The organism is Ruegeria sp. AO1 (assembly GCF_056535985.1).
The window spans coordinates 2,704,309-2,757,500 of record NZ_JBQFJC010000001.1 but is presented as its reverse complement, the minus strand read 5'-3'; the positions used below and the strand labels follow the sequence as shown (position 1 = coordinate 2,757,500).

Annotated in this window: 57 protein-coding genes, 1 tRNA gene and 2 rRNA genes (1 of these 60 running past the window's edge); 33 read left to right on the top strand and 27 right to left on the bottom strand. The window is 58.2% G+C overall.

Annotated elements, in window-relative coordinates; translation table 11 throughout:
• Nucleotides 1-187: 187 nt before the first annotated feature.
• The 3 genes from ACR3FB_RS13710 to ACR3FB_RS13700 all read left to right on the top strand — a co-directional run bounded on the left by ACR3FB_RS13710 (nt 188) and on the right by ACR3FB_RS13700 (nt 3,523).
• Nucleotides 188-3,015: ribosomal RNA gene (locus ACR3FB_RS13710) — 23S ribosomal RNA — on the top strand.
• Between the two features lie 192 nt (nt 3,016-3,207).
• Nucleotides 3,208-3,322 (top strand): 5S ribosomal RNA (rrf, locus tag ACR3FB_RS13705).
• Nucleotides 3,323-3,446: 124 nt separating this feature from the next.
• A tRNA-Met gene (locus ACR3FB_RS13700) sits at nt 3,447-3,523 on the top strand.
• A gap of 230 nt (nt 3,524-3,753) precedes the next feature.
• Here ACR3FB_RS13700 and ACR3FB_RS13695 read toward each other — a convergent pair.
• The 3 genes from ACR3FB_RS13695 to ACR3FB_RS13685 form a co-directional block, all read right to left on the bottom strand.
• Entirely contained in the window at nt 3,754-4,068 is a 315-nt protein-coding gene (locus ACR3FB_RS13695; RefSeq protein WP_425085841.1) for a DUF1244 domain-containing protein, read from the bottom strand.
• Between the two features lie 76 nt (nt 4,069-4,144).
• Nucleotides 4,145-4,384, bottom strand: coding sequence for a DUF6868 family protein (locus tag ACR3FB_RS13690; protein ID WP_480565790.1), 240 nt, complete (start codon nt 4,382-4,384; stop codon nt 4,145-4,147).
• Between the two features lie 61 nt (nt 4,385-4,445).
• Nucleotides 4,446-5,183 carry an N-formylglutamate amidohydrolase gene (locus ACR3FB_RS13685; protein ID WP_480565789.1) on the bottom strand — a complete coding sequence of 246 codons (738 nt, stop codon included), beginning with the start codon at nt 5,181-5,183 and terminating at the stop codon, nt 4,446-4,448.
• Nucleotides 5,184-5,310: 127 nt separating this feature from the next.
• Here ACR3FB_RS13685 and pyk point away from each other — a divergent pair, with 127 nt between their 5' ends.
• From pyk to rplT, 5 genes are all read left to right on the top strand, one after another.
• Nucleotides 5,311-6,756: a pyruvate kinase gene (gene pyk, locus ACR3FB_RS13680; protein ID WP_170475104.1), complete on the top strand. Its 1,446-nt coding sequence runs from the start codon at nt 5,311-5,313 to the stop codon at nt 6,754-6,756.
• Nucleotides 6,757-7,002: 246 nt separating this feature from the next.
• Nucleotides 7,003-7,440, top strand: coding sequence for a universal stress protein (locus ACR3FB_RS13675; protein WP_170380993.1), 438 nt, complete (start codon nt 7,003-7,005; stop codon nt 7,438-7,440).
• A gap of 14 nt (nt 7,441-7,454) precedes the next feature.
• Entirely contained in the window at nt 7,455-9,005 is a 1,551-nt protein-coding gene (locus tag ACR3FB_RS13670) for an alanine/glycine:cation symporter family protein (RefSeq protein WP_480565788.1), read from the top strand.
• Nucleotides 9,006-9,186: 181 nt separating this feature from the next.
• The gene (rpmI, locus tag ACR3FB_RS13665; protein WP_010443552.1) at nt 9,187-9,387 is read left to right on the top strand and encodes a 50S ribosomal protein L35; all 201 of its coding nucleotides are present in this window, start codon (nt 9,187-9,189) and stop codon (nt 9,385-9,387) included.
• A 14-nt stretch (nt 9,388-9,401) separates the two neighbouring features.
• Complete coding sequence (gene rplT / locus ACR3FB_RS13660) at nt 9,402-9,767, top strand: 50S ribosomal protein L20 (protein WP_008756009.1); 366 nt, start codon at nt 9,402-9,404, stop codon at nt 9,765-9,767.
• A gap of 91 nt (nt 9,768-9,858) precedes the next feature.
• Here rplT and ACR3FB_RS13655 read toward each other — a convergent pair whose 3' ends face one another.
• A complete protein-coding gene (locus ACR3FB_RS13655) occupies nt 9,859-10,677 on the bottom strand; it encodes a DUF2189 domain-containing protein (RefSeq protein ID WP_480565787.1) in 819 nt (272 codons plus the stop codon).
• A gap of 142 nt (nt 10,678-10,819) precedes the next feature.
• Nucleotides 10,820-12,211 (bottom strand): aminotransferase family protein, encoded by a 1,392-nt coding sequence (locus ACR3FB_RS13650; RefSeq protein ID WP_480565785.1) that lies wholly within the window; start codon nt 12,209-12,211, stop codon nt 10,820-10,822.
• Nucleotides 12,212-12,435: 224 nt separating this feature from the next.
• Here ACR3FB_RS13650 and ACR3FB_RS13645 point away from each other — a divergent pair, with 224 nt between their 5' ends.
• On the top strand, nt 12,436-14,064 hold the full coding sequence (locus tag ACR3FB_RS13645; protein ID WP_480565784.1) for an acyl-CoA synthetase: 1,629 nt from the start codon (nt 12,436-12,438) through the stop codon (nt 14,062-14,064).
• On the opposite strand, the gene ACR3FB_RS13640 is transcribed toward ACR3FB_RS13645, so the two are convergent.
• The 4 genes from ACR3FB_RS13640 to hmgA all read right to left on the bottom strand — a co-directional run bounded on the left by ACR3FB_RS13640 (nt 14,061) and on the right by hmgA (nt 17,749).
• Complete coding sequence (locus ACR3FB_RS13640; RefSeq protein WP_480565783.1) at nt 14,061-14,396, bottom strand: DOPA 4,5-dioxygenase family protein; 336 nt, start codon at nt 14,394-14,396, stop codon at nt 14,061-14,063. The genes ACR3FB_RS13645 and ACR3FB_RS13640 overlap by 4 nt on opposite strands.
• Nucleotides 14,397-14,486: 90 nt before the next feature.
• Complete coding sequence (gene fahA / locus ACR3FB_RS13635; protein WP_480565782.1) at nt 14,487-15,743, bottom strand: fumarylacetoacetase; 1,257 nt, start codon at nt 15,741-15,743, stop codon at nt 14,487-14,489.
• 20 nt (nt 15,744-15,763) lie between these two features.
• The gene (locus ACR3FB_RS13630) at nt 15,764-16,387 is read right to left on the bottom strand and encodes a LysE family translocator (protein ID WP_170380986.1); all 624 of its coding nucleotides are present in this window, start codon (nt 16,385-16,387) and stop codon (nt 15,764-15,766) included.
• 6 nt (nt 16,388-16,393) lie between these two features.
• Entirely contained in the window at nt 16,394-17,749 is a 1,356-nt protein-coding gene (hmgA, locus tag ACR3FB_RS13625; protein ID WP_480565781.1) for a homogentisate 1,2-dioxygenase, read from the bottom strand.
• Between the two features lie 57 nt (nt 17,750-17,806).
• On the opposite strand from hmgA, the gene ACR3FB_RS13620 reads away from it, so the two are divergent.
• From ACR3FB_RS13620 to ACR3FB_RS13610, 3 genes are all read left to right on the top strand, one after another.
• Nucleotides 17,807-18,247: a MarR family winged helix-turn-helix transcriptional regulator gene (locus ACR3FB_RS13620; RefSeq protein ID WP_419740267.1), complete on the top strand. Its 441-nt coding sequence runs from the start codon at nt 17,807-17,809 to the stop codon at nt 18,245-18,247.
• Nucleotides 18,248-18,306: 59 nt separating this feature from the next.
• Nucleotides 18,307-19,563 (top strand): adenylate/guanylate cyclase domain-containing protein, encoded by a 1,257-nt coding sequence (locus ACR3FB_RS13615; protein WP_480565780.1) that lies wholly within the window; start codon nt 18,307-18,309, stop codon nt 19,561-19,563.
• A gap of 81 nt (nt 19,564-19,644) precedes the next feature.
• Nucleotides 19,645-20,985, top strand: coding sequence for a serine hydrolase domain-containing protein (locus tag ACR3FB_RS13610; RefSeq protein WP_480565778.1), 1,341 nt, complete (start codon nt 19,645-19,647; stop codon nt 20,983-20,985).
• A gap of 160 nt (nt 20,986-21,145) precedes the next feature.
• Here ACR3FB_RS13610 and ACR3FB_RS13605 read toward each other — a convergent pair whose 3' ends face one another.
• Nucleotides 21,146-22,141, bottom strand: a complete 996-nt coding sequence (locus ACR3FB_RS13605; RefSeq protein WP_480565777.1) for a hydrogen peroxide-inducible genes activator — start codon at nt 22,139-22,141, stop codon at nt 21,146-21,148.
• 63 nt (nt 22,142-22,204) lie between these two features.
• Between ACR3FB_RS13605 and ACR3FB_RS13600 the strand changes: the two genes are divergently transcribed.
• Nucleotides 22,205-22,891: a GNAT family N-acetyltransferase gene (locus ACR3FB_RS13600; protein WP_425085876.1), complete on the top strand. Its 687-nt coding sequence runs from the start codon at nt 22,205-22,207 to the stop codon at nt 22,889-22,891.
• 56 nt (nt 22,892-22,947) lie between these two features.
• Here ACR3FB_RS13600 and ACR3FB_RS13595 read toward each other — a convergent pair whose 3' ends face one another.
• Complete coding sequence (locus ACR3FB_RS13595) at nt 22,948-23,757, bottom strand: division plane positioning ATPase MipZ (protein ID WP_170380504.1); 810 nt, start codon at nt 23,755-23,757, stop codon at nt 22,948-22,950.
• Between the two features lie 217 nt (nt 23,758-23,974).
• On the opposite strand from ACR3FB_RS13595, the gene ACR3FB_RS13590 reads away from it, so the two are divergent.
• Both ACR3FB_RS13590 and ACR3FB_RS13585 read left to right on the top strand, forming a co-directional pair.
• Entirely contained in the window at nt 23,975-24,862 is an 888-nt protein-coding gene (locus tag ACR3FB_RS13590) for an AEC family transporter (protein ID WP_480565775.1), read from the top strand.
• An 80-nt stretch (nt 24,863-24,942) separates the two neighbouring features.
• The gene (locus tag ACR3FB_RS13585; RefSeq protein ID WP_170643798.1) at nt 24,943-26,529 is read left to right on the top strand and encodes an MFS transporter; all 1,587 of its coding nucleotides are present in this window, start codon (nt 24,943-24,945) and stop codon (nt 26,527-26,529) included.
• A 121-nt stretch (nt 26,530-26,650) separates the two neighbouring features.
• On the opposite strand, the gene rpmE is transcribed toward ACR3FB_RS13585, so the two are convergent.
• Nucleotides 26,651-26,872: a 50S ribosomal protein L31 gene (rpmE, locus tag ACR3FB_RS13580; RefSeq protein WP_170380502.1), complete on the bottom strand. Its 222-nt coding sequence runs from the start codon at nt 26,870-26,872 to the stop codon at nt 26,651-26,653.
• An 11-nt stretch (nt 26,873-26,883) separates the two neighbouring features.
• Nucleotides 26,884-27,267 carry a 50S ribosomal protein L19 gene (rplS, locus tag ACR3FB_RS13575; protein ID WP_170380501.1) on the bottom strand — a complete coding sequence of 128 codons (384 nt, stop codon included), beginning with the start codon at nt 27,265-27,267 and terminating at the stop codon, nt 26,884-26,886.
• Nucleotides 27,268-27,633: 366 nt separating this feature from the next.
• On the opposite strand from rplS, the gene ACR3FB_RS13570 reads away from it, so the two are divergent.
• Nucleotides 27,634-28,440: a glycoside hydrolase family 25 protein gene (locus ACR3FB_RS13570; protein ID WP_480565774.1), complete on the top strand. Its 807-nt coding sequence runs from the start codon at nt 27,634-27,636 to the stop codon at nt 28,438-28,440.
• Between the two features lie 6 nt (nt 28,441-28,446).
• Here ACR3FB_RS13570 and trmD read toward each other — a convergent pair whose 3' ends face one another.
• The 10 genes from trmD to ACR3FB_RS13520 form a co-directional block, all read right to left on the bottom strand.
• A complete protein-coding gene (gene trmD, locus ACR3FB_RS13565) occupies nt 28,447-29,247 on the bottom strand; it encodes a tRNA (guanosine(37)-N1)-methyltransferase TrmD (protein ID WP_480565773.1) in 801 nt (266 codons plus the stop codon).
• The gene (locus ACR3FB_RS13560; RefSeq protein ID WP_480565772.1) at nt 29,244-30,053 is read right to left on the bottom strand and encodes a hypothetical protein; all 810 of its coding nucleotides are present in this window, start codon (nt 30,051-30,053) and stop codon (nt 29,244-29,246) included. Before ACR3FB_RS13560 ends, trmD begins: the two co-directional genes overlap by 4 nt.
• Nucleotides 30,053-30,556: a ribosome maturation factor RimM gene (gene rimM, locus ACR3FB_RS13555; protein WP_480565770.1), complete on the bottom strand. Its 504-nt coding sequence runs from the start codon at nt 30,554-30,556 to the stop codon at nt 30,053-30,055. Before rimM ends, ACR3FB_RS13560 begins: the two co-directional genes overlap by 1 nt.
• A gap of 143 nt (nt 30,557-30,699) precedes the next feature.
• Nucleotides 30,700-31,335 (bottom strand): 5,6-dimethylbenzimidazole synthase, encoded by a 636-nt coding sequence (gene bluB, locus ACR3FB_RS13550; protein WP_480565769.1) that lies wholly within the window; start codon nt 31,333-31,335, stop codon nt 30,700-30,702.
• Nucleotides 31,336-31,347: 12 nt separating this feature from the next.
• Entirely contained in the window at nt 31,348-31,737 is a 390-nt protein-coding gene (gene rpsP, locus ACR3FB_RS13545; protein WP_170350323.1) for a 30S ribosomal protein S16, read from the bottom strand.
• A gap of 71 nt (nt 31,738-31,808) precedes the next feature.
• Complete coding sequence (locus tag ACR3FB_RS13540; RefSeq protein ID WP_170380494.1) at nt 31,809-32,105, bottom strand: chorismate mutase; 297 nt, start codon at nt 32,103-32,105, stop codon at nt 31,809-31,811.
• Complete coding sequence (locus ACR3FB_RS13535; protein ID WP_480565768.1) at nt 32,102-32,653, bottom strand: GNAT family N-acetyltransferase; 552 nt, start codon at nt 32,651-32,653, stop codon at nt 32,102-32,104. The genes ACR3FB_RS13540 and ACR3FB_RS13535 overlap by 4 nt, the downstream gene beginning before the upstream one ends.
• A complete protein-coding gene (locus ACR3FB_RS13530; RefSeq protein ID WP_480565767.1) occupies nt 32,650-33,204 on the bottom strand; it encodes a GNAT family N-acetyltransferase in 555 nt (184 codons plus the stop codon). Before ACR3FB_RS13530 ends, ACR3FB_RS13535 begins: the two co-directional genes overlap by 4 nt.
• On the bottom strand, nt 33,205-34,713 hold the full coding sequence (ffh, locus tag ACR3FB_RS13525) for a signal recognition particle protein (protein ID WP_170641482.1): 1,509 nt from the start codon (nt 34,711-34,713) through the stop codon (nt 33,205-33,207).
• Between the two features lie 161 nt (nt 34,714-34,874).
• Nucleotides 34,875-35,393: a hypothetical protein gene (locus ACR3FB_RS13520; protein ID WP_480565765.1), complete on the bottom strand. Its 519-nt coding sequence runs from the start codon at nt 35,391-35,393 to the stop codon at nt 34,875-34,877.
• Nucleotides 35,394-35,481: 88 nt separating this feature from the next.
• Between ACR3FB_RS13520 and ACR3FB_RS13515 the strand changes: the two genes are divergently transcribed.
• Entirely contained in the window at nt 35,482-36,012 is a 531-nt protein-coding gene (locus tag ACR3FB_RS13515; protein ID WP_480565764.1) for a prolyl-tRNA synthetase associated domain-containing protein, read from the top strand.
• Here the strand turns inward: ACR3FB_RS13515 and ACR3FB_RS13510 are convergent, their stop codons facing one another.
• Both ACR3FB_RS13510 and ACR3FB_RS13505 read right to left on the bottom strand, forming a co-directional pair.
• Nucleotides 36,013-36,753 (bottom strand): aspartate/glutamate racemase family protein, encoded by a 741-nt coding sequence (locus ACR3FB_RS13510; RefSeq protein ID WP_480565762.1) that lies wholly within the window; start codon nt 36,751-36,753, stop codon nt 36,013-36,015.
• A 73-nt stretch (nt 36,754-36,826) separates the two neighbouring features.
• Nucleotides 36,827-37,408, bottom strand: coding sequence for an FMN-dependent NADH-azoreductase (locus ACR3FB_RS13505; protein WP_480565761.1), 582 nt, complete (start codon nt 37,406-37,408; stop codon nt 36,827-36,829).
• 112 nt (nt 37,409-37,520) lie between these two features.
• Between ACR3FB_RS13505 and ACR3FB_RS13500 the strand changes: the two genes are divergently transcribed.
• The 4 genes from ACR3FB_RS13500 (at nt 37,521) to ACR3FB_RS13485 (ending at nt 40,135) form a co-directional block, all read left to right on the top strand.
• Complete coding sequence (locus ACR3FB_RS13500) at nt 37,521-38,399, top strand: LysR family transcriptional regulator (protein ID WP_480566487.1); 879 nt, start codon at nt 37,521-37,523, stop codon at nt 38,397-38,399.
• Complete coding sequence (locus ACR3FB_RS13495) at nt 38,396-39,301, top strand: DMT family transporter (protein ID WP_480565760.1); 906 nt, start codon at nt 38,396-38,398, stop codon at nt 39,299-39,301. Before ACR3FB_RS13500 ends, ACR3FB_RS13495 begins: the two co-directional genes overlap by 4 nt.
• Before the next feature lie 59 nt (nt 39,302-39,360).
• Entirely contained in the window at nt 39,361-39,636 is a 276-nt protein-coding gene (locus ACR3FB_RS13490; protein ID WP_480565758.1) for a hypothetical protein, read from the top strand.
• An 85-nt stretch (nt 39,637-39,721) separates the two neighbouring features.
• Nucleotides 39,722-40,135: a universal stress protein gene (locus ACR3FB_RS13485; RefSeq protein ID WP_480565757.1), complete on the top strand. Its 414-nt coding sequence runs from the start codon at nt 39,722-39,724 to the stop codon at nt 40,133-40,135.
• A gap of 1 nt (nt 40,136) precedes the next feature.
• Here ACR3FB_RS13485 and ACR3FB_RS13480 read toward each other — a convergent pair whose 3' ends face one another.
• Nucleotides 40,137-40,472 carry an ArsR/SmtB family transcription factor gene (locus ACR3FB_RS13480; RefSeq protein ID WP_480565756.1) on the bottom strand — a complete coding sequence of 112 codons (336 nt, stop codon included), beginning with the start codon at nt 40,470-40,472 and terminating at the stop codon, nt 40,137-40,139.
• 84 nt (nt 40,473-40,556) lie between these two features.
• Between ACR3FB_RS13480 and ACR3FB_RS13475 the strand changes: the two genes are divergently transcribed.
• The 8 genes from ACR3FB_RS13475 to ACR3FB_RS13440 all read left to right on the top strand — a co-directional run bounded on the left by ACR3FB_RS13475 (nt 40,557) and on the right by ACR3FB_RS13440 (nt 46,723).
• Nucleotides 40,557-41,468 carry a DMT family transporter gene (locus ACR3FB_RS13475; protein WP_480566485.1) on the top strand — a complete coding sequence of 304 codons (912 nt, stop codon included), beginning with the start codon at nt 40,557-40,559 and terminating at the stop codon, nt 41,466-41,468.
• A gap of 184 nt (nt 41,469-41,652) precedes the next feature.
• Nucleotides 41,653-41,985, top strand: coding sequence for an AtpZ/AtpI family protein (locus tag ACR3FB_RS13470; RefSeq protein WP_425085608.1), 333 nt, complete (start codon nt 41,653-41,655; stop codon nt 41,983-41,985).
• A 2-nt stretch (nt 41,986-41,987) separates the two neighbouring features.
• Entirely contained in the window at nt 41,988-42,746 is a 759-nt protein-coding gene (locus ACR3FB_RS13465) for a F0F1 ATP synthase subunit A (RefSeq protein ID WP_425085609.1), read from the top strand.
• A 48-nt stretch (nt 42,747-42,794) separates the two neighbouring features.
• Nucleotides 42,795-43,019, top strand: a complete 225-nt coding sequence (locus tag ACR3FB_RS13460) for a F0F1 ATP synthase subunit C (protein WP_005981269.1) — start codon at nt 42,795-42,797, stop codon at nt 43,017-43,019.
• 86 nt (nt 43,020-43,105) lie between these two features.
• Nucleotides 43,106-43,657 (top strand): F0F1 ATP synthase subunit B', encoded by a 552-nt coding sequence (locus ACR3FB_RS13455; protein ID WP_170681299.1) that lies wholly within the window; start codon nt 43,106-43,108, stop codon nt 43,655-43,657.
• Nucleotides 43,658-43,662: 5 nt separating this feature from the next.
• On the top strand, nt 43,663-44,223 hold the full coding sequence (locus tag ACR3FB_RS13450) for a F0F1 ATP synthase subunit B (RefSeq protein WP_425085611.1): 561 nt from the start codon (nt 43,663-43,665) through the stop codon (nt 44,221-44,223).
• Nucleotides 44,224-44,497: 274 nt separating this feature from the next.
• Nucleotides 44,498-45,754, top strand: coding sequence for a glycosyltransferase (locus ACR3FB_RS13445; protein WP_480565754.1), 1,257 nt, complete (start codon nt 44,498-44,500; stop codon nt 45,752-45,754).
• Nucleotides 45,755-45,859: 105 nt separating this feature from the next.
• A complete protein-coding gene (locus tag ACR3FB_RS13440; RefSeq protein ID WP_425085613.1) occupies nt 45,860-46,723 on the top strand; it encodes a glycosyltransferase family 2 protein in 864 nt (287 codons plus the stop codon).
• 117 nt (nt 46,724-46,840) lie between these two features.
• Here the strand turns inward: ACR3FB_RS13440 and ACR3FB_RS13435 are convergent, their stop codons facing one another.
• On the bottom strand, nt 46,841-47,611 hold the full coding sequence (locus tag ACR3FB_RS13435) for a FadR/GntR family transcriptional regulator (RefSeq protein WP_425085614.1): 771 nt from the start codon (nt 47,609-47,611) through the stop codon (nt 46,841-46,843).
• Nucleotides 47,612-47,761: 150 nt separating this feature from the next.
• Here ACR3FB_RS13435 and ACR3FB_RS13430 point away from each other — a divergent pair, with 150 nt between their 5' ends.
• The 4 genes from ACR3FB_RS13430 to ACR3FB_RS13415 form a co-directional block, all read left to right on the top strand.
• Nucleotides 47,762-48,970 (top strand): aminotransferase-like domain-containing protein, encoded by a 1,209-nt coding sequence (locus ACR3FB_RS13430; protein WP_170681292.1) that lies wholly within the window; start codon nt 47,762-47,764, stop codon nt 48,968-48,970.
• Between the two features lie 35 nt (nt 48,971-49,005).
• The gene (locus ACR3FB_RS13425) at nt 49,006-49,401 is read left to right on the top strand and encodes a hypothetical protein (protein ID WP_480565753.1); all 396 of its coding nucleotides are present in this window, start codon (nt 49,006-49,008) and stop codon (nt 49,399-49,401) included.
• 141 nt (nt 49,402-49,542) lie between these two features.
• Entirely contained in the window at nt 49,543-52,998 is a 3,456-nt protein-coding gene (locus ACR3FB_RS13420; protein WP_480565751.1) for a chromosome segregation SMC family protein, read from the top strand.
• A gap of 55 nt (nt 52,999-53,053) precedes the next feature.
• Nucleotides 53,054-53,192 carry the start of a hypothetical protein gene (locus ACR3FB_RS13415; protein WP_480565749.1) on the top strand. 218 nt of this gene lie beyond the right edge of the window, so the window shows 139 of its 357 coding nt (coding positions 1-139); its start codon is at nt 53,054-53,056; its stop codon lies beyond the right edge, outside the window.

The following is a 53,192-nucleotide window of genomic DNA, read 5'->3' as shown; positions in this document are numbered from 1 at the left end:
ATCCTCTGCGTGGGGCCGACCGACATCGGCAGCGCGGGTTCCAGGATGGAAGGCGGGAAAGTATGCTTTTGGTTCAGAAGAAAGATCGCCTTTAGTTACCAGCTGGGCGGTCGCGATTGACATACTTGTGCTCAAGTAGCCGAATAGGCGGTAGCACAACTATCGTGTGTCTTTCTCTTCTGGATCAAATCAAGCGCGAGAAGGGCGTTTGGTGAATGCCTTGGCAGCAAGAGGCGATGAAAGACGTGATACTCTGCGATAAGCCATGGGGAGCTGAGAATAAGCTTTGATCCATGGATCTCTGAATGGGGCAACCCACCTGAAAGCTTCATATTGTTATCTTTGATACTCAATATGGGGTTTAAACAGGTACTTAAGACCTGAATACATAGGGTTTTAAGAGCAAACCCGGGGAACTGAAACATCTAAGTACCCGGAGGAAAGGAAATCAATTGATACTCCCCTAGTAGCGGCGAGCGAACGGGGACCAGCCGAGCCAGATAAGTGACTAGAACACGTTGGGAAGCGTGGCCATAGCGGGTGACAGCCCCGTATAGGAAGCTTTGATGGACGTATTAAGTAGGGCGGAACACGTGAAATTCTGTCTGAAGATCGGAGGACCACCTTCGAAGGCTAAGTACTCCTTGCTGACCGATAGCGAACCAGTACCGTGAGGGAAAGGTGAAAAGCACCCCGACGAGGGGAGTGAAACAGTACCTGAAACCGAACGCCTACAATCAGTCGGAGGATCCTCGAGATCTGACGGCGTACCTTTTGTATAATGGGTCATCGACTTGGTCTTACGAGCAAGCTTAAGCCGTTAGGTGTAGGCGTAGCGAAAGCGAGTCTTAATAGGGCGCATGAGTTCGTGGGATCAGACCCGAAACCGAGTGATCTAGGCATGGCCAGGTTGAAGGTAAGGTAACACTTACTGGAGGACCGAACCCACATCCGTTGAAAAGGATCGGGATGAGCTGTGCCTAGGGGTGAAAGGCCAATCAAACTCGGAGATAGCTGGTTCTCTGCGAAATCTATTTAGGTAGAGCGTCATCCGAATACCCCGGGGGGTAGAGCACTGGATGGGTAATGGGGCCCCACAGGCTTACTGATCCTAACCAAACTCCGAATACCCGGGAGTACTAGATGGCAGACACACTGCGGATGCTAACGTCCGTAGTGGAGAGGGAAACAACCCTGACCTACGACTAAGGCCCCCAATTCATGGCTAAGTGGGAAAGCAGGTGGGACGACCAAAACAACCAGGAGGTTGGCTTAGAAGCAGCCATCCTTTAAAGATAGCGTAACAGCTCACTGGTCTAAATAAGTTGTCCTGCGGCGAAGATGTAACGGGGCTCAAGCCATGAGCCGAAGTCTAGGGATGCGTAAGCATCGGTAGCAGAGCGTAGTGTGACATAGAACTCATCCGTATTTGCATCCACTTGGATGTAATGACGGATCGAGTTCTTTCGATGAAGCGGGCGCGTGAGCGATCCCGTGGAGAGATCACTAGTGAGAATGATGACATGAGTAGCGACAAAGAGTGTGAGAGACACTCGCCGAAAGTCCAAGGGTTCCTGCTTAAAGCTAATCTGAGCAGGGTAAGCCGGCCCCTAAGCCGAGGCCGAAAGGCGTAGGCGATGGGAACTAGGTTAATATTCCTAGGCCAGGAGGATGTGACGGATCACAAGTGTAGTTCAATCTTATCGGATTGATTGGGCTGCTGAGTGGTTCCTGGAAATAGCCCTCCATCAGACCGTACCCTAAACCGACACAGGTGGACTGGTAGAGCATACCAAGGCGCTTGAGAGAACGATGTTGAAGGAACTCGGCAAAATACCTCCGTAAGTTCGCGAGAAGGAGGCCCGGTTCCTAGGCAACTAGGGGCTGGGGGCACAAACCAGGGGGTGGCGACTGTTTATTAAAAACACAGGGCTCTGCGAAGTCGCAAGACGACGTATAGGGTCTGACGCCTGCCCGGTGCCTGAAGGTTAAAAGGAGAGGTGAGAGCCTTGAATTGAAGCCCAGGTAAACGGCGGCCGTAACTATAACGGTCCTAAGGTAGCGAAATTCCTTGTCGGGTAAGTTCCGACCTGCACGAATGGCGTAACGACTTCCCCGCTGTCTCCAACATCGACTCAGCGAAATTGAATTGCCTGTCAAGATGCAGGCTTCCCGCGGTTAGACGGAAAGACCCCGTGCACCTTTACTACAGCTTCGCACTGGCATCAGGATTGTGATGTGCAGGATAGGTGGTAGGCTTTGAAGCGGAAACGCAAGTATCCGTGGAGCCTCCCTTGAGATACCACCCTTCGCACTCTTGATGTCTAACCGCGGTCCGTTATCCGGATCCGGGACCCTGCGTGGCGGGTAGTTTGACTGGGGCGGTCGCCTCCTAAAGCGTAACGGAGGCGCGCGAAGGTTGGCTCAGAGCGGTCGGAAATCGCTCGTTGAGTGCAATGGCAGAAGCCAGCCTGACTGCGAGACTGACAAGTCGAGCAGAGTCGAAAGACGGCCATAGTGATCCGGTGGTCCCGAGTGGAAGGGCCATCGCTCAACGGATAAAAGGTACGCCGGGGATAACAGGCTGATACTGCCCAAGAGTCCATATCGACGGCAGTGTTTGGCACCTCGATGTCGGCTCATCTCATCCTGGGGCTGGAGCAGGTCCCAAGGGTACGGCTGTTCGCCGTTTAAAGAGGTACGTGAGCTGGGTTTAGAACGTCGTGAGACAGTTCGGTCCCTATCTGCCGTGGGTGTAGGAGACTTGAGAGGAGTTGCCCCTAGTACGAGAGGACCGGGGTGAACGATCCACTGGTGGACCAGTTGTCGTGCCAACGGCAGTGCTGGGTAGCTATGATCGGACAGGATAACCGCTGAAGGCATCTAAGCGGGAAGCCCCCCTCAAAACAAGGTCTCCCTGAGGGCCGTGGAAGACCACCACGTCAATAGGCCGGAGATGTAAGCGCAGTAATGCGTTCAGTTGACCGGTACTAATCGCCCGATAGGCTTGATTTGATCCAGTAACAGAAAGACAAATCAAACCAAAAGCATACACCGACCTTGACAATGGATGACGTCGTAGCGCCAAGCCGCGATGTTGGTTGATTATATAACCGTGCAGGAACGCGCCTTTTGTAAACAAAAGACGCTTCCCCCTGCGCGTCGCGCTTTGCCAAAGGCAAAGACGTGACGTGGGCTTTTCCTCGGTTTGGTGGTCATAGCGCAAGTGAAACACCCGGTCCCATCCCGAACCCGGAAGTTAAGCACTGCCGCGCCAATGGTACTTGGGCTTAAGCCCCGGGAGAGTAGGTCACCGCCAAACCTAGTAAAAGCCCACAGTCTCTCTAATACGATCAGAAGAACACTACACGGCCTCAAGTAGCGTAAGCGGTAGGCCAACAAATGGTCTCAAGTAGCCGAATAGGCGGTAGACCAACGCAAAGTGTCGCGGGATGGAGCAGCCCGGTAGCTCGTCAGGCTCATAACCTGAAGGTCGCAGGTTCAAATCCTGCTCCCGCAACCAAATTTAGGGTCAGATAACAACAGCTTACACGCCGCCTCAGTGCGGTGTTTCTATTTGTACCAATCCCTCTGGAAGCACTGTGGAAGCACGCGGAGTGGAGACGGCTTTTTTAGCTATTAAGCATCAACCTAAAATCGAGAAATGTGAGCATGAATCACAGTGTGCTTTTGGGTGCTGCCGTAAGGGAACTAGTCATCAGTCGGAGTAATTGGCCTGTTGGCGTCAAGGTTTCAGCCCTTTTTTGTGACATTTTCCTCAAACGCGACCTCAAAGGCGGCCTGTTTGTCGGGGCTGGCTTCGGTCTGGTAGTTGGCTTTCCATTCGTCCATGGTCATGCCGTAGAAGATCTGACGGGCTTCGTCTTTGCCCATCTCGAAGCCTTTGTCGTTGGCCGCTTCCTGATACCAGCGTGACAGGCAGTTGCGGCAGAACCCTGCCAGATTCATCATGTCGATATTCTGAACGTCCGTGCGATCTTCCATCAAGTGCTTTTGCAGCCGACGGAATGCTGCGGCTTGAAGTTCGATTTCGGTTTGCTTGTCCATGGTCTGGCTCCGAAGAAGTGGATGCGGTTTGTATCCGAATTAACGCTCTGAAGAGGGCGTTTCAACTGACTCTGCGTTAGGCCAGTTTCAAGGCTAGCCACGGAATGACGCAGAAAATCAGCGTGAGGATTTTGTAGTTGGCCAAATACCGAAAATAGGCATGCTTCACATCAGGCCGTTCCATTTGGAACATTCTGGCATGAACCCCTGCAATCCAGTCCTGTAGCAGCACAACCATAGCGGTTGTGAACAGCAAAACAGCGATGTTCAGTATCGCCATCCAGCCAAAAAAACTTGTCAGCAACTCTTGTGTCATGGTCGCCTCCTTCCCAGTCTCCAAAGTGGGGGTTGAAGGTGCAGGTCACAATAACGTGCGATCAAAGGCCGCTGTCAGATAGTGCATCCTGTAGGATTACGGCGAGCCTTTCGGCCCAGGCCCGTTGCCCTGCGTGATCCGCGATCAGATCATTGCGCAGTTCGATCAATGCATTTGGTCGACCATGTGAGGTGCAATGCGTGTCGATGGCATCGCCGGGCAGAACGCCGGTATAGGGCTCATTCACGCCGACGCACAGATCGTCTTCGGCCTTCAGGCGGTCGATCAGAGGGAGTGAGAAGCGCTCATCCGGGGTGTGCAGAACGCCCACGTGCCAAGGGCGTGGTTCGCGACCGCGGAGTTGGCGGGTGAAAGAGTGCATAGACACGATCACCGCATGCGGAAGGGCGGCCAGTCGCCCAAGCGCGTCGTGATAAGGACGGTAGCACATGTCCAGACGCCGCTCACGCTCGGTCGCATCAGCGTGTCGATTGCCGGGTATGATCGAACCGTCATAGAGCTTCATTAGTAGCGTTGGGTCGTCCTCACCTCGGTTCGGATCAATCACTAGGCGCGAGAAATTGGCTGCGATGACCGGCGAGTTCAGGATCTCGCCCAGATGTTTCGAGACCTCGTAGGCGCCGACATCATAGGCGATGTGGCGTTCCATATCTTCGCGCGGCAATCCCAGATCCCCGCCGTTGATTTCGGGGGGGACGGTGTTGGTCGCATGATCGCAGGTGATCAGCCATCGGGACGGGCGATCCTCGCCATGGATAAAAAACGGAGTGTATGTCATGTGCCTGTCATCAAGTTTGCGGCAGGTGTATGGCAGTTGCTTCCAAAAGGGAATTGCGCAATAACCACCCACATACTGTTTGCGGTAACATTGCTGCATCACCTTGGGATTGAGGAGAGCGAAACCAGTGCGACGCCTTAGAAATGTAAAAATCGTGGCGACGCTGGGGCCAGCGTCCAATGACTATGACACCATCCGGGCCTTGCATGAGGCCGGGGCCGATGTCTTTCGCCTGAACATGAGCCATGGCAGCCATGACGAGATCCGTGAACGGCATCGCATTATTCGTCAGGTGGAAAAGGATCTGGACAGCCCGATCGCGATTCTGGCCGATCTTCAAGGCCCGAAGCTGCGTGTTGGGGTTTTTGCCAATGATGCGGAAGAACTGGTCGAGGGCGCGGCGTTTCGGCTGGACCTCGACCCTGAGGCTGGAGACATCAACCGTGTCTGCCTTCCACACCCCGAGATTTTTGCGGCGCTGGAACCCGGTGCGCGGCTGCTGGTAAATGACGGTAAGATCCGTCTGACCGTGCAGGATTGCGGCCAGGATTTCGCCAATTGCACTGTCGAAGTCGGAGGGACGATCTCGAACCGCAAGGGTGTGAACGTGCCCGATGTGCTGCTGCCACTGGCAGCCTTGTCGGCCAAGGATCGCGACGATTTGGAGTTTGTGTGCCAACTGGGTGTGGATTGGCTGGCACTCAGCTTTGTGCAGCGGGCCAAAGACGTGTTCGAGGCGCGCGCGCTGGCGGATGGACGAGCGTCGATCCTGTCGAAGATCGAAAAGCCCGCAGCGGTAGAGGCGTTTGACGATATCCTCGACGCATCAGACGGGATCATGGTGGCCCGTGGGGATCTGGGCGTTGAGCTGCCGGTTTCGGCTGTGCCCCCGATCCAGAAACGTCTGGTTCGCAAGTGCCGTGGTGCGGCCAAGCCGGTAATCGTCGCGACCCAGATGCTGGAGAGCATGATCGAAAGCCCGATGCCCACCCGCGCCGAGGTCTCGGATGTTGCAACTGCGATTTATGAAGGCACGGATGCCATCATGCTGAGTGCGGAATCTGCGGCAGGTTCTTACCCAATCGAGGCCGTGCAGACCATGAACAAGGTCGCTATTGAGGTTGAAGCCGACCCGACCTACACGCAGATCATCGCGGCCTCGCGTACTGCCAAAGGGTCGACCATCGCAGATGGTATCGTAGCAGCCGCGCGTGAGATCGCGGAAAAGACCGACATCAAAGCGATCTGTTGTTTCACCCAAAGCGGCACCACTGCGCTGTTGACTGCGCGCGAACGTCCCGGTGTGCCGATTATCGCCATGACACCGGCGACCGGAACCGCCCGCCGTCTGTGCCTGAGCTGGGGTTGCCACTGTGTGATGACGCCCGAACTTGAGAGGTTCAAAGGGGCCGTGGTCAATGCGGCCCGCGCCGCGCGCGCAGGGGGCTTTGCTGCCGAGAGCGACCAGATCGTCGTCACCGCAGGTGTTCCGTTCAATGTCCCCGGAACCACCAATATTCTGCGTATTGCCCCTTGTGACGAGCGTCTGATCTACAACACCGATCCGGGATGAGCCCGCTCGGATTTCAGGAAGGATCATATTGAGAATTCTCAAGCCGCCTATTTTTTAGGCTGCTTTTCTTGTTTGTTTTCAAAGGGAAGATGCCCGTAGGGTTGTATTCAGCAAAAATACCTCTGTTTTTTGGTGATTTTGCCGGATACTTAGCCTTAGGGCGATCATCTCAGATAGTTCCAGGTTCCGGTCGCCCTACCGGGGGCACGGGTCCCGGTCAAACCAGAAAAAAAATGGAGGAACGTCATGACAACAAAGATTGTCATTGGACTGGACGGGACAGAAACCGGAGAGCGCGCCATCGCCTTTGCCAAGGATTTGGCCGGGCGGATTGGCTCATGCGAAATGCTGGTTGTTTATGTCATCGAATGGTCCCCTTTCACTTTCCAAACACCGGAAGAAAACGCTCAACGGCACAAGCGGCGCGAGGAAGAGGTCGAACTGGCCACTTCGCGGATCATTGCCCCTACGGTTGAGGCGCTGAAGGCCGATGGGTTCGAAGCGCACGGCATCGTGCGCCATGGCGACGTGGCCGAGACGCTGAACGCGATCACGGTCGAAAACGGCGGCACTCAGATCATCGTCGGCCGCGCCTCGGCAGATGGGTTCAAGAAACGGCTGTTTGGAAGCTCGACCCAGAATCTGGTCATGCATGCTGACGTGCCTGTCACAGTTGTGAACTGAGCGGAGGGATTAGGATGAATATGCTTCAAAAACTGTGCCTTGGTGCGACCATGGCTCTGATGTCCGGCCCCGCTTTCGCGCAAGAGGCGCCAGGTCTGGACGAGAAGATCAATCAGGCTTTCGCGGATTTTACCGGCCCCTTCGTTAGCTTTATTTTCGCGCCGTTTCCGGGCACTGGATTCCCATGGATCGTGGGGTGGCTGGTCGTCGCGGCCACTGTGTTCTCGCTCTATTTTGCCTTTGTGCAATTCCGATTCTTCGGACACTCGATCAGCTTGGTCAAAGGTGATTACTCCGACCCCAATGACGCGGGTGAGGTCAGCCATTTTCAGGCCCTTGCTACTGCGCTGTCGGGGACGGTCGGTCTTGGGAATATCGCCGGTGTGGCGGTTGCCATCGGGATCGGTGGTCCGGGTGCCACATTCTGGATGATTGTCGCGGGCCTGCTGGGCATGGCGTCGAAATTCACCGAATGTACATTGGGTGTGAAATACCGCAACGAATATGAAGACGGCACCGTCTCAGGCGGCCCGATGTATTACATGTCCAAAGGCTTTGCCGAGCTTGGCCTGCCGGGCGGCAAAATCCTGGCCGTGCTCTTCTCGATCTTCTGTATCCTTGGCGCGTTGGGCGGAGGCAACATGTTCCAGGCCAATCAGGCGCACCAGCAGATTGCCGGGATTGTCGGAGACTATCCGGGCTGGATCACAGGTCTGGTCTTTGCGGGCATCGTCTTTGCGGTGATCGTGGGTGGCCTGAAATCCATCGCGCGTGTGACCGAGAAAGTCGTGCCGTTCATGGGTGTCATGTATGTGCTGGCGGCGCTGGTCATCATCCTGATGCATGCCGACCAGATCGGCTGGGCCTTCGGTCAGATCTTTGCGGGTGCCTTCACCGGCCTAGGCGTTGCTGGCGGTATGGTCGGAGCGCTGATCCAGGGCTTCCGTCGTGCGGCGTTCTCGAACGAAGCGGGCGTGGGTTCCGCGGCGATTGCGCACTCAGCCGTACGGACCAAAGAACCGATCACCGAGGGCTTCGTCTCGCTGCTTGAGCCGTTCATCGACACGGTTGTGATCTGTACCATGACTGCGCTGGTGATCATCATCACCCAGCAGCTGATCGTTGATCCGGCAACCGGCAACTACATGCTGAACGAAGCGGGTAATGCGATTGCAACGGTCGATGGCAATACCGGCGTCAGCCTGACCTCGGCGGCCTTCGGCAGCGCGTTCAGCTGGTTCCCGTTCATTCTGGCGATTGCTGTGGTTCTGTTTGCCTTCTCGACCATGATCAGCTGGTCCTACTATGGCCTCAAGGCCTGGACCTATCTGTTCGGCGAAGGCCACACCAAAGAGTTGGTGTTCAAGATCATCTTCTGCGTCTTCGTTGTCATCGGTGCGGCGGCCAACCTTGGCCCGGTCATCGACTTCTCGGATGCGGCGATCTTTGCGATGGCGGTTGTGAACGTCTTTGCGCTCTACTTCCTGATGAAAGTGGTGCGTCAGGAGCTAGCCTCCTACTCCGAACGTCTGAAGAGCGGCGAAATCCGCAAATTCAGCCACTAAACACTTTACCGGGGCAGCCCTGTGCTGCCCCGGTGCATTGGCCACTGCGAAAAGCGCAGATTCTGGGCCAAACCCCCTTGCCAGTATGACCGAACTTGCGTAAACGGCGCATCTGATCGCGTGACCGGCCGAGATGGCATGCCGAGTCGCGTTTAGTACCGAACCCTGAAAGGAGACGGAAATGCCTAAGATGAAGACTAAGTCGAGCGCCAAGAAGCGCTTCAAGGTGACTGCGACCGGTAAGGTCCTTGCTGGCCAGGCCGGCAAACGGCACGGCATGATCAAGCGGACCAAGAAGTTCATCCGCGATGCCCGTGGCAACACCACCCTGTCCGCCCCCGACGCCAAGATCGTCAAGGGCTACATGCCCTACGACCGCTAAGAGGAGATTAAGAGATGTCCCGCGTTAAAGGTGGAACCGTAACTCACGCCCGTCACAAGAAGGTCATCAAGGCCGCCAAAGGTTACTATGGCCGCCGCAAGAGCACCTTCAAAGTTGCACGTCAGGCCGTCGACAAGGCCAACCAGTATGCAACCCGCGACCGCAAGAACCGCAAGCGCAACTTCCGCGCGCTGTGGATCCAGCGTATCAACGCTGCTGTCCGTTCGCATGACGAGGCTCTGACATATTCCCGCTTCATCAACGGCCTGAACCTGGCCGGTATCGAAGTGGACCGCAAAGTTCTGGCTGACCTGGCCGTACACGAACCGGAAGCGTTCGGTGCGATCGTCGCCAAAGCTCAGGCCGCTCTGGCTGCCTGATCTCTGAAAAGAGAGACAGTGAACAAAGGGCCGTCCCATTTGGGGCGGTCTTTTTTGTTTCGGATGTGCCTGTCCCTTAAAGGGGTCCCGTTCAGTCCTCGGCCGGAGGAACGGCGCGCTGATACAAGTGCCACGTGGTGTGGCCAAGGATCGGCAGGGTGAAGATCAGGCCCAGAAAGGCTGGGATCAGCGAGAGCAGCATTGTTGCCGAGATGATTGCTGCCCAACCCAGCATCACCACCGGGTTCTCGGTGACAACCCGGATCGAGGTCAGCATGGCCGAAACGAAGTTGGTCTCACGATCCAGAAGCAGCGGCATAGCGACGACGGTGACCGAAAACAACACGGCCGATAGGCCCGCGCCGATGCAGGTGCCGATGGCCAGAAACGTCCAGCCCTCGGGCGTGAAGAAGACGGTGTTCAGAAATCCGTCAAAGTCCGAGAAGGACGCATTCTGCAGGATGATCGCCAACCAAAGGCGCACCTGATAGACCCATACCCAGAAAATGAACAGGGTTACAAATGCCATCCAGCCCATCTCGCGTTTGCGTTGATTGGCCATCACCGTCAGGATATCGGACCATCCGAACGGTTCTCCGTTCTGCAATCGTCGGGACATCTCATAGAGCCCGGCAGCGGCAAAGGGCGCAACCAGTGGAAAACCCACAATGGCCGGAATGATCATCCAAACCTTGCCGAGCCAAATCAGGCACCACACAAAGACAAGGCCAAAAACGGCGTAGAACAGGCCGAAAAACCCGCTCATGACAGGGCGGGCCAGAAAGTCCGCCACGCCCGCCTTCAACGAGTCCTTGATATCCTGCGCGCTTACAGTGTTGACCTTGAGCGCTGCACCTTGCGGCGATGCCATATCGCCCGACGGGTCCGTGTCTGAGGTTTTGGGTGTCATGATACACTCCTCTGCATGCAAGTCTGCGCCGGTTGATACGCAAGAGCAAGAGGTGTGTCTGATCGTCTGGTTAGTAAAAAGGCTTGCGACCCAGAGGTCGGGAAACCGGGGCGCGAATGCCCGGTTTCCCGTTTTTCATTCTCTAGCCGAACACACGTCCCAGCGCGCCGTCGACCGCATCGGTGATCTGGTCGATATCATCCGCCGTCGCGATCAGTGCAGGCGAGAAGCACAGCGTGTTGTTGCGACCCGGCAGCGAGCGGTTGGTCGCGCCGATGATGACACCCTGCGCCATGCAGTCTGCCACAACGGCCTGTACCTTCTTTTCGTCCATCGGTTCACGTGTGGAGCGGTCTGCAACCAGTTCGGCACCCAGGAACAGGCCTTTGCCACGCACATCGCCGATGACCTTATGCTTCTCCATCAGCGCTTGCAGGTTGCCCATCATGCGATCGCCCATGTCGACGCAGTTGGCCAGCAGGTTCTCGTCCTCGATGATGCGCATATTCTCGATCGCAGCGGCCGGACCAGCGGTGCAGCCGCCGAAGGTCGAGATATCGCGGAAGTAGTTCATCGGATCTGCCGCGTCGTCTTTGAACATGTCAAAGACCTCTTCGGTGGTAACCAGACAGGCGATGGCCGCATAGCCCGAGGCAACGCCTTTGGCCATGGTGACAAAGTCAGGCTTCACGCCATACTGTTGGTAGCCGAACCAGGTACCTGTCCGACCGACGCCGCACACAACCTCATCAATGTGCAGCAGCACGTCGTACTTCTTGCAGATCTCCTGAACGCGCTGCCAGTAGCCTTCGGGTGCTTCGATCACACCGCCACCCGCGGTCACCGGCTCAAGGCACAGCGCGCCAACGGTGTCTGGCCCTTCGCGCAGGATAACCTCTTCGATCTGATCGGCGGCCCATTCGCCAAAGTTTTCCTCCGGCGCGCCGTTCAGTTCGTGCTTACGGTATTCCATGCAATGGGGAACACGCACGAAATCTGGAGCAAACGGGCCGTATTGCGCGTTGCGCTCATCCTGACCACCCGCTGACATCGCCGCCAAAGTCGAGCCGTGATAGTCGCGATCGCGATACAGGATTTTGGTCTTTTTGCCGCCATAGCGCTTGTGCGCGATCTGACGGATCATCTTGAAGGCTTTCTCGTTCGCCTCGGAGCCTGAGTTTGTGTAGTAAACGCGGCTCATGCCCGGCATTTTTTCGATCAGCTTTTCCGCGAAGATCGAACCGGGAATCGACCCTGCCGAATTCGCAAAATAGCAGAGCTTCATAAGCTGGTCATAGACCGCCTTGCAGATGGATTCGCGACCGTAGCCGACGTTCACCGTCCAGACGCCGCCAGAGACCGCATCCAGATGCTCTTTGCCCTTCTGGTCCCAGACACGCATGCCTTTGCCTTCGACAATGATGCGGGGATCGTTTGTTTCAAAGGGTTTATGCTGGATCAGGTGGTGCCAGATATGGGCGCGGTCGGCCTCGACCACGCGGGAAAGATCGTTTTCGTTGAACGTGCCGTCCATGACATGTCCTTTCAGTCTGATGCGGTGTGCAGATTGTGGGATCGGTCCCACGATAGCAAGTAAATGCGATGGCCCAGATCACCGCGAATGGGGTCGCGAATATAGGGCCAGATGTCATCATAGCGTATCGCCAGAGCCCCGCCAGTTGTCGTATTTCTACAAGATGGTCACAGCCTTGTGTTTATGGTCATGTGGCGACACACGCGAATTGGGAGGGTTGGCGGATGCAAGCAGCCAATATGTATGAGCGTCATCTGGATAAGAACCGTGCGAATTACACGCCGCTATCCCCGCTCAGCTTCATCGAACGGACGGCGGCGGTGTATCCCGACTACCCGTCCGTCGTCTATGGAGACCGCCGCTATAGCTGGGCGCAGACCTATGCGCGCTGTCGCCGTCTGGCCAGCGCCCTGACGGCCCGTGGGGTGGGCAAGGGCGATACCGTCTCGATCATCGCTGCCAATATCCCCGAGCTCTATGAGGCTCATTTCGGCATTCCCATGGCCGGTGCTGTGCTGAACGCGATCAACACGCGCCTAGATGCGCCGATCATCGCCTTCATCCTAAACCACGCCGAGGCCAGGGTGCTGCTGGTCGACCCTGAGTTTTCCGCCGTTGTCAAAGAGGCGCTGCCTCAGGTCGATCATGACCTTCTGGTGATCGATATCGAAGATCCCAGCTTTGAGGGTGGCGAACGCCTTGGCAGCCTGACTTATGAGGCCCTGCTGAATGAAGGCGACCCTGAGTTTGACTGGTCTCTGCCCGCGGATGAGTGGGACGCAATTGCGCTCAACTATACCTCTGGCACGACCGGCAACCCCAAGGGCGTGGTTTATCACCACCGGGGAGCCGCCTTGAACGCACAGTCCGACCTGTTGGATTGGGGTATGCCCAAACACTCCGTCTACCTGTGGACCCTGCCGATGTTCCATTGCAACGGCTGGTGTTTCCCCTGGGCCATGGCGCTGAATGCCGGGGTTTCTGTCTGCTTGCGTGCGGTTCGGGCCGAGCCGATCTATGCCGCCTTCCGGGAAGAGAAAGTCACCCATTTTTGCGGCGCGCCTATCGTTCTGAACATGCTGGCGCATGCCCCCGATCACCTCAAGGATTTCGACCACCAGATCAAGGTGATGACTGCCGGTGCCCCACCGCCTGCCGCCGTGATCGAAGCGATGGAGGGGATGGGCGTCGAGGTGACTCATGTCTACGGTCTGACCGAGACCTATGGCCCTTCGGTTGTTTGCGCGTGGAAGGATGAATGGAACCAGAAGAACGCGGCTGAACGGGCCGCCCTTAAGGTGCGTCAGGGCGTGCGTTATTCGGCCCTGTCCGGGCTGATGGTGGCCGATCCCGAAACGCTGGAGCCTGTGCCCGCCGATGGCGAAACCATGGGTGAGATCTTCATGCAGGGCAACGTGGTGATGAAAGGCTACCTCAAGAACCCCGATGCCACCGACAATGCGTTCAACGGCGGTTGGTTTGCCTCGGGCGATTTGGGGGTGATGTACCCTGATGGCTATGTCGCGCTGAAGGACCGGTCTAAGGACATCATTATTTCGGGCGGTGAGAATATCTCATCCGTCGAGGTTGAAGGTGTCCTCTATAAGCACCCTGCGGTTATGGAAGCCGCAGTGGTCGCCCGCCCGGATGAGAAATGGGGCGAAACCCCATGTGCTTTCGTTGAGTTAAAGCCTGAGGCCAGCGCGACCGAGGCCGATCTGATTGCGTTCTGCCGGGACAACATGGCCCATTTCAAAGCGCCCAAGACCGTGGTGTTCGGGACTTTGCCCAAGACATCCACCGGCAAGGTTCAGAAATTCGTGCTGCGGGATCAGGCGCGGGCGTTGGGCTAGGCCTTGTCGAATATCGACAGGTCCAGATCCAAAAGCTCTCCCATCCACAAGGCGTGATCCCGGTGGTCGGCCAGGTGATCGCCAGTTTCAGCATGGGTGAAGATTGTCAGGCCCTGTCGGTTGAGCATCAACCACGGAATGACCTGATCAAACGCGTCGGCGGCAAAGCCCAGCTGGCAGCTCCACCTCGGATGCGGGCCAACCGGGCGCGCGTGCATGCGTCCCATCTGCACAGGAAAAAGGCGGGCTGCCTCTTTGCAGATGTGTTGCGCTAAATCCTGTGTGTCGGCGTCGAAATAGACATGGGCGTGATAGCCGGTGATCTCAGACATCGGAGGCCTCATTGCTTGGGTGCAATGAACCTAGGCTTTCTTGGCGCTCAATCCTACCAACACCGGCACACAGGTGCTGTGCGGCACGGCTCAGGGTTTGAGAGGGTCCTTCAGCGCTGGAAGCACAGTGCCGTGGCAGGTTCCGAACCCGATTGTATAGCCATCCCCCTTTGCCGAGCCGGACAGGGTCAGCGTGTCTCCGTCCTCAAGGAAGCTGCGGGCCTCACCGGTCTCAAGGCTCAAGGGGTCCTTGCCGCCCCAGCTGAGTTCCAGGAGTGAACCTCTCGTGTCGCGCGTCGGACCAGAAATCGTGCCGGACCCCAGCAGATCACCGGTATTCATAGGGCAACCTGAACTGGCGTGATGGGCCAGTTGTTGCGCGGCGGAGTAGTACATTTCGCTGTAATTCGTGCGGGTGATTGTGGTCGCAGCCCGCCCCTCGGGGGCCAGCGTCACCTCAAGCGAAAGGTCATAAAGCATCGGGCCACAATCCTTCAGGTGATCCAGCAACTCGAATTCGCGCTCGGGTGTGTCACAGCGGAACGGCTCCAGCGCCGGTTTGGTAACGATCCATGGGCTGATTGATGTGGCCGTGGCCTTGGCTTGGAACGGCCCAAGGGGCTGATACTCCCACGCTTGAATGTCACGGGCGGACCAGTCGTTCAGCAGAACGTAGCCGAAGATATGATCGTCCGCCTGCTGCACCGAGATCGGGCCGTCGGACGGAGTGCCGACAATTGCCCCCATCTCAAGCTCAAAGTCGAAGCGACGGCTGGGCAGGAAGGCGGGTTTGTCCTGATCCGGCGACTTCAGCTGCCCCCACGGGCGGCGGATATCCGTACCCGAAACCACAACCGAGGATGCCCGGCCATTATACCCAATCGGTATATGCAGCCAGTTCGGAGGCAGCGCGTTTTCGGGGTCTCGGAACATCGAACCCACGTTAAAGGCGTGATGCCGACCAGCGTAGAAATCGGTGTATTCGCTGACCGCGAAGGGCATGTGCATGACAACCGCGCTTTGCGGTACCAGCAGGGGCTCCACCACATCTTGCTCCGTCGCGCCTTCGGACAGAAGCGTCGTCAGGCGGTCGCGCAGGGCGGCCCAGACGGCGGGGCCTTGCTCCATCAAAGGGTTCCAGAACGGCAGGTCGAAAAGCGGCTCATCGGTCAGAGTGATGACCCCTTCGGCCTCGGCTGCAGTGACATCGAGGATCATGTCCCCAATGGCGACACCGCATCTGGGTTCTTCGTCGCCGGCGGCAAACACCCCGTAGGGCAGGTTGTTCAAAGGAAATGGATGGGTCGCATCATTGGCCGAAGCGACCCAGGATTTCAGCAAAGGCATCTTTTGATCCTTGTCTTGGTTTATTGAGCGTCTCGCAGGGACTTCAGCCCCAGCAGAACGGCAGCCAGAATCATGAACCCGCCACCCGCGCGATCCAGCCACAGCCGCGCAGACCCTTTGAGCCGCGTCGCCAGCCAACTGGCGCTGGCCCCGTAAGCGGTCAGAAACAAGCCGTCCATGATCAGATAGGTGGCCGAGAGGATCGCGAATTGCGGCCAGAAGGGCAGCGCGCCGTCGATGAACAGCGGAAACAGAGCAGCAAAGAACACAACTGCTTTGGGATTGGCGGCTGAGGTGATGAAGCCCTGCATCCACAAGGTTTTGCGGCTGGCCACCTGCGCGGTTTGCGCTGTTTGAGGTTTGGCTTTGACAATCGCTTTGACGCCGAGAAAAACCAGATATGCGACACCCAACCATTTGATCACAGCCAGCGCGGTGCCCGAGGCCGCAATGATCGCGGCAAGCCCGAGACCCGCCGCCAACATCTGCAACAGGTTCGCCGTCAGATCACCAGCAGCCGTGAACACGCCCCGGCGCAGCCCGTTGGTGGCCGAGTTCGACAGCATCAGAAGCTGGCTTGGCCCCGGTGTGCTCATCAGCAGCAGGACGGTGGCGACATAGGTGATCCAGATATCAAAGCTCATGGCAGGTTATTTCTTTCCCGGCGTTCCATCGAACTTTTTCTCAAGCGAGGACCAGCAGTCAATATAGTCGTCCTGCAGCGGTGCCTCGGTCACGGCGAAGGCGGTCAGATGTTGTGGGAAGCGGGTTTCGAACATGAAGGACATGGTGTGGTCCAGCTTGTCCGGCCCCAGATTGGCGTTTGAGGCTTTTTCGAACGCTTCGCGATCCGGACCATGCGGGATCATCATGTTGTGCAGGCTCATGCCGCCCGGAACAAAGCCCTGCGGTTTGGCGTCATACTGGCCGTAGATATTGCCCATCAGCTCGGACATGATGTTCTTGTGGTACCACGGCGGGCGGAACGTGTCCTCGGCCACCATCCAACGTTCGCGGAACAGGACGAAATCGATATTGGCCGTGCCGGGCTGGCCCGAAGGGGCCGTCAGGATGGTGAAAATCGACGGATCCGGGTGGTCGAACAAGATGGCACCGACCGGGCAGTAGGTGCGCAGGTCGTATTTGTAGGGCGCATAGTTGCCGTGCCAGGCCACCACGTCCAGCGGGCTATGACCGATCTGAGTGACGTGGAACTGCCCACACCATTTGATTGTCACGGTAGAGGGCACCTCTCGGTCCTCGAACGCCGCGACGGGCGCTTTGAAGTCGCGCGGATTGGCCATGCAATTGGCGCCAATCGGGCCACGCCCTGGCAGTTCGAATTTCTGCCCGTAATTCTCACAGACAAAGCCCCGGGCTGGACCTTCCAGCACTTCAACACGGTAGAGCAATCCGCGTGGCAGGATCGCGATTTCCTGTGGCTCCAGATCTATGATCCCCAGCTCGGTCACAAAGCGCAGACGACCGTCTTGCGGAACCACCAGAAGCTCGGAATCGGCCGAGAAGAAATAGTCATCCACCATCGAGTCGGTGACCAGGTAGACATGGCTGGCCATGCCGACCTGCGTGTTCACATCCCCCGCCGTCGTCATGGTGCGCATGCCGGTCAACCAGGTCAAAGGGGCGTCAGAATGCGGAACCGGGTCCCAACGATACTGGCCCAGGCTGATCACATCCGGGTCGATACAGGGCGCGGACTTCCAGTAGGGCAGGTCAATTTTCTCATAGCGATGCGAATGCTTGACTGACGGGCGAATGCGATAGCACCACGTCCGCTCGGGCGGGTTGGCGGTGAAGGCCGTGCCGCTGAGCTGTTCGCCATAGAGGCCGTAGTTGCAGCGCTGCGGGCTGTTCATGCCCTGCGGCAACGCGCCAGGTAGAGCCTCGGTCTCGAAATCATTGCCGAAGCCAGGCATATAGCCGGGATGCGTTCCTACTGGTGTGACAGCCTGCGTCAGACCATGCGGTTCAGCCTTGTTGGACATCGTGAACTCCTCGGTTTTCTGCTTGTGAATTATTAGTTGTTTTTGTAACTAACAAGCATGTCCCAAGAAAAAGATGATTTTGATCTGCAGAATTTTTTGCCGTTTCTATTGAATCAGGCAGCCGAGGCAGCCTCATTGGAGTTTCAGCGCCTCTACAAAGAACGCTATGGCATGCTGCGCAGCGAATGGCGGGTGCTGTTTCATCTGGGTGTCTTTGGCACTCTGACCGCGAAAGAGATAGGCGCGCGAGCGAAACTGCACAAAACCAAGATCAGCCGCGCGGTTCATAAGCTGGAACAAAGCCGCTACCTCAAGCGCACAAGGGATGAGGATGACCGAAGGGTCGAATGGTTGACGCTGACACCTGCCGGTCAAGCCGTTTATCGTGAACTGAGCGGTATCGCCGAGCGCTATGATGCGAAACTGGCGGGCGCATTCTCAGAAGAAGAGGCCGCCATGCTTAGGAAGATGCTGCGACGGCTGGCAGGGATGGCATAAGGTCTAGTAATTTCCATCACGCAGCCCACATTCAGGGCAATACTTTGACGGACAGTTCCATGACCTCTTCAGATCCCATCTTTGACCTTATCGACTGGCTTGTTTCCAAAGGGCTTGAAGGGGCTGGTCAGGAAGAATTGCTGGATGGCTTTTGCAACCGCCTGATTGATCTGGGCCTTCCGCTGATGCGGTTCCACGCGGCGCAGTCGACGCTGCATCCGCTTTATGGCGGCACTGGCTATAGCTGGTATCGGGATTCCGGCGGGGAATCTGAGCGTTTCGCAAACACCGACACCCCAAGCGAGGTCTGGCAACGCAGCCCTCTCTATGCGCTTTTGCATGAAGACATGGATGACCTGCGCGTTCAACTGGTGGACCAGAACGAACCAAGCCGTTTCCCCTTGCTGAATGACCTGCGAGAGATCGGGGCGACGGATTACTATGCAACGGGCGTGTCGTTTGAACGCTCCGATCAGGTGCGCCCGGCGGGTGAGAAAAAGATCGGTGACGGAGTGCTGATGTCCTGGACCAGTGACGCCCCGACCGGTTTTGATGACAGCGATCTGGGGAAAATCCATGTCGCGCTGCCGCATCTGGGGCTTGCGTTGAAATCGGCCAAGAATCAGACCATGGCCAAGGATCTGATGCGCGTCTACCTGGGGCGCGATGCGGGGCGGCGCGTGTTGTCTGGCGAAATTCGTCGCGGTTCATTGCAGCAGATTGATGCGGTGATCTGGAATTTCGACCTAGAAGGGTTCACCACCCTATCTGAGGATATGCCGGGTCACGAGATCATCGACATGCTGAACGACTATCTGGCCGTTGCCGTGGGCGTGGTACACGACAATGGTGGCAACATCCTGAAGTTCATGGGTGACGGGCTGATGGCCATGTTTGATGTGGGAGAGAGCGACGCTGATGCCCGCGCGGCTCTGGCCGCTGTCGCCATGCTACAAAGCCGGATGGAAGAGTTGAATGCGAAACGACTGGCAGATGGGCAGAGGGTGGCGAATTTCACCCTGGCGCTGCATTCGGGTGAGATCCTCTATGGCAATATCGGATCAGAAACCCGGCTGGATTTCACGGTGATTGGCCCGGCGGTGAATCAGGCGGCGCGGATTGCCGGGATGCACCGGTCGTTGGGCCAGAGGATTCTCGTCTCCGACGACGTCGCCCGCGCCGCACAACCTTGCAGCCAGGAACTGATTTCGGTCGGGCGCTACATGTTGCGCGGTGTGAACGAACCGAAAGAGCTTTTTACGATCTACAGCCCCATGCAGGTCTCGGACGAGACAGAGATCAAGAACGCAACGTAACGGTGGCGCAGCGCCCGTCGTGGTGAAACCTTCTGGTCAAATGGATAAAAGGGGCGGGCCGCTTAGGTCCGAAAGGGGCGCATGTTCAGGAAGGTTCTAAAATACGCGGTTGCTACGTTGGCGCTGGCTGTTGTCGCAGCAGGTGGCTACCTGTGGATCGCGCCTCCGGATCTGTTGAAAGTGGGCACCAATTACTCGGCCAAGATCGTCTGTTCGAACGTGTTCCTTGCCGGGCGCGACGCAGAGACTGTGCTGCAAAGCGATGTTCAGGCGCCGGGACATCCCTTGCTGAAACAGGTTTCGGTTAGCGTTGACGAGCAGAACCAATCGGTTGAGGCGCGGATGTTTGGCTTCTTTGCTCCGGCCACATCGCAGTATCGGCCCGGTTTGGGATGCACCAATGTGCACGACGCACAGCTTTCAGATCAAACGCTGCCCGAACCCGCGCCCGTACCCAACGGTCTTTGGCCGCATGGAAATGAGGTGGTTCTGTCCGAGAACCCCGCGCTGACTGATGTTTTGTCGGACCCGTCCTTGCTGGGCGAGGGCTACCGCGCTGTCGTGGTGGTCAAAGACGGGCGCATCATTGCCGAGGCTTATGCTGATGGCTTTGATGCCGAAACCCCTTTGCTGGGATGGTCGATGACCAAAACGATCACTGCGGGGCTAATTGGTACGCTGATCCAGTCGGGCGACATGGCGCTGGGCGATGATCTTACGGACGTTTTCCCAGATTGGGCCGGGGACTCGCGCCGCGACATCACGGTCGAGGACATGCTGGCCATGTCCAGTGGCCTGCAATGGGATGAAGAATATGGCGACGTCTCGGACGTAACGCGAATGCTGTATCTCAAGGATGACATGGTCGATTTCGCCGCCGGACGCCCAGCCGCCTATCCCACTGCGACCGAGTTCAGCTATTCCTCGGGCACGTCCACAGTTCTGTCGCGGGTGTGGCAGGGCCAGCTTGAAGAGGGCGACCTCGGCTACCCGCGCACAGCACTATTCGACCCTCTGGGCATGCACTCAGCTGTGATGGAGACCGATGGGGCAGATACATTCGTGGGTTCAAGCTACATGTACGCCACCGCGCGCGACTGGGCGCGCTTTGGGCAGTTTCTGCTGCAAGGCGGTGTTTGGAAAGGGCAACAGATATTGCCCGAAGGCTACACCGATTGGATGTTTGAACCTGTCGCAATCTCGGACGAAGCTTATGCCAAAGGGCATATGTGGCTTGACGGCCCACGTGGCGAGCCGCAATTCGAGGACACCGTCTGGCTGCAGGGCCATGACGGCCAATCCGTCGGCATTTTTCCTTCGCAAGATATGGTCGTAGTGCGTTTGGGGCTGACGCCGTCACGGTTGGGATATTCGCCACTGCCTTTGGCCAAGGCTCTGATCGCGGCTATGGGTGATGGCTGAGCTGCTGCAGCGTGCAGACGGCAGTCGCAGGTTTTCCTCTTGCTCGGACCTGTTGCGTCGATCTCCGAAAAGAGATGCCAGCGCGGATCGGCCAAAATCGGGCTGCTATCCTGAAGAAGAAGCACCTACTCGCAGGCAAATCGGTCCGATCGCACTCCTTCTAGCCTTCGATGCTGACCAGCCCCGAAAACTCTTTTCTCGCGACACTTAGAATAATCTCCGAAAGGAAGGCGAACGTCTTGTGGTGACCGCTGGACTTTCGCCAAACCAGACCGATGGACCTGTTCAACCGTCCCGGGCGATAGGGCACCAGAACCACATCTCCGCCGACCTCAGGAATTTCAGATGCGGCGTAAAGCGAGGGAAGAAAGGACACGCCGATATTCATCGCTGTCATCTGCCGAATCGCATCAAGACTTGTGCCTTCGTAGTCGTAAAGGAGGTTGGCCCCCAAGCTATTGGCGAGGTCTGCAACTTGATTGTGAAGCGTGAAACGACGAGAGAGAGCCAGAATGTTCTCACCCTTCAGATCTTCGTCATTGGCTATTTCTTTTTGGGCGAGACGGTGATTTCGGGCCACCGCAAGTTTCAGAGGTTCCCGAAGCAGGCGCAGGATCGTGACGTCTGACGAGCTCACTGGCAGTTGCGTCAAAATTAAATCGTGCACCCCGCTTAGAAGCTCCTGCAACAGCTCGGATGGCGCCCCATCTCGCACCGTCAGTTTTAGGTTCGGGTGGTTTTCATGAAGGTGGTGAAAAACACGTGGCAAAAGGTACGGACCGAGGGTTGGTGATGATCCTAGTCGGAACGTGCCCGCAAGCTCGGACTTCATCCGACCTGACGTCTCTTGCAGCAAAGCGACCTCCGATAAGATGCTCCGGGTTTTTTCCAGTACTTCGCGCCCTTCAGGTGTCAGCACTGCTCCGGCTCTGCCGCGCTCGACCAGTTTCAGTTCAAGCGCTGCTTCGAGATTGGCAATCTGCAGGCTGAGAGATGGCTGGCTGATACCTATCCGCTCAGCGGCTTTTCTGTAGTGACCAGTTTCGGCCAGCGCTCGGAAGTAAGTCAGTTGTTTTAGTGTCAGCTGTAAGCTCATTGATAGGTTTTTCCAATCAAAATTTCTTGCACAATAGGCTATTTTATTGAGCTGAAACAACCATCATTAGATCGTGACCTATTTTAGAGCGCTTGTTTTCGGTGCGTTTGCTCGGAGGATTTCATGAACATTCAAAACGAATTTGCCAAAACGGACGATGTCCGTGCGTTTCTAGCCTCAGTCCACTTGCCAACTTCGCGATCGCAGGGTGTCCTTTCACGGGACGAAATTGACTGGTGCAAGATGCGTGGCATCGAGTTGGCATATGATCCTGTGCAAATCGGATGGGTGCCTCTGCTCTGTGAAGATGACATATCTGAAACCTCCAGCCGGCCTCAATCTCAGCAAATTCGGTTGCGTCCCTGGCAGGCGCAGGATGCAGCTGACTATGCTGCCATGCTCTCGTCAGAACGATTGTGGCAATATTTGCCAGATCGATACCCGGGTGCAATTAGCGAGGATGACGCGCGCCAGTTGATCGAATTGACGGGTGAAGACCATCACGAAGTCGTAGCCGCTACGATAAACGACACTGTCATCGGACAAGCCCGAATGCTGAGGGTGGGACAAGACAGCGCCGAAATTAGCTATTGGATCGGCGAGCAGCATTGGGGCAAAGGGTATGCCAGCTCCATCGTAGCGCAATTCTGCACACAGTGCTTGCGTCTAAACCCTGAGATTAGTCGGCTTTTTGCGGTTGTGCACGAGAGCAATTTTGCGTCTCAATCGATCCTCAAGAAGTGCCGCTTTGCCGAGATCTCTCGTGACACTGTCTGGATAACATTCGAGCGCTTCCGCCGCGCGTCTTAGGCTGTCGTGCCCGATTGGGGTTGCCAGGTCTGGCGAGTAAGCGGTTCAAATAGCGCTTAGAAGTCGATCTCGACGCCGGGCAAGTTCAACTCGCGCATCATGTCGCGCAGCTCCTGACGCGCGGCGATGTTCGAGATGTTCAGCTGTTTGACGCCGATATCTTTGAGGTCCAGCAAAGTCAGGCCACGGGGAAAGAGCTCGCGGAAGATGACCCGCTCGGAAAAGCCCGAAGCGACGCGGAACCCGATGCGTTGCGACAGCATCTCGATCGCGCGTTGCATTTTTTCCTTGTTGACCATGCGCTGAGTACCCACCCGGTTGCGCACGACGACCCAGTCGATCGGTTTCAAACCAGCCTGCGCCCGTAATTGCCGCGCGTTCCAAACCATTTCGGAATAGACCGAAGGGCCGAGGATCTTCTCACCTTTGGAGTCAATCCGGGCTAGCAGGTCGAAATCAATGAAACTGTCGTTCAGTGGTGTGATCAGCGTATCGGCCAGCGAATGCGCCACTTGGCTGAGGCGGGTATGTGAGCCGGGGCAGTCGATCAGGATGAAATCGCTGTCATTCTCAAGCTGCGAAACAGCCGCCGACAGACGGTGGTCATAGATATTCTCGCCCGGTTTCAGGGTGCTGGCGTCGATCTCGGGCAGGTCGTGGTGGCGCGGGCTGGGCAGGCTTGCCTCAGCGTTTTTCAGAAAGTTCGCCCGGTTCTCGAAATAGCGTCCCAAGCTTCGCTGCCGCAGGTCAAGATCCAGCGTGCTGACCTTGCGGCCCAGACGCGCCAGAGCGGTGGCCACATGCATGGAAACGGTCGATTTGCCTGCGCCGCCCTTTTCGTTCCCCACTACGATGATATGTGCCATGCCGTCGTTCCCAAGCCCTACCGTGTTTGTCCACACGTTGTTAGGAGCCACTATATGTTGTGTCAGCGGGGATGAAAAGAACCTCGGAGCGTTGTTTCGACCAATATCAGGCTCTAATTTGGAAAACCCAATCGCTTTGGCAGTTTAGAACGCCATGCTTGCCAAATCCGGGTCCGTGATTCACTGTTCAATCGGGCATCGGACAGGAGGATACCGGTTGGAGCAACTGTTCCTGAGCGTTCTGAACGTGGTTTTACCGGTCCTGATTTGCGTGGGCATCGGGTATGGGCTGGCGCTTACCAAGTCTCCGTTTGACAACAAGGTGGTCGGAGGGATCGTCTCGCGGGTCGGCTATCCGACCCTGATCCTATCGCATCTGGCAGGCTCCAAGCTGAATGTGGGCACGTTTCTGGATATGATGAGCGCCGCCGCGCTGGCGGTGGCCAGCTTTGGCGTACTGGGTTTTGTGGCGCTGCGGTTTCTGCGCCTGCCTGTAAGGGCGTTTCTGACGCCTCTGATGCATGGGAATGTGGGCAATATTGGCCTACCGATCACTCTGTTGGCGCTGGGCGATGCGGGGATGGCCTACACAATGGCCTTTGTCGTCGTTGTGCTGATCAGCATCTTTACCGTTGGCATGTGGATCCCGGCGGGTGTGTTCTCGGTCAGAAAGCTGGTCACATCGCCGATCATCTATTCCGTGGCCCTGTCGCTGATCCTGATGGCTACAGGGACCAGCCTGCCGCAACCGATTGCCAAGTCGTTCGATATCCTCGGCGGGTTGTCGATCCCTCTGATGTTGCTAACACTGGGCCACACGCTGGCAACGCTGCGGATCGCCAGTCTGGGGCGCGCCGTCTTGCTGACCGGGCTGCATCTGGTCATGGCTGTGGGTATTGCCATGGGTTTGGTCTGGCTTTTCGGTTTCACAGGCGCCGAGCGCGGCGCCCTGATCCTGTGCTGTCTGATGCCGTCCTCTGTGGCGACATACCTGTTCATCGACCAGCACGTACCGGAATACGGCCCGGATGTCGCCGGGTTCATCCTTGTGTCTACCCTGACCACCATACTTGTTCTACCGCTGGCCCTGACTTATTGGATTTGATGTAAACCCTATGCTCGGCTGCAAAAATCGCTAATCTACTGATAAATTGCGGTAAAGAGCCACAAGCTCAGGGTGACACGATGAACGGAAAGACGCCGACAGACGTAACCCCACAAGCCCGCGCCCGCGTGGTGCTGGCGATGACGGCAATCTGCATGATGGTTGTGGGGTTCAACACCACGGCCGTTGCGACGATCCTACCTAATCTGAAGGCCGAATTCGACCTGACACCGTCCGGCCTGCAATGGGTAATGGCGATCTATACTGTCGCCAGCGCTTCGCTTGTTACCATCGTCAGTCGTCTGGGCGATATCACCGGCAAGATGGGGGTTTTCTTCTTTGGTATGGTCGTCTTTGCCTTTGGGTCTGGCTCGGTCCTGTTTGCGCAAGACGCAACCATGCTGTTAATCGGGCGCGGTGCGCAGGGAGCGGGGGCAGCGGCGTTGTTCGGAACTTCTCTTTCCCTGCTGACAGCGGCGACACCTGAGGAGCAGAGAGCCGGTGTCACCGGTTTCTGGGGCGCCATCGTCGGGCTGGCTATCGGCGTTGGGCCCATCGTAGGCGGTGCCTTTGGGCATTACATTAGCTGGCGTGCGGTGTTTGCCGCCGATCTGGTTCTGCTGGTCGTGGCCTTCACTATTGGGTTGCATGTTAGCAAACGGAAATACGTGCCTGACACACGCCTTGCCGGGGCACGTTTTGACTATCCCGGAGCAGTTGCCATTCTGTTGTTTCTCGGGCCGCTGTCCTTTGCGCTTAGCAATGGGGAAAGCGGCGGGTGGAGCACGCCACTGACGCTAATACCGCTGGCTGTGGCGGCCCTGGCGACCGTCCTGCTGGTCATTGTCTCGCGTCGCAGTGATGACCCGTTGATTGAGCTGCGGTATTTCCGCCATCCGCGTTACTTCATGGCCGCCGCGGGAATGTTCTTTACCGGTTTCACGCTTTTCTGTTTCTTTGTCTATTTCAACACATTTGTGCAATCGCCAGATGCCTTTGGCTATACTTCCATCGGAGCGGGATTGGCGATTATGCCGCTAAGCATCAGCATGTTTGTCATATCTGTCACCGCGCCCCGGTTTCTGGCGCCCTACAGTTTCCAGTGGCCGGTTGCGATCGGTCTGGGGGCAATGGCATGTGGGTTCCTGTTGCTGACGACAGTTTCGAATACCACGCAATATTCCGAAATTTGGTGGAAGCTGCTGATCGTCGGGATCGGGTTGGGTATCTGTTTCTCGCTTCTGCCACGCCTCGGCCTGCGCCTTCTGCCCGAAGAGCATGTTGGGCAGGGCTCAGGCGTGATCAACGCCTGTCTCTATTTCGGAGCCACCTTGGGGGCAGTGGTCGGTGGGTTGGCAGAGTCCATCACCATACGTCGGGGCCTGTCCGAAGTGATTGACGCACTGCCCTCCGGATCAACGCAGCGTGCTGATCTGGCACATGCGCTAACCCACGGCAAACCTGGCGAGGTCCAGCAGTTACTCACCAGCTTGGAGCCGACGGCAGGAACAGCTCTGGCTGAGGCTCTGCGGGATCTGCAAGACAACGCCTTTGACAGCGCAATGGTGGTCGCTGCGATTGCCGCTCTGATCGGGATGGTTTTGGCGCTGCTGCTTCTGCGCGGACCAGTGCCGCCGCTGCACAGTGCAGTGGAACTGACGAAGTAAGACAGTTATCGATCCGATTTCATTTTGGAAACAAGTCAGCGTGGCGTGCATCATGCATTTAGTAGGAAACAAAAAAGGCCGCCCCCAAGGGACGGCCTTTCGAAATCGAACGCGGTAAGGCTTAGAAGCCCAGACCTTCGTATTTCTTTTTGAACTTCGACACGCGGCCGCCGGCGTCCATCAGGCGCGACGAACCACCAGTCCATGCGGGGTGCACGGAGGGGTCGATTTCCAGAGCCAGCTGATCGCCTTCGCTGCCCCAGGTGGATTTCATCTGAACAACGGTGCCATCGGTCATTTTGACGTCGATGACGTGATAATCGGGATGGATGTCTTTTTTCATCTTTCCGTTCCTTACGCTTCGGCGCCAGCTTTGGGCTTGTAGTTGGTGACCTCTGCGATACGTGCGGATTTACCACGACGGGTGCGCAGGTAGTACAGTTTGGCGCGACGGACGCGGCCACGGCGAACAACGGTGATGCTGTCGATGTTGGTCGAATGCAGCGGGAACACACGCTCTACGCCTTCGCCGAACGAGATTTTGCGGACGGTGAACGAACCGGCGATGCCGTTGCCACCTTTACGCGCGATGCAGACACCTTCGTAGTTCTGCACACGGGTACGCGACCCTTCGGTCACTTTAAAGCCGACACGAACGGTGTCACCGGCTTTGAAATCGGGGATGTCTTTCCCCAGGGCGGCAATCTGTTCCGCCTCAAGCTGTGCGATCAGGTCCATCGCATTCACTCCTATCTGCTCGTGGTTGGTCCACGAAGTTTGGGCACGGCCTGAGAGCTCTTGGTCTTCACCGGGTCCTGCGTACAGCCCGCCAGAGGTCAGATCGAATGTTCCTTTGGTCCGGTCTGCCCTGACACGCGTTGGCCGAAGAAAGCTAAGCGGTGCGCCATGAAACAAACCAAAACACCGGAGTCGCATCACGCGGCACCGGATTGCGCTGCTTTAGGGGGTTTGCGGACTGGGATCAAGCCCAAATCGCAGGCACTGGCGGTGGGATTTTGCCAATTCCCGAATGCGACGTTGCTTTGTGCGTTGGATCAGGCATTCTGAGGTCAATTACAAGAGCAGTTATTTCAGGCTGAAACAATGACTCGATTTGCAATCATGCTGGTCCTGGCGGCCGCTGTTTTGATGTCCTGCGGACGCAGAGGACCTCCGCCGCAGGTCGTAGAGGCCACGCCGGGCGTGGACCGGACCGCGCCCGCCGTGATCTACCCCGATTTTGGCGATGCCGACCCCCATGACTGGGATGGGCGACATCCCGGGCTGTACCCGGTTCACGGATTGGATGTGTCGCGTTGGCAAGGGCCGATTGACTGGCGGCAGGCCAAGGCCTCGGGCGTCAGCTTTGTGTTCATGAAAGCGACCGAGGGGGGTGATTTTACCGACCCGATGTTCGACGAACATCGCCGCGGCGCGCAGGCGGCAGGTGTGCCGTGGGGGGCGTATCACTATTACTATTTCTGTCGGCCAGCCCGTGAACAGGCGCAGTGGTTCATTCAGAACGTCCCGAAAGGTGCGGACCTGCCGCATGTGCTGGACATGGAATGGACGCCGCATTCTAAAACCTGCACCCTGCGTCCCGATGGCAAGATCGTCCGGGCCGAGGCGCAAAAGTTCCTCGATATCCTCGAACGTCATTATGGCCGCCGACCCATCGTCTACACCACTGTGGACTTCTACCAGGACACTAACATCTCACGGCTTCCAAAGACTGATTTCTGGCTGCGCTCGGTCGCGGGACATCCCCGTCAGGTTTATCCCGGCGCGGTCTGGAGGTTCTGGCAATACACAGGCACCGGTCTGGTGCCGGGGGTTCAGGGTAAGGTCGACATAAACGTCTTCAGCGGCCCGCCCGAGATCTGGGCGCAGTGGAAGAACCGCCCATCCTGAGTGGTGTCAGCTTTCGCGTGACTTCTTGTAGTCGTCCCAAACATCAGGCCGCCGTTCCCGCGTTATGTCCTCGGCCATCTGATGCCGCCATTCTGCGATGCGCCCGTGGTGACCGGACATCAGGACCTCGGGGATTGGGCGGCCGTTCCATTTCACGGGGCGCGTGTATTGCGGGTGTTCTAGCAGGCCCGAGGAAAAGCTCTCTTCCTCGGTCGAGGCTTGGTTGCCAAGCACGCCGGGGATCAGCCGCACGGTGGCGTCGATCAGAGCTTGCGCTGCGATCTCGCCGCCGGTCATGACGAAATCGCCGAGGCTGACCTCTTGCACGCCGTAATGCTCCAACACACGCTCGTCTACGCCTTCAAAACGGCCGCAGAGCAAGGTCATCCCGTCGCAACGCGCGAGGTTCTGCATCATCCGCTGGTCCATGCGCTTGCCCCGCGGGCTAAGGTAGATCAGTGGCCAGTTGCCCCTGATACCGGCCATGGTCTGTTCGATGGCAGGCCCCAAAACGTCGGCGCGCAATACCATACCCGCGCCGCCGCCTGCGGGTGTGTCATCCACATTGCGGTGTTTGCCGATCCCGAACTGCCGCAGATCAACCGTTTCCAGTTGCCAAAGCCCCTCTTGCAAGGCTTTGCCCGTTAAGCTTTCGCCTAGAACGCCGGGGAAGGCGCTGGGAAACAAGGTGATGATCTTGGCCTTCCACACGCCGTGCAGATCCGGCGTCGGCGTCATCAACTCGCGCGGTTGCAGAGTGGGGCGGATGGCCTTGCGACCGTGGGATTTGCTTGGTGTATCTGTCATGACTGGGAAACCAGATCGTCCTTGGCGCGTTTGATGAGGGCCTTCTTTTGCGCCATCAAAGCCGCATCGTCCAGCGCCGAACGGTTCAACTCCAACAGTTCCAGCAGAACATCATCGGCCGGACGGGCCTTGTGCGGTTCCGGCGCGACCAATTTGAACATCTTGTCGCGCGGCAGGTTCAGAAATGCCGCAAACGGAGCGCCCGGACCAAAGCGCCGCTTGCGCAGGTCCTCCATCCACTCGGTCTGGACCTTGACCAGCGGCAGCCGGTCCTGAAGCATATCCGCCGTCTCTTTCGGAGAGGGCAGGTGGTTCAGCGCGTCCCGGAATTCGTCATAGTCCTGCACCAGCCGTGTCCGCCGCAGATCATGTGCCCAGAGGCTGCGCATCCAATCCTCTCGCTGTCGCAAGGACAAATAGATCGTAAGGTCGACCGGCCCCAGCCGTTCTGTCACCCGCTCAACCAGCGTTGTCGCCAATTCCGGGGTCGCCCCGTAGCCTTCGGCGCTGTTGCGACTGGGGCGCAGTCCGGCAAAGTTCTCCTCGCTCAGGATCAAGCCGCGCCTGGTGCCAAAGTCGATGGGGTCCAGAAGCGCGCGGACACCGGTTTCGAACTCGGCCAGTGTGCTGTTCAGCCGATAGACCGAATGCCGCGTGGCGATGTCTGCAAGTCCGGTTTTGCGGGTCTTGTAGGGCAGGATCAGTGAAAAATGCGGCCAGATCAGCTGACGGTTCTTGTAGAGAAACGACTGCGCAACGGTGGTGCCGGTCTTGTGCAACCCCAGATGCAGCAGAACGCGCCGCATCAGATCAGGCCTTCTGGCGGATCGGCGACAATGCGACCGGCCTCCAAATCAACCGTCGGAACCGCGTCCAGAGTAAAGGGCAGCAGGACAGTCGATTTCAGACCCGGCCCATGCAATTCCAACAAATCCGCCGCGCCATGGTTCTGGACCGATTTGACCCGGCCCAGCAGGGCGCCGCCGGTGTCATACACCTCCAGCCCGATCAGATCGGTGTGATAGAACTCGTCATCCGGCAGCGAAGGCAGTTGATCCCGCCGGGCATAGAGGCGCAGGCCGTTCAGGGCGTCCGCCTCTTCCTTGGTTTCAACCCCGCCCAGACGCGCGGCAAATCCGTTCTTGATCGCGCGGGTGAGCACCACGGGAAATCGCTCTTTGCCGTCTTCGTCGGTCAGTGGCGAATAGGCTTCGATGTCTTCCGGCACGGCGCAAAAGCTTTTCAGCCGCACCTCGCCGCGCACACCGTATGAGCCCGCAATGCTGCCGACGCAGATCAGATCACTCATTTGAGCCTTCCGTTATACATAGTCCGTTCCGCCATTGCCCGATTCCTTCGCAGGCTTCACGCTGGTTATTGCGTTCAAAGAACACGCCCACAATAAAAGCGATCAGCAACAGGATGGGAAGCCGTAACAATCCGAACATCGGCCTATCGCACCTCGATTGGCAGAGTCTCGTCGCGGTCTTCCCAACCGGCCCGTTCCAGCTCGGGCGTGTCGGACTCTTCTTCTGGCCAGCCGACGCAGAAATAGCCGATCAGCCGCCAGTTGTCCGGAACGTTCAGATCGGTGTTCATCTGGTCGGGGTCCAGGATTGAGACCCAGCCCAGCCCTAGCCCCTGCGCACGCAGGGCCAGCCAGAACAGGGTGATGGCGGAGACAACAGAATAGCGCCGCATCTCGGGCATGGTGCCAGCGCCCAGACCCTGGCCTTTGCTGGTGGTGTCATCGCAGAACACCGCCAATTGCACTGGCGCTTCCTGCATGCCCGAAAGTTTGAGGCCGCTATAGAGCTGCGCCTTCTCACCGGAATACCCGGCCAGAGCGTCCGAATTGGCGGTTTGGAAATTCTTGAGCGCCGCGTCGCGCGCGGCCTCACTTTCGACGCGGATCACGCGCCAGGGTTCGCTGAGCCCCACGGATGGGGCCAGCAGAAACGCGTCGAGGCAGCGCGTCAGCACTGCCTCGTCCACAGGGTCGGTGCGGAACCGACGCACATCGCGCCGGAGCCGCATCAACAGATCGAACTGCGTGCGAAAATCGTCGGTGAAAGCCTGATCCTGCACGCGTCGGCCTGCTTATTCTTCTGCTGCAGCTTCTTCAGCCGGCGCAGCAGCTGCTTCGGCAGCTTCAGCAGCCTTCGCAGCTTTCTCTTCAGCGCGCTCTTGGGCTTTCTTGCCCGGAGTACCCTTGTTCGGGTTGTTGCGCTCGGCTTTGTCACGGGTGCCAGCAGCTTCGAGCATACGTGCGATACGGTCGGTGGGCTGAGCGCCCTGATCCAGCCAGTACTGGATGCGCTCCATGTTCATTTTCACGCGCTCTTCGCTGTCTTTCGGCAGAAGCGGGTTGTAGGTGCCCAGTTTCTCGATGAAACGGCCATCGCGAGGCATACGGCTGTCAGCTGCAACGATGCGATAGAAGGGACGTTTTTTCGAGCCGCCGCGGGCGAGACGAATTTTCATTGCCATGGTGGTATCTCCTTTAGATGGCGTGTGCCGGGAATTGCCCGGTCAATTCTGGTGTTCGTTGAACCGGAGGTTCATTCTTGATGTTTCCGGTGGTGTCGGATGACTTCCTGAATGATGAAATTCAGAAAAGCCTTGGCGAAATCGGGGTCCAGATCGGCCTCTTTCGCCAGGTCTTCTAGCCGTGCGATCTGCGCGGCTTCTCGCGTGGGATCGGACGGGGGAAGGTCGTGTTCGGCCTTGAGCTTGCCAACGGCCTGCGTGTGCTTGAACCGCTCGCCCAGCGTATAGACAAGGATCGCGTCCAGCCGGTCGATGCTTTCGCGATGCTCTTTCAGCAGCGTCGCAGCTTGTGTCACGGGGTTTGTCATTGGCCGATCCTTTCGGAGGTCAAAGCAGTTTTAGAAACGGTGATACGCGGGTGACGCCACATCTGGGCTTTCTTACCCAGCAGCTCGGCCTCGCGTTCATAGGTGGCGCCAAGACGCTCGGCCAAAGCGCGCGAGCGGTCATTTGCGTGGGCGATATAGGACATAACGCCGTTCAGGCCTTGATGCTGGGCAGCGTAGTGGCGCGCGGCTTGTGCGGCCTCGAAGCCCAGACCTTTGCCTTCTGCCTGCTCCATCAGGGTCCAGCCCAATTCCGGCTCATCCCAGCCCGGAGCAAAGATCATACCCGCCCAACCAACGAACGCGGCGCTCGTTTTTTCGGTCAGATGCCACAGGCCGAAGCCATTGAGCGCCCAATGACCCAGCCGTTTGGCCAGCGAGTCCCAGCTGCCCAGCTCATCCTTCGGGCCTCCCACCATGTAGCTGCGTTCTGTTTTGAAGAACGCGGTCATAGCGGGCAGGTCGTCCTGATGCGGCGCGCGCAGGATTAGACGTTCAGTTTCGACAGTGGGGATAGTGAAAGAGGTCATGCGTAGGCCTCCATTCCACCGTTCACCAGATCCGCCGGGGCAGGGTGCCGCCAGATTTCCGAGGTCCCGTACTTGGGATGCTCGTAATTGTATTCGAACTGTGCGCCCAGACGTTTGGCAACGGCAATGCTAGCGTGGTTTTCGGGGTCGATCAGCGAGATCGCAGTGTCCCAACCCAGAACATCATAGGCGTAGTTGCGCGCTGCAAACCCGGCCTCAGTCGCGTATCCCTTGCCAGTGGCGTGGTTCAGCAGCGTCCAGCCAACCTCGGGTTCAGGCCAGCCTTCGGGACACCAGAGGCCGACACGGCCAAGATATTCGCCGGTGATTTTTTCATCGACGCTCCAGTATCCGTAGCCGCGCAGCGACCAGTGGCCCAGCAGAGCAGCGATCACACGCCACACCTCATCCCGGCGCATCTGACCGCCGACATACTTCGCAGCTTCGCTGGCGAAGAACGCGGTGTCGGCGTCAAGATCAGCCTCGGACGGCGCGCGCAGGATCAGGCGCTCGGTCTCAAGCTGGGGGATATGAGGCGTGAGGGCAGTCATCTACTTCTTTTTGCCAAACCCGCTGAGGCCCTGAGGCAGGCCCATGCCACCGCCCAGTCCAGGCAGGCCACCGGGCATCTTGCCGCCCATGGCCTTGGCCGCCTGTTCCAGTGCTTTGGGATCCATGCCAGCAGCCATTTCTTCGGGTGAGGGGCCACCTTTGCCGAACATGCCCTTCATGGCCTGTTTCAGCATCTTGCCTTTGCCCATCTTGCCCATCTTCTTCATCATGTCCGACATCTGCCGGTGCATCTTGAGCAGCTTGTTGAGGTCGCTGACTTCCATTCCCGAACCCGCTGCAATCCGTTTCTTGCGGCTGGCCTGCAGCAGTTGCGGGTTGGCGCGTTCGCGTTTGGTCATGGATTGGATCATGGCGATCTGCTGGCGCAGGATCTTGTCGTCGAGACCGGCCTGATCCATCTGTTTGGCCATCTTGCCCATGCCGGGCATCATGCCCATCATGCCCTGCATACCGCCCATCTGGATCATCTGTTCCAGCTGCATTTTCAGGTCGTTCATGTTGAACTGACCTTTGACCATGCGCTTCATCATGCGCTCGGTCTGTTCCATCTCCATCGTTTCCTGGGCCTTTTCGACCAGAGCAACGATGTCGCCCATGCCCAGAATACGACCGGCGATCCGGTCCGGCTCGAAAGTTTCGAGCGCGTCCATTTTCTCGCCCAGACCAACAAAGCGAATGGGCTTGCCGGTGACTGCGCGCATCGACAGCGCCGCGCCGCCGCGCCCGTCACCGTCCATCCGGGTCAGAACCACGCCCGAGATGCCGACCTTGGCGTCGAACTCCTCGGCGACTTCAACCGCGACCTGACCGGTCAGGCCGTCAACCACCAGCAGGGTTTCGCGTGGGTCAACCACATTGCGGACCTGCTCGACCTCGTCCATCAGGACTTCGTCAATGTGCAGACGGCCCGCGGTGTCGAGCATGTAGACGTCATAGCCGCCCAGCGTCGCCTGTTGCTTGGCGCGTTTGGCGATGTCGACGGGCGATTGGCCCGGAACGATCGGCAGCGTATCGACACCGACCTGCGTACCCAGAACGGCCAGCTGATCCATCGCCGCCGGGCGATAGACGTCGAGCGAGGCCATCAGGACCTTCTTGCCCTCTTTCTCTTTCAGGCGTTTCGCCAGCTTACCGGTGGTGGTCGTCTTACCCGAGCCCTGCAGGCCGACCATCAGGATCGGAGCGGGTGGGTTGTCGATCTTCAGTTTGCCGGGGTCTTCCTCGCCACGCAGGGTTTCGACCAGCGCGTCATGCACGATCTTGACGACCTGCTGACCGGGCGTGATCGACTTGGTCACCGCCTGGCCGGTCGCCTGTTCCTGCACCTTCTTGACGAATGCGCGTGCCACGGGCAGCGAGACGTCGGCCTCAAGCAGGGCAACGCGAACCTCGCGCAGGGCAGTTTTGACGTCTTCCTCGGACAGCGCGCCTTGTTTCGTTAGCCGGTCAAAGACGCCAGAGAGGCGTTCGGATAGATTTTCAAACATGCCTTCGGCCTCCTATGCCGGTTATCTGATGGCGTGCCCTACATAGGATGCGCCGGTTAAATGCACAAACGCCCCCACGGGCGAAACTCGCTGGTGGGGGGCGATCCCTGAACGAATCAAGGGACCGGAAGGTCATACGCTTCCGGATGTTTGGATGGGCTTTAGGCGGATTGGCTGTCAGAGTCAACCTTGCGCGCCGGAAGCCAATCATTGACCGCATCGACCATGCGCTGTGCGCCGCCTCCGCTGACATAGGCTTCGACAATTGGGTGACGGCCGGCACTCATGCCCTTTTCCAAGATTAAAACCGGTCGATGCATCTTGGACGAGGTGCCTTTGCGGCTCGAGGTGGTGGTCTCCACCTCGGCATGGGAGAGGTTCGACAGATCATGTTCCACGGTGTCATAACCAAAGATCGATTGGCGGCGGATAAGGATGCTGTTCGAGCGACGGTCCAATATGACCTGCACGCGTCGCACAAAGACGCAGAAGGCGCCAAAGCCCAAACCGCCACCGACCAGGGCAACGAAAATGCCGAACAGGATGCCCTCACCTCCTTCGGTGGCCATGAAGAGGCCTGCACCGACGAAACAGAGGATGAAGACAACCAGCATGATGCCTATCAGCCAGGGTGTATTGGATAGGATCAATTTGTCGGGGTTATTGCGCGAGACTTTCATGGCGGCACGCTAGCATCGAATTCTAGGTCTGTCGTGGCTTGAATTCGCCCGCATGTTGCGCGATGAGCGCGTCAAACAGGAGGCTTTCATGGACGCATCATCCGCTTTTCAGGACACTTTGCCGCTCAGTTCCGATGCGTTGTTGGCGCAGCTGGATGATTGGGGGTTGGAGTATCGGCTGCATTCTCACGTGCCACTGCGCACGGTTGAGGATGCGAAGGCCGTCGAAGACCAGTTCATGGTGCCGGGCGAGAATGCGTTGCGATTGAAGAACCTGTACCTGCGCGACAAGAAAAAGCGCAACTATCTGGTGACGCTTGAACAGAGCCGCGAGATTGACCTCAAAGCGCTGGGCGCTGAATTGGGGATCGGTAACCTGTCTTTCGGCTCGGCGGATCGCTTGTTGGAGAACCTCGGCATCCGTCCGGGTGCAGTCAGCCCGCTGGCGATGATCAACGGGGTGCAGAATAACGTGCGGTTCTTCATGGACGCAGCGGCACAGCAGGCCGACGTGATCTACATGCACCCGCTGGTAAATGACCGAACCGTCGCAATGACGCGGTCCGATTTGATGGCGTTCTTCGACCGCATCGGATGCGCCGTAACCTGGCTGCCTTAGTCACTCCTCCAACGCTTGTTTCAACGCAGCGACGACATGGGCCGCTGACGGGTTGATGAACAAATGTCCATCGGCTTCGAACACGGGATCGTCCAGATGGTTGGGGAAGGCCAGCGGCAGTTCCGTACAAGCCAGCAGGATGGCCGTGCCCGGTTCTGCATGCTTGTTACAAAAGGCCAGCAGCCGGTCATGAGCGGATTCTGACGCACCGCCGTAAAACTCGTTGTCGATCATGGCCTGCATCTCGGCGATTTCGACTTCGGGCAGACGATCATTTGCGGCGAGGCCCTCATCGGCCAACCTGTCTGCGTAGTTGGTCGCCTGCATCGTCACGGTCGTACCCAAAACCAGCGCCTTTGACGCGCCTGTTGACGCGGTGACCTCAGCCGTCGCGTCGAAGATGCTGAGAATGGGCATCGAAACGCCCTGCCGGATCGCATGAAGACGCGCGTGCGGAGTGTTTGAGGCGATGATTCCAAAATCACATCCCGCGTTCTCCAAGGTCAGAAGCGCTTCGCGAAACACCGTGTCGAATGCGGCCCAACTGGCCTCGTCGCCGGCCACACCGCGCAAGGCCCGTGTTTTGGCTTGCGTGACGGATTCGATTGTCATCGGTGGGATGGGTAGGGGGGACCCGTGTCCACGCGCTGCGAAGTGGCGGCTCGCCCCTTCGGAAATCGCGCGGTAGTAATCCACCGTCGAGGCCCAGCCGACACCCCCAAGAATTCCGATCTTTTTCATTGCAAACGCCCAATCCGCAGAAAGCTAATTCTGCGCAGATTGGACGTTTCGCTTTGCTTTGACCAGAGCCTGATCAGGCTGCCAGTTCACCAATGGCTTTGTGGGCATTTTTGACCGACGAGTCAGCATCAATGGCCAATTGATCTGCAGCTACGACGTCGACGTCAGTGATGCCAATGAAGCCTAGAACATGCTTGGCGTAGTCGGTTGCAAAGTCGATTTCAGACCCCACTGCCGTGCCGCCTGATGCGATTGCCAGAACGGCGCGTTTGCCTTCCAGCAGGCCTTTGGGGCCGTTTTCGGTGTAGGAGAACGTCAGACCGGCCCGGGCAACCAAATCAATCCATGCCTTGAACGCCGCCGGGACCGAGAAGTTGTAGATGGGCAGGCCGATCACGATGGTATCGGCGCGTTGCAGTTCGTTTACCAGTTCGTCGGACAGGGCCAGTTGATCGTGCTGAACGGCATCGCGTTGGTCTGCCGGGGTGAAGTTAGCGGCGATCCAGTCTTCGGTCAGCAGGGGCAGGGGGCTGGCCAGATCGCGGCGGATGATGCGTTCCGCGCCAAGATGCTGGACGACGCGATGCGACAGGTCGCGGGTTGCTGATCCGGTGCGGCGGGCCGAGGCGTCGATATGCAGGATTGTTTTGGTCATGATGTCCTCATTGGGGAAATTTCGCTCTGCTCCCAATATGAGCATTGCGCTGGCGAACAAAACTCGGCTAAGTCAACATTGAGTGTTTGAAATTGCACACTATGAGGTCGTGATGGACAATTGGGACGAAGTCAGAACCGCGTATCAGGTGGCCCGTATGGGAACGGTCAGCGGCGCGGCCGAGGTTCTGGGCGTGCATCATGCAACGGTCATTCGCCATATCGACGCCATCGAGGCGCGCCTTGGGGTGAAGCTGTTCCAGCGTCATGCGCGGGGGTACACCCCGACCGAAGCGGGTGAGGACCTGTTGCGCGTGGCCCAAGCCACAGAAGATCAGTTCAACCAATTGGTTGGTCGCATGAAAGGGCGCGGCGATGACGTCTCGGGCGAGTTGGTCGTGACCTCTTTGGCGTCGCTGGCCCCCCTGGTCGTGCCGACATTGACTGAGTTTCAGAGGTCACATCCGGGCTTGATCGTGCGCTATCTGACCGGGGATCGGCTGTTCCGGCTGGAATATGGCGAGGCGCATGTGGCCATTCGTGCCGGTGCCGCGCCTGATCAGCCTGACAATGTTGTACAGCCCTTTGTCGCGCAGGAGGTCGGGCTCTACGCCAGCAAGGACTATATCGCGCGGCGCGGCAAACCTTCGGGTGTTGAGGATTTTGGCATCCACGCATTTGTCGGCAATGACGATGAAAACAGCCGCGCGCCGTTTTCACGCTGGCTGCGTGCGAATGCACCGGTTGAGGCAATGACCTTCCTGTGTTCCAACAACTTCACCTGTGGCGAAGCGGTTCTGGCCGGGGCAGGCATTGGCTTCATGGCCCGGTGGGAAGCTGCGCGCCATCCCGAGCTGGAAGAGGTCATGGAGCCGCTGCCGGAATGGTCCGGTAAACTGTGGCTGGTGACCCATGTGGACCTGCATCGCACGACCAAGGTGCAGTCTTTCCTGCAATTCCTGAAGGACCAGTCCAAGGGCTGGCTGCCATGAGTCCACAAGCGCGTGGCCATCTGGCCATGTTGGTCTTCTCGGCCCTGGTCGCAGGCAGTTTCTCGTTGGGGTCGATCATCGCCAATGAGATCGCCCCGGCGGCGCTGAATGCGGTGAGGTTCGGGATAGCAGCAGGTGTGATCGGCCTTGCCGCATTGGCCACCATAGGTTTGCCACGCAGTGCAGCGCAGGCGCCTTGGCGGTATCTTGTGCTGGGCGGGCTGTTCGCCACCTATTTCGTGCTGATGTTCTACGGGCTGCAAACCGCCCCCCCGGTCAGCGCGGCTGCGGTATTTACCCTTACGCCAGTCATCGCCGCCTTCGCTGGGTGGGCGCTGTTGCGTCAGGTCACAACGCCCCGGATGGCTCTGGCCTTGGTGGTCGGCGCGGCAGGTGCGCTTTGGGTGATCTTTCGCGCTGATTGGCAGGCGTTCCGGGCGTTCTCGATCGGAGGAGGTGAGATCATCTATTTCTGGGGCTGTGTCGCCCATGCGATCTACACCCCGATGGTGCGCAAATTGAACCGGGGCGAGCCGGCCGTGGTGTTCACCTTCGGCACGCTCGTCGCAGGGTGCCTGTTGCTGACCGGCTTTGGCTGGCGCGACATCCTTGCAACCGACTGGGCCAACCTTCCGGGTATCGTTTGGCTGGGCCTGTTCTACCTGTCCTTCTTTGCAACAGCTGTCAGTTTCGTGCTGGTGCAGTTCGCAGCTTTGCGCCTGCCCTCGGCCAAAGTGATGGCGTATACTTATCTCGTCCCAAGCTGGGTGATCCTGTGGGAGATCGCGCTGGGCAACGGCATCCCGACAGGCCTTATTCTTGGTGGGGTCGGGCTGACCATCCTCGCGCTTCTCATGCTCTTGAAAGACGAAGCGCCCGCTCCGCAAACAGCGCCGGAGTGACTCTTGTGCTTGATCCCAGCTGTGGCAGAATTCGACCATTGCACGAAAGGAACGCAAAAATGACCCGAGTTTTCGTGATTGGAACGGCCCTTTTTCTCTGTGCCTGTGCCCCGAGCGGCTCTGACAAGAAGGGATCAGATCTGCAGGCCAGTTGTGAGGCGCTGGTCTCGGCGGAAACTGGGGTGGCATCTGTCGATGTTCAGGCGACCTCAATCCAGTCAGAGGCAACGGGAACGGTCGTGAGCGTCTCTGTGGCGGGCGCCGAAGCGCCCTGGATTTGCCGGGCGGATGTGACCGGTGTGATCACCGATGTAGAATACAGTCAGGAGGGGTAAACCGGCCGTTTCTAAGGGGTTGAGCCAGATCAAGGCCGCAAGTTGCGGTGTCCTCTAGTCTCAAACCCGGAGAGAGGAGGACATCATGTACAATCACATCATGATCCCCGTCGACTTGCATATGCCGCCTGAGGTCCAGAAGGCAACTGCAGTCGCGGCTGAAATCGCCAAATGGCAGAGCGCCAAGGTTACCCTCGTCAGCGTGACGGGTATGCAGCCTGGTGAAGCCTTGCAAACGGATGAGGCGATTGCCGAAAGCCTATCGGCGCTGGCAGACGAGATCGGCAAACTAAGTGGCACCAAGGTTGAGACGCGCAATATCCACTCTGTCGATGTGGCCGCTGAAGTGGATGGGGATCTTGCGAAAGCCGCCGAAGAGATTGGCGCGGACTTGATCGTCGTCGGCACACATGCCCCCCGGATCACAGACTATATCTTCACGAGCCACGCCGGGAAACTGGCGCAGCATTCAAAAATGTCGGTCTTCGTGGTCAGATGACTTAGGGGTCGTCTCCAGACGGTAGCTCGACTTCCAAGAACCGTTCGAACGCGTCCAGATTGACGGGTTCGAACTGCCCGAAGCCCTGCATCCAGACCGAGGCCGCGCGCAGGGCGTCCGGCTCAAGCTTGCACCATTTTACCCGCCCGCGTTTTTCCTGGCTGATGAGCCCGGCCCGGGTCAGAATGACCAGATGTTTCGAGATCGCGGCCAGAGACATCTCGAACGGTTCGGCCACATCGGTGACGGCCATGTCATCCTCCAGCAGCATCGCAAGGATGGCGCGGCGGGTTGGATCGGCCAAAGCGGCAAAAACAGTATCGAGATCACTAGACATGGCACGTTCCTAATACGCAGGAACCGGTTTGACAATTTGCAGTCCTTGGCGATGCTGCACCGTGATTTGCAAATGGGTGTCGCAATGCCGCTGAAATACTGGCTGGTGATCTTTATCCTCGGCATCGGCTGGGGCATGTCCTTCATGTTCAACGCCATTTTGCTGCGCGAACTCGGGCCGCTGTCCGTGTCCATGGGGCGGGTCGGGTTCGGAGCACTGGGATGCTGGATCTACGTGCTCGGCGCTCGTCTCAATGTACGCCTGTCAGTCAATCGCGCGATTGCCTTGCTGGGGTTTGGCGCGCTCAGCTATGCCGCGCCATTCGCGTTTTATGCGCTGGGACAGCAGCATATCGGCGCGGGTGTAGCGGGTATCGTGAACGCAACGACGCCTGCCTTCGCCGTCATCGTATCGCATTTCTGGCCGGGGAGTGAGCGGGCAACCTTCTTGAAGTCTCTGGGCGTGGTCTGTGGGTTCGCGGGCATTGTCGTGCTGTCGCTGCCGGTTCTGCACTCTGGGGCCGATTCCCAGTTCTGGGCCATTTTGCTGATCCTGCTGGCTCCGGTTTGCTATGCCTTCTCGGTCAACTTCGCGCGCGCGTTCCGGGATATGCAGCCCGTGGTTCTGGTTGCCTTGGCTCTGACCGGAGCAACACTGGCAATCACTCCGCTGGCCCTCTGGCAAGAGGGGGTGCCCCATGTCACCCGGGTTGAGACCTGGGCGTCTCTGCTGATGATCGGATTTGTCCTGACCTCGGCGGCGTTCATCGTGTTCTATTGGTTGCTGCCCAAAGTGGGTCCGACGAACATTTCAACCGTTACCCTCATCGCGCCGGTCTCGGCGTTGGTGCTGGGAACATGGGTGTTACACGAGGCCCTGCGCCCCGAGCATTTACTTGGTATGGCAGCGATCCTTGTCGGGCTTTTGCTTATCGATGGGCGCATTGTTCGGCGGATGCGCCAAGGCGCGGAAGTCAAAGATCAACCAAAGGGTTGAATATGGCATTTTAGGCGGATTGCCTGACTTTGGCCTTTGTCTGTACAACCGAGTAATTTTGCTTGGATATTTTATGGATTTAAATCAATACTTTAACCTGCGTCAATTCGGGCGCGCAAGCCCGTTGACTCTGCGCCCCTTGCCCCTTAGCACCTAGCCTCAAGACTGTACGAGGGAAACGCCCGTGACCGATGACGACCATAAGCAGCGTATGGCGCAGCTTGAGGCCAAGATCGACGCGGCGAAAAAGGCAAAACAGCCCAAGCCCCGTGCAGATGCTGACGTATCCGGAGGCGAGCTTGCCTGGAGGATGGTCATCGAAATGGTATCCGGTCTGGGGATCGGATTTGGCATCGGATACGGGCTGGACAGCCTGCTCGGGACAATCCCGATTTTCCTGGTGCTGTTCACATTGCTGGGCCTTGTCGCGGGCGTGAAGGTTATGCTCCGCAGCGCGAAAGAGGCCCAAGAGAAACAAATGGCGGCGACGGCTGCCGAGAAGGACGAGAGGGACTGAACGTGGCAACTGAGACCACCGCAGCAGAAGGCAGCAGCCTGGTATTCCACCCAATGGATCAGTTCATCGTCAAACCACTGTTTGGCGACGGCGCAGTTGGCATGTTCACCATCACCAACGTGACCCTGTGGCTGTTCTTTGCGATCGTTGCAGTTGTTCTGCTTCTGGTTCTGCCCACATCGAAGCGCGCGATTGTTCCGACACGTATGCAGTCGGTCGCAGAGCTGACTTACGGTTTCGTCTACAAGATGCTGGAAGACATCTGCGGCAAGGAAGGCGTCAAGTTCTTTCCATATGTCATGACCCTGTTCATGTTCATTGTCTGCGCCAACTTCCTGGGCCTGATCCCGACCTCGTTCACCACAACCTCGCATTTCGCGGTCACCATCCCGCTGGCGCTGGCTGTGTTCCTGACCGTAACTGTTCTGGGCTTTGTCAAAAACGGTGCCGCGTTCCTGGGTCTGTTCTGGGTTTCCAGCGCGCCTCTGGCCTTGCGCCCGATCCTGGCGATCATCGAGCTGATCTCGTACTTCGTGCGCCCCGTCAGCCACTCCATTCGTCTAGCAGGTAACGTCATGGCCGGCCACGCGGTTATCAAGGTTTTCGCAGGTTTCGCCGCGATTGCCGTGATCTCGCCTGTGTCCGTTCTGGCGATCACCGCAATGTACGGCCTTGAGGTCCTCGTGTCCTTCATTCAGGCCTACGTATTCACCATTCTGACCTGTGTTTATCTGAAAGATGCGCTGCATCCGTCGCACTAAGGTCCGAACACCCAACATCGAAACTTCCAATTCGTAAGGAGATACATCATGGAAGGCGATCTCGCACACATCGGCGCAGGCCTGGCAGCAATCGGTTCCGGCGCAGCCGCAATCGGGGTGGGCAACGTAGCAGGCAACTTCCTGGCCGGCGCTCTGCGCAACCCTTCGGCGGCTGCTTCGCAGACCGCAACCCTCTTCATCGGTATCGCGTTCGCAGAAGCCCTGGGGATCTTCGCATTCCTGGTCTCGCTGCTGCTGATGTTCGCCGTATAATCTGCGGAACCTGATCCTTACGCGCAGGTGGGCCCAAGCCATAGCGGCCCACCTGTTGTAAAGACAAGTTTCCGACGGAGGATATCATGGCGACTGAACCCATTACTAAAGAGGTAGCTGGCTCGTGCGTCGACTCCTATGGCTCTGCCATCGGGATGCCGCAGCTCTGCTTCGATTGGTTCCCCAACCAGATTTTCTGGCTGGTCATTACGCTGGTCGTCATCTTTCTGGTCCTGTCTCGCGTGGCTCTGCCCCGCATCGCGGCAATCCTGGCTGAACGTCAGGGGACCATTACAAATGACCTGGCTGCGGCCGAAGATCTGAAGGCCAAGGCGGTCGAGGCCGAAGAGGCCTATAACAAGGCGCTGGCCGATGCCCGTTCTGAGGCACAGCGTATCGCAGCGGAAGCCCGCGCCGAAATCCAGTCTGGTCTGGATGACGCGATTGCCAAAGCGGATGCGGAAATCGCTGCAAAGGCGGCTGAATCGGAGAAGGCAATTGCCGACATCCGTGCCGGTGCGTTGGAAAGCATTCAAGTGGTTGCCAAAGATACGGCGGCTGAACTGGTGACTGCACTGGGCGGCGAGGCAGATGCCAAAGCCATCGACGGTGCCGTTGACGCGCAGATGAAAGGATAAGTGACATGCGGAACACTCTTGCCCTTATCCTGACCTTCGGCGCGGCCAGCCCCGCATTGGCGGCCAAAGGCCCGTTCTTCTCGCTTGGCAACACCGACTTTGTCGTCCTTCTGGGCTTCATCGTCTTCATCGCGGTTCTGTTTTACTTCAAGGTCCCCGGCATGATCGGTGGCGCCCTGGACAACCGGGCCGAGGGCATCAAGTCGGAACTCGACGAAGCCCGAGCCCTGCATGAAGAAGCCCGCAGCCTGCTGGCCTCGTATGAGCGTAAGCAGCGTGAAGTGCAGACGCAGGCAGATGCCATCGTGGCTGCGGCCAAGGACGATGCGGCTCTGGCAGCGGAACAGGCCAAGGTCGACCTGGAAAAATCCATCGCACGCCGTTTGGCGGCCGCGCAGGATCAGATCGCTTCGGCTGAAGCTTCGGCCGTGAAGGAAGTTCGTGATCAAGCGATCTCGGTTGCGGTATCTGCAGCCAGCGCGGTTCTGGCGAAACAGATGACTGCGGCGCAGGCCAACAAGTTGATCGACGCGTCGATCGCAGATGTAGGCACAAAGCTGCACTAAGGCAGTTTTGTCGTGCTGCCATTGAGAAGATTCTGATGCTCGCCCGTTGTAAGACAGGCGGGCATCTTTTTTCTTTTGGCGGACTTTCGTGGATAAAGCGCTGGTGTTATTGCGTTCAGTCGCCGGCCGCGTCGCTTCAGCTCTTAGGCTCTGCCCTCATCAAAGGTTGCATTGAGGGTTTTCCACACCTAGAGGCTTGAGGTCTCGGTCGTTCATTTGCGGCGTCAGAGATTTTAGAGCAGAATTTGAACTCTTTCAGGAAGTTTCTTATGTCATGATGGGTGATTTTAGTGTAAACCACGTCAGCCACAGCACCTCCGGCGGGGGGGCCGCCACTGCGGCCTATCGTTTGCATACTGCGTTGCTTGCATCAGGTATGGCATCGCGGATGACAGTTTCAAATGAAACTGATGAAAACGAGATTTCAACCGTGTTGCCTCGGAAAACCTGGCGGCGCTATCTACAGCGAAAGTGGTCAAAGCACCTGAACAAGACTTACGCTGCCAAACAAGTCAACGGCCTTTCGTCGCTCGGCTACACTTCGTCTGGTTTGGGGGAAAATCTGAACCGCCAGCCTCCGCATATTGTCAATCTGCATTGGGTCAACTTTGATTTTCTGTCCATCGCTGAAATCGGAGCATTGACTCAGCCGGTTGTTTGGACACTACACGATATGTGGGCGTTCTCTGGAGCTGAACATACCAGTGAGTTGGACGGGTGGCGAAATGGATACAGCTCTGATGGGACGCGTGGCTTTGATCTGAACAGATGGGTTTGGGAGCGCAAAGCGAAACATTGGAAGCGCCCGTTTCAAATTGTCTGTCCAAGCCATTGGCTAGCCGAATGTGTACAGCAAAGTGCGTTGATGCGTGATTGGCCCGTCTCGGTCATTCCCAACCCAATTGATACTGATTTCTGGCAGCCGTTCGATAAAGAACAGGCCCGCCGTGAACTGTCTTTGCCGCGAGACGTACCTTTAGTCCTGTTCGGGGCGGTTCGTGCAACCGATGACCCCAACAAGGGTTTTTCGCATCTTGTATCGGCCATGAAACAGGTACATGCCGAAATACACGATGTTCAGGCCGTCGTGTTTGGCAGCGACAAGATCGATGCTGAATTCCCGTATCCTGTTCATTTTACGGGGCGTATAGATGACAAGCGCCTTTTGAACCGAATTTATTCGGCGGCGGACGTATTTGTTCTACCCTCTCGGTGTGAAGTGCTTGGATACACCGGCATGGAGGCAATGTGCAGTGGCGTCCCTGTTGTGGCATTCAATGTGGGTGGATTGCCTGACCTTGTTCCGAATTCCCAGCTTGGCTATCTGGCACGCCCTTTTGACGAAGACGATCTGGCGCGCGGCATTGCTGAGATACTCAACAACCGAGAGACTGAGAGGGTGCATGAACGCAAGTTAAAACTCAGGGCGCATGTGGAGGCAAATTTCGCACCGCATGTGGTTGCCGAACAATATCGTGCCGTTTACGAAAAAATATGGCGTGAATATGAGATGCCGGTGCATCACTCATGATCTGTCGATGGTATAACGTGAGAGGACCGCTTTGAACTCGGGTAACTCAACCAAAGTTGGCGCATAGCGGAGAAATTGGAAAAACGCGAAGAAACGAGACTGGACATGCCACTTCCCAAGATAAGCCTGGTCATACCCAATCTGAATTGTGCTGAGTTCATCGAGGACACTATTAAATCCGTATTGGAGCAGTCTTATCCAAACCTGGAACTCATTCTGTCAGACGGCGGAAGCACGGATGGCTCGCTTGAGATCGCTCGGCGCTATTCCGAAAAATTTGCGCACATTATTTCCGGTCCGGATACAGGTCAGGCCAACGCCGTGAACAAAGGCTTTGCCGTGGCATCTGGCGATGTCATGGGTTGGATAAATTCCGACGATATTCTTCGACCAGGAGGACTGGCCCTAGTCGGGTCGCTTTTCGCGTCGCGACCGGATATTGATTGGGTGACCGGCAAAATCACGAGTATAGATGAAAACGGTCGATTGCTTCGTGATCATCGTCCACGGCCAACAACCTATGAGCGGTTGCTGGCCGGCGACTACCAATGGGTGCAACAGGAATCGACATTCTGGCGCAAGAGCCTGTGGGACAATGCTGGAAAAGGTCTGAACGAAGACTTGAAACTGGCCGTAGATGGCGAGTTGTGGTTGCGCTTCTCACGCCTTTCCAAGCTCATTCCGGTACACGCGCAGATCGGTGCATTCCGGTTCCGGAAGGGGCAAAGATCCGAAGCGATCGACGACTACCATACTGAGATGCTTAGAGTGATCGAGAACGAACGTGGCAATATCACGTCTTGTTCCGAGGTGGTTGCTCAGATTCTTGACAAACCCTTGAAACTGCGCGGTCAGAAAGAAGCGGAAATGTTGTTCCCCAAGCTGCGCGAAGTTGATCCGAAGCCGATGAAGTGGCTGCAACTTATTAAGATCAAGGCGGGCTTGTCGCGCGTGAGGGGTACAGAATGAACGAATTCCGGGCCCAGAGCGTTTCGGCGTAGACGCGAGAAACCGCTACTCTGACTTTCCTCCAGTAATCTGGAGACATTCGCGTAGCCGGACGAGCCAGGCAATACATGCAACGTTCTAGTTGGGATGTGTTTCCTTTTTCAGGCGTTGCTGCGCAATGGTCTCGTTCCGTTCCGCCTTTTGCTGATCCTTCATACAGCGCTCGACGAAATCCAAATGCAGTTCCACCGCCAAACGCGCTTCGGCAGGGTTGCGCGCCTGTAACGCCGCGTTAATCGCCCTGTGCTGGTCGAGGATGGCTTCGCGAGTTGCGCGTTGCTGGAACATCATTTGGCGGTTGTAGAACACGCCCTGACGTAGCAGGTCATACATCGAACGCATCATATGGAGCATGATCACATTGTGGCTGGCCTCGATGATGGCCATGTGGAAGTCCGCGTCCAGTTGCGCCTCATCTTGGGTGGCGTTGCGGTCATGGGCGGCCTCCATCCGGTCAAAGATCGCCTGAACGACCTTCAGATCACTTGTCGATCCCAGACGCGCGGCACGCTCGGCGGCCAGCCCCTCGAGGTCGCGGCGGAAAGAGAGGTAGTCGAACACCGCTTCTTCATGGCTGCCAAACAATCGGATCAGCGCTGGCGAAAAGGCAGATCCTAACACCTCGGCCACGTAGATCCCTGACCCGGCTTTTGCGGTCAGCAAGCCTTGCTCCTGCAATTCGGCGATGGCGTCGCGCAGGGACGGGCGCGAGACTCCCATCCGCTCGGCCAGTTCTCGTTCTGACGGCAATCTCTCGCCGGGGCGCAGGATGCCACGCAGGATCAGCAGCTCAATCTGCCGAACCACAGCAATCGATAGCTTCTCAGTTTGAATTTTCTGAAAGGGCATAGGGTCGTCCGAAATTGGTCAAAACATATGACCACAGGGCGCGTGCGGGTTCAAGAACAGGGGCTTCACATCGTGTGAAACATTAGGTCAGCATTATTGACTTTACTTAGTGTCTGCATAGGCTGCGCGCATTGAGATCGGAGGAGCCCAATGACCACACATCCGCTATTCGCCACTCGGACGCAGAACATGAAGGCATCCGAGATCAGGGAGTTGCTTAAACTCCTGGATCAGCCGGATATCATCTCATTCGCCGGTGGTATCCCCGATCCTGCCCTGTTTCCGGCGGACGCGTTTGCGCAGGCCTTTCAGGCAGCTCTTGGTCCGGACCGGCAGGCGCAAGCGCTGCAATATTCGGTGAGCGAAGGATATGCTCCGCTGCGCGAATGGTTGGTCGACCATATGGCCTCAATCGGAGTCGCGTGTGACATGGACAACATCCTGATCACTTCGGGCTCGCAGCAGGCGCTGGACTATTTGGGCAAGCTGTTCTTGTCTCCCGGCGATACCGCCTTGGTCGGCTGGCCGACCTATCTGGGTGCAATCTCCGCGTTCAATGCCTATGAGCCGCGTTTCGACCAGCTCAGCATTCCCGGCAATCAAGGGGCCGAGGAATATCGAAAGGCCGCAGGCGAGGGACGGGTCAAATTCGCGTATCTCTCGCCGGACTTTTCCAATCCCACGGGTGAAACTGTCGATCTGCGTGGGCGCGAGGCACTGCTGGATCTGGCCGAGGATCTGGACTGCGTGGTTATCGAAGATGGGGCCTATCAGGCGCTGCGCTATGACGGTGCGCCAATCCCTCCGATTCTGGCGCTGGAGCAAGCGCGGAAGGGGTCGATTGAGGGCTGTCGGACGATCTATTGCGGCAGCTTCTCGAAAACCCTGTCGCCGGGGTTGCGGGTTGGTTGGGTTGTGGCGGCCAAACCTATCATCTCGCAGCTGGTTCTGATGAAGCAGGCGGCGGATCTCCATTCGGCCACGATCAACCAGATGGCTGTGCATCAGGTGGCGCAGGCCTGTTTCGAAAGCCATATCCCAAAAGTGAGGCAGACCTATCGCGCGCGCCGCGATGCCATGTTGACGGCGTTGCAGGCCCATATGCCCGACGGTGTCTCCTGGACCAAACCCGAGGGTGGGATGTTCGTGTGGCTGACGCTGCCCGCCGGGACCAGCGGCGCTGCGCTTTTGGCCCGAGCTCTGGACACGGTCAAAGTGGCCTTTGTTCCCGGTCAGGCGTTTTTCCCGGATGGCAGTGGTGAAAACACCCTTCGGCTGAGTTTCTCAAACTCCGATGAGGACACCATCCGCGAGGGCATTCGGCGCCTTGGGCAGGTGCTGCGTGCTGGCGGTCAGTAAGGCTTCGTTAACCATATCGCCGTTAGAACGGCAGCATGATGCGCTTACTTCCTATCCTGCTGCTGGCTGCCTGTTCGGGTGGCTCGCCTCATTTCCGCGATATGCCTGCAACGCGGGTTGCGGTGAATGGCAGTGTCTTTGACGTGCGTGTGCGCGGCCCATTGGTCGAGGCGGTGAGGGTGAACTCTCAATACGCGCCGCGCTTGGGGCCGGTTCGCGACCGGGCGGCGCTGGCTATGGCGCAGGTCTCGGGCTGTCCGTTGATGGATGTGCAGGGGGATGCGGCGGTGACGGTGGGCGTGTTGGGCTGTGATCAGGAACTTGGGGAAAAGCTGATCTTTGGTGCGCTGCTTTTGCGGTCTTATGAATGCGTCAACTATGGTTATTCCGGGGAATCCGGCTATCAGGTTTTTGAGTGTACGCCCTACTAGCACGCGTCGCATTGCGCGTGAAACTGCCAAGATGTTGTGGATAACTCGGGTCCATTGCCCATATCCTGCGCATATCCGTTGACTCGGCCCCAATCCGTTGCGCAGACTTCCTTGTATTAGGAATCATGGGACAGGCCGCCTTTGCGCTTTAGCAAACTCAAACTGACCGGCTTCAAAAGCTTTGTGGATCCGACCGATCTGATCATTGCAGATGGGTTGACCGGTGTAGTGGGTCCCAATGGTTGCGGCAAATCCAACCTTCTTGAGGCTCTGCGCTGGGTGATGGGCGAAAACCGTCCCAAATCCATGCGCGGTGGCGCGATGGAGGATGTGATCTTCGCTGGGGCGGCTACGCGGCCCGCGCGCAACTTTGCCGAAGTGGTCCTGACCATGGACAACTCGGAGCGTTTGGCGCCTTCGGGCTTCAATGACAGCGACCAGTTGGAGATCATCCGCCGCATCACCCGCGATGTCGGCAGCGCCTACAAGACCAACGGTAAGGACGTGCGCGCCCGCGATGTGCAGATGCTGTTCGCGGATGCTTCGACCGGGGCGCACTCGCCAGCGCTTGTCGGGCAGAACCGCATTGCCGAGCTGATCAACGCCAAACCCCGCGCCCGACGCCGCATTCTGGAAGAGGCTGCCGGGATCTCGGGCCTCTACCAGCGACGGCATGAGGCCGAGTTGAAGCTGAAGGGCACCGAGGCCAACCTAACCCGTGTCGATGATGTGCTGGAACAGTTGGGCGGCCAACTTGCGCAATTGGCGCGTCAGGCCCGTCAGGCGGCGCGCTACCGCGAGATTGGAGAACAGTTGCGGCAGGCCGAGGGTATGCTGCTCTATCGGCGCTGGAAAGAGGCCGATATCGCCCGCCAGGTTGCCGAAGACAAGCTGCGCGACCGGATCACCGAAGCCTCACGCGCGGAGGCCGCCGCCCGCGAAGCCGCTGCCAAACGCGCGGAGATCGAGGAAACCTTGCCTCCCCTACGCGAAGAAGAGGCCATCGCCGCCGCCGTCCTGCAACGCCAACAAGTGCAGCGCGATCAGCTCTCGGATCAGGAAACTCGCGCGCGCCAGACCATTGAAACGCTGACCAACCGCATTCAACAACTCGGCAACGATATCGAACGCGAGACGGGCCTGAACCGCGATGCAGGCGAAATGATCGAGCGCCTGGAATGGGAAGCCCGCGAGCTGATCAAGGCTGCGGAAGGTCATGACGAGAAAGTCGCCGAAGCAGCCGAGGTGGCGCGCGAAGCGGCCTCGATCCTGCAGGAACGCGAAGACCACCTGTCTCAACAGACCGAGGATATGGCCCGCCTGGTCGCGCGCCACCAGTCTGCGCAGCGATTGGTTGAGGACAGCCGCAAGACTCTGGCCCGGTCCGAAGGCGAAGAGGAGAAAGCGCGGCTGGCGGTGGACGAAGCCAAGTCTGCCCTGACGCGCGCGGATGACGCTTTTGAAGCGGCGCAAGAAGGTGAAGAAGAGGCCCGGGAAGCTGCCGAAGCGGCCGAGGAAGCGCTGGCTGCCGCTGATGAGATGCGGACCGAGACGCAGGCGCGCGAAGCTGAGGCCCGGGCCCAACGGTCCGAGGCCGAGGGAGAGTTGGGGGCCATTCGGGCCGAAACTACCGCACTGGCCAAGCTGGTCGAACGGGACACCGCCGAAGGCGGGCAGGTGCTGGACCTGCTGCGCGTCGCGCCGGGCTTTGAAAAGGCTCTGGGCGCGGCTTTGGCCGATGATCTGCGCGCGCCATTGGTTGAGGGCGATGGGCCATCAGGTTGGGTTCAGGTCGCGGGGTATGACGCGGACCAGCCTCTGCCAGAAGGGGCCGAACCTTTGGCGCTGCATGTCTCGGGGCCGGATCGCCTCAGCCGCCGGATCGCGCAGATCGGCTTGGTTGACGCTGAGCTTGGCGCGCGGTTGCAGACGTCCTTGAAACCGGGTCAGCGGCTGGTGTCGCGATCCGGCGATCTGTGGCGCTGGGACGGGTTCCGCGCCTGGGCCGAAGATGCACCCAGCGCAGCCGCCTTGCGGTTGGAGCAGTTGAACAAGCTGGAAGCTTTGAAACAGGAACTCGCGCGCACCGAGGCGCAGGCCGAAGGGGCCCGCGCTGCGCACGAGGCCCTGTCCCAGCAATTGGCCGATGTCACAGAAGCCGACCGCCGCGCGCGTGAGGCTCGACGCGCTGCCGATCAGCGCATGGCCGAAACCGCCCGCGCCCTGTCGCGCGCCGAAGCGGATCGCAATCTGGCGCAGGGCAAGCTGGAAACTCTGACCTTGTCCGTGGATCGCCACAAGGACGACGCCATGTCCGCCCGTGCGCAATTGCGTGAGGCCGAAGCCGCGCTGACCGAACTGGGCGACCTCGACAGTGCCCGCGCGCAGGTCGAAGACATCAAGCAAACGGTCGAAGCCGCGCGGATCACCATGCTGACCCACCGCTCGACCCATGATGAGTTGCGCCGCGAAGGTGAGGCTCGGACACGTCGCAGCCAGGAGGTGACGAAAGACCTCAGCGGGTGGAAGCACCGGTTGGAGACCGCCGAAAAGCGGATTTCCGAACTTGCCGACCGAAAGGAGGGGTCCGAGGAGGAACTCTCCGAGGCCATGGCTGCGCCCGCCGAGATCGCCGAGGCACGGGAAGAGCTGAACGAGATGATCGAAGCCGCCGAAGCCCGCCGGGCTGAGGCCGTCGAAAAGCTTGCCGAGGCCGAAACCCAGCAGCGCGAGGTTGTCATGGCCGAGCGAGATGCGGAACGTTTGGCCTCGGAGGCGCGTGAAACCCGTGCGGCAGCTGAGGCGCGCTGTGATGCGGCGAAGGAAAGCGTCACAGCAGCGGCCGAGCGGATTGCCGAAGATCAGCAGCTGACCCCGAACCAGTTGCTGAACCAGTTGGACGTGAACCCGGATCAGATGCCCGCCGCTGATGCGCTCGAGGCCGAGGTCAACCGTCACAAACGTCAACGCGACGCGATGGGCGCGGTGAACCTGCGCGCCGAAGAAGACAGCAAGGAAGTACAGGAAGAGTTCGATACTCTGAACAGTGAAAAGGCCGATCTGGAAGAGGCGATCAAGGCACTGCGTAGCGGCATCGCCAGTCTCAACCGCGAAGGGCGTGAGCGTCTTCTGACCGCGTTTGAACAGGTGAATTCGAACTTCGCCATGCTGTTCAAACACCTGTTTGGCGGTGGCGAGGCCAATCTGGTCATGGTCGAAAGCGACGATCCGCTGGATGCGGGCCTTGAGATCATGTGTCAGCCGCCAGGCAAGAAGCTCTCGACCCTTAGCCTGCTCTCGGGTGGGGAGCAGACTCTGACCGCGACCGCGCTGATCTTTGGCGTCTTCCTCGCCAATCCGGCCCCGATCTGCGTGCTGGACGAGGTCGACGCGCCGCTGGACGATGCCAACGTCACCCGGTTCTGTGACCTGCTGGACGAGATGTGCCGCCAGACCGACACACGGTTCCTGATCATCACCCACCACGCAGTAACCATGGCGCGGATGGACCGGCTATTCGGCGTCACCATGCAGGAGCAGGGCGTCAGCCAACTGGTCTCGGTCGATCTGAAAAAAGCCGAGCAGATGGTCGCCTGACCCCCTCACCGCAACGTTATGCCTGTTTCACGACGCATCGGGCTAGGGTGGCGGTATGATACGTTTCTTCCTGCTTGCCCTGCTCTCCGCCACCCCGCTTTCTGCCGCCGAATGGGCCGTAAAGCCCGGAGACGTGCCTTTGACCTCTGAAGAGCTGAACAGTTTGGCAGGCCGAACCTTGACCTTTTTTGACG

Excerpts from the sequence above, each read along its gene's own strand:
- ACR3FB_RS13460 (WP_005981269.1), top strand. The coding sequence starts at position 42,795 with ATGGAAGGCGATCTCGCACACATCGGCGCAGGCCTGGCAGCAATCGGT.
- ACR3FB_RS13535 (WP_480565768.1), bottom strand. The coding sequence starts at position 32,653 with ATGACCTCTTTCACTATCCCCACTGTCGAAACTGAACGTCTAATCCTG.
- ACR3FB_RS13520 (WP_480565765.1), bottom strand. The coding sequence starts at position 35,393 with ATGAAAGTCTCGCGCAATAACCCCGACAAATTGATCCTATCCAATACA.
- ACR3FB_RS13595 (WP_170380504.1), bottom strand. The coding sequence starts at position 23,757 with ATGGCACATATCATCGTAGTGGGGAACGAAAAGGGCGGCGCAGGCAAA.
- ACR3FB_RS13645 (WP_480565784.1), top strand. The coding sequence starts at position 12,436 with ATGCAAGCAGCCAATATGTATGAGCGTCATCTGGATAAGAACCGTGCG.
- rimM (WP_480565770.1), bottom strand. The coding sequence starts at position 30,556 with ATGAGTGATCTGATCTGCGTCGGCAGCATTGCGGGCTCATACGGTGTG.
- ACR3FB_RS13560 (WP_480565772.1), bottom strand. The coding sequence starts at position 30,053 with ATGCGGCGCGTTCTGCTGCATCTGGGGTTGCACAAGACCGGCACCACC.
- ACR3FB_RS13495 (WP_480565760.1), top strand. The coding sequence starts at position 38,396 with ATGAGTCCACAAGCGCGTGGCCATCTGGCCATGTTGGTCTTCTCGGCC.
- ACR3FB_RS13430 (WP_170681292.1), top strand. The coding sequence starts at position 47,762 with ATGACCACACATCCGCTATTCGCCACTCGGACGCAGAACATGAAGGCA.
- ACR3FB_RS13530 (WP_480565767.1), bottom strand. The coding sequence starts at position 33,204 with ATGACTGCCCTCACGCCTCATATCCCCCAGCTTGAGACCGAGCGCCTG.
- ACR3FB_RS13620 (WP_419740267.1), top strand. The coding sequence starts at position 17,807 with ATGTCCCAAGAAAAAGATGATTTTGATCTGCAGAATTTTTTGCCGTTT.
- ACR3FB_RS13655 (WP_480565787.1), bottom strand. The coding sequence starts at position 10,677 with ATGACACCCAAAACCTCAGACACGGACCCGTCGGGCGATATGGCATCG.
- ACR3FB_RS13485 (WP_480565757.1), top strand. The coding sequence starts at position 39,722 with ATGTACAATCACATCATGATCCCCGTCGACTTGCATATGCCGCCTGAG.
- ACR3FB_RS13690 (WP_480565790.1), bottom strand. The coding sequence starts at position 4,384 with ATGACACAAGAGTTGCTGACAAGTTTTTTTGGCTGGATGGCGATACTG.
- ACR3FB_RS13425 (WP_480565753.1), top strand. The coding sequence starts at position 49,006 with ATGATGCGCTTACTTCCTATCCTGCTGCTGGCTGCCTGTTCGGGTGGC.
- ACR3FB_RS13640 (WP_480565783.1), bottom strand. The coding sequence starts at position 14,396 with ATGTCTGAGATCACCGGCTATCACGCCCATGTCTATTTCGACGCCGAC.
- ACR3FB_RS13585 (WP_170643798.1), top strand. The coding sequence starts at position 24,943 with ATGAACGGAAAGACGCCGACAGACGTAACCCCACAAGCCCGCGCCCGC.
- ACR3FB_RS13510 (WP_480565762.1), bottom strand. The coding sequence starts at position 36,753 with ATGAAAAAGATCGGAATTCTTGGGGGTGTCGGCTGGGCCTCGACGGTG.
- ACR3FB_RS13695 (WP_425085841.1), bottom strand. The coding sequence starts at position 4,068 with ATGGACAAGCAAACCGAAATCGAACTTCAAGCCGCAGCATTCCGTCGG.
- ACR3FB_RS13490 (WP_480565758.1), top strand. The coding sequence starts at position 39,361 with ATGACCCGAGTTTTCGTGATTGGAACGGCCCTTTTTCTCTGTGCCTGT.
- ACR3FB_RS13630 (WP_170380986.1), bottom strand. The coding sequence starts at position 16,387 with ATGAGCTTTGATATCTGGATCACCTATGTCGCCACCGTCCTGCTGCTG.
- rplT (WP_008756009.1), top strand. The coding sequence starts at position 9,402 with ATGTCCCGCGTTAAAGGTGGAACCGTAACTCACGCCCGTCACAAGAAG.
- ACR3FB_RS13435 (WP_425085614.1), bottom strand. The coding sequence starts at position 47,611 with ATGCCCTTTCAGAAAATTCAAACTGAGAAGCTATCGATTGCTGTGGTT.
- ffh (WP_170641482.1), bottom strand. The coding sequence starts at position 34,713 with ATGTTTGAAAATCTATCCGAACGCCTCTCTGGCGTCTTTGACCGGCTA.
- trmD (WP_480565773.1), bottom strand. The coding sequence starts at position 29,247 with ATGACAGATACACCAAGCAAATCCCACGGTCGCAAGGCCATCCGCCCC.
- ACR3FB_RS13500 (WP_480566487.1), top strand. The coding sequence starts at position 37,521 with ATGGACAATTGGGACGAAGTCAGAACCGCGTATCAGGTGGCCCGTATG.
- ACR3FB_RS13570 (WP_480565774.1), top strand. The coding sequence starts at position 27,634 with ATGACTCGATTTGCAATCATGCTGGTCCTGGCGGCCGCTGTTTTGATG.
- ACR3FB_RS13440 (WP_425085613.1), top strand. The coding sequence starts at position 45,860 with ATGCCACTTCCCAAGATAAGCCTGGTCATACCCAATCTGAATTGTGCT.
- ACR3FB_RS13480 (WP_480565756.1), bottom strand. The coding sequence starts at position 40,472 with ATGTCTAGTGATCTCGATACTGTTTTTGCCGCTTTGGCCGATCCAACC.
- ACR3FB_RS13450 (WP_425085611.1), top strand. The coding sequence starts at position 43,663 with ATGCGGAACACTCTTGCCCTTATCCTGACCTTCGGCGCGGCCAGCCCC.
- ACR3FB_RS13475 (WP_480566485.1), top strand. The coding sequence starts at position 40,557 with ATGCCGCTGAAATACTGGCTGGTGATCTTTATCCTCGGCATCGGCTGG.
- ACR3FB_RS13650 (WP_480565785.1), bottom strand. The coding sequence starts at position 12,211 with ATGGACGGCACGTTCAACGAAAACGATCTTTCCCGCGTGGTCGAGGCC.
- ACR3FB_RS13610 (WP_480565778.1), top strand. The coding sequence starts at position 19,645 with ATGTTCAGGAAGGTTCTAAAATACGCGGTTGCTACGTTGGCGCTGGCT.
- ACR3FB_RS13540 (WP_170380494.1), bottom strand. The coding sequence starts at position 32,105 with ATGACAAACCCCGTGACACAAGCTGCGACGCTGCTGAAAGAGCATCGC.
- rpmI (WP_010443552.1), top strand. The coding sequence starts at position 9,187 with ATGCCTAAGATGAAGACTAAGTCGAGCGCCAAGAAGCGCTTCAAGGTG.
- ACR3FB_RS13445 (WP_480565754.1), top strand. The coding sequence starts at position 44,498 with ATGATGGGTGATTTTAGTGTAAACCACGTCAGCCACAGCACCTCCGGC.
- fahA (WP_480565782.1), bottom strand. The coding sequence starts at position 15,743 with ATGCCTTTGCTGAAATCCTGGGTCGCTTCGGCCAATGATGCGACCCAT.
- ACR3FB_RS13685 (WP_480565789.1), bottom strand. The coding sequence starts at position 5,183 with ATGACATACACTCCGTTTTTTATCCATGGCGAGGATCGCCCGTCCCGA.
- ACR3FB_RS13515 (WP_480565764.1), top strand. The coding sequence starts at position 35,482 with ATGGACGCATCATCCGCTTTTCAGGACACTTTGCCGCTCAGTTCCGAT.
- rpsP (WP_170350323.1), bottom strand. The coding sequence starts at position 31,737 with ATGGCAATGAAAATTCGTCTCGCCCGCGGCGGCTCGAAAAAACGTCCC.
- rpmE (WP_170380502.1), bottom strand. The coding sequence starts at position 26,872 with ATGAAAAAAGACATCCATCCCGATTATCACGTCATCGACGTCAAAATG.
- hmgA (WP_480565781.1), bottom strand. The coding sequence starts at position 17,749 with ATGTCCAACAAGGCTGAACCGCATGGTCTGACGCAGGCTGTCACACCA.
- ACR3FB_RS13455 (WP_170681299.1), top strand. The coding sequence starts at position 43,106 with ATGGCGACTGAACCCATTACTAAAGAGGTAGCTGGCTCGTGCGTCGAC.
- ACR3FB_RS13670 (WP_480565788.1), top strand. The coding sequence starts at position 7,455 with ATGAATATGCTTCAAAAACTGTGCCTTGGTGCGACCATGGCTCTGATG.
- ACR3FB_RS13505 (WP_480565761.1), bottom strand. The coding sequence starts at position 37,408 with ATGACCAAAACAATCCTGCATATCGACGCCTCGGCCCGCCGCACCGGA.
- ACR3FB_RS13675 (WP_170380993.1), top strand. The coding sequence starts at position 7,003 with ATGACAACAAAGATTGTCATTGGACTGGACGGGACAGAAACCGGAGAG.
- ACR3FB_RS13615 (WP_480565780.1), top strand. The coding sequence starts at position 18,307 with ATGACCTCTTCAGATCCCATCTTTGACCTTATCGACTGGCTTGTTTCC.
- ACR3FB_RS13600 (WP_425085876.1), top strand. The coding sequence starts at position 22,205 with ATGAACATTCAAAACGAATTTGCCAAAACGGACGATGTCCGTGCGTTT.
- rplS (WP_170380501.1), bottom strand. The coding sequence starts at position 27,267 with ATGGACCTGATCGCACAGCTTGAGGCGGAACAGATTGCCGCCCTGGGG.